Origin of the sequence: Oceaniglobus roseus (assembly GCF_002869745.1) — a bacterium.
GTDB classification, from domain to species: domain Bacteria; phylum Pseudomonadota; class Alphaproteobacteria; order Rhodobacterales; family Rhodobacteraceae; genus Oceaniglobus; species Oceaniglobus roseus.
This window is the reverse complement of the sequence record NZ_PNOS01000037.1, coordinates 1-49,063: the sequence shown is the minus strand read 5'-3', so window position 1 is coordinate 49,063 and position 49,063 is coordinate 1. Positions and strand designations below refer to the sequence as shown.

Annotated in this window: 44 protein-coding genes; 20 read left to right on the top strand and 24 right to left on the bottom strand. The window is 69.9% G+C overall.

What is annotated here, in order from left to right:
- From A7B20_RS16890 to A7B20_RS16880, 3 genes are all read right to left on the bottom strand, one after another.
- Positions 1 to 2,905, bottom strand: a 2,905-nt coding sequence (locus A7B20_RS16890; RefSeq protein ID WP_102109760.1) for a helicase-related protein, incomplete at its 3' end; no start/stop codon positions are given.
- A 130-nt stretch (positions 2,906 to 3,035) separates the two neighbouring features.
- Positions 3,036 to 3,749, bottom strand: a complete 714-nt coding sequence (locus A7B20_RS16885; RefSeq protein WP_102109759.1) for a hypothetical protein — start codon at positions 3,747 to 3,749, stop codon at positions 3,036 to 3,038.
- A gap of 137 nt (positions 3,750 to 3,886) precedes the next feature.
- Positions 3,887 to 4,435, bottom strand: coding sequence for a tetratricopeptide repeat protein (locus A7B20_RS16880; RefSeq protein WP_245867041.1), 549 nt, complete (start codon positions 4,433 to 4,435; stop codon positions 3,887 to 3,889).
- A gap of 82 nt (positions 4,436 to 4,517) precedes the next feature.
- On the opposite strand from A7B20_RS16880, the gene A7B20_RS16875 reads away from it, so the two are divergent.
- On the top strand, positions 4,518 to 4,805 hold the full coding sequence (locus tag A7B20_RS16875; RefSeq protein WP_102109758.1) for an SCP2 sterol-binding domain-containing protein: 288 nt from the start codon (positions 4,518 to 4,520) through the stop codon (positions 4,803 to 4,805).
- A gap of 2 nt (positions 4,806 to 4,807) precedes the next feature.
- Positions 4,808 to 5,740 carry an alpha/beta fold hydrolase gene (locus A7B20_RS16870; RefSeq protein WP_102109757.1) on the top strand — a complete coding sequence of 311 codons (933 nt, stop codon included), beginning with the start codon at positions 4,808 to 4,810 and terminating at the stop codon, positions 5,738 to 5,740.
- A 13-nt stretch (positions 5,741 to 5,753) separates the two neighbouring features.
- On the opposite strand, the gene A7B20_RS16865 is transcribed toward A7B20_RS16870, so the two are convergent.
- From A7B20_RS16865 to A7B20_RS16845, 5 genes are all read right to left on the bottom strand, one after another.
- Positions 5,754 to 6,587, bottom strand: a complete 834-nt coding sequence (locus tag A7B20_RS16865) for a fumarylacetoacetate hydrolase family protein (protein WP_102109756.1) — start codon at positions 6,585 to 6,587, stop codon at positions 5,754 to 5,756.
- 159 nt (positions 6,588 to 6,746) lie between these two features.
- Positions 6,747 to 7,472, bottom strand: coding sequence for a proteasome-type protease (locus A7B20_RS16860; RefSeq protein WP_102109755.1), 726 nt, complete (start codon positions 7,470 to 7,472; stop codon positions 6,747 to 6,749).
- A gap of 158 nt (positions 7,473 to 7,630) precedes the next feature.
- A complete protein-coding gene (locus A7B20_RS16855) occupies positions 7,631 to 8,476 on the bottom strand; it encodes a transglutaminase family protein (protein WP_102109754.1) in 846 nt (281 codons plus the stop codon).
- A complete protein-coding gene (locus A7B20_RS16850) occupies positions 8,473 to 9,426 on the bottom strand; it encodes an alpha-E domain-containing protein (protein ID WP_102109753.1) in 954 nt (317 codons plus the stop codon). Before A7B20_RS16850 ends, A7B20_RS16855 begins: the two co-directional genes overlap by 4 nt.
- A gap of 58 nt (positions 9,427 to 9,484) precedes the next feature.
- Positions 9,485 to 10,876, bottom strand: a complete 1,392-nt coding sequence (locus A7B20_RS16845) for a circularly permuted type 2 ATP-grasp protein (RefSeq protein ID WP_172961045.1) — start codon at positions 10,874 to 10,876, stop codon at positions 9,485 to 9,487.
- A gap of 229 nt (positions 10,877 to 11,105) precedes the next feature.
- On the opposite strand from A7B20_RS16845, the gene A7B20_RS16840 reads away from it, so the two are divergent.
- The 5 genes from A7B20_RS16840 (at position 11,106) to A7B20_RS16820 (ending at position 17,671) form a co-directional block, all read left to right on the top strand.
- The gene (locus A7B20_RS16840; RefSeq protein WP_102109751.1) at positions 11,106 to 11,768 is read left to right on the top strand and encodes a glutathione S-transferase family protein; all 663 of its coding nucleotides are present in this window, start codon (positions 11,106 to 11,108) and stop codon (positions 11,766 to 11,768) included.
- A gap of 24 nt (positions 11,769 to 11,792) precedes the next feature.
- Positions 11,793 to 12,404 (top strand): pyridoxamine 5'-phosphate oxidase family protein, encoded by a 612-nt coding sequence (locus A7B20_RS16835; protein WP_102109750.1) that lies wholly within the window; start codon positions 11,793 to 11,795, stop codon positions 12,402 to 12,404.
- A gap of 420 nt (positions 12,405 to 12,824) precedes the next feature.
- Complete coding sequence (locus A7B20_RS16830; protein WP_102109749.1) at positions 12,825 to 13,835, top strand: ligase-associated DNA damage response exonuclease; 1,011 nt, start codon at positions 12,825 to 12,827, stop codon at positions 13,833 to 13,835.
- A 52-nt stretch (positions 13,836 to 13,887) separates the two neighbouring features.
- Entirely contained in the window at positions 13,888 to 15,480 is a 1,593-nt protein-coding gene (locus A7B20_RS16825) for an ATP-dependent DNA ligase (RefSeq protein ID WP_102109748.1), read from the top strand.
- Between the two features lie 376 nt (positions 15,481 to 15,856).
- Positions 15,857 to 17,671, top strand: a complete 1,815-nt coding sequence (locus A7B20_RS16820) for a M3 family oligoendopeptidase (RefSeq protein WP_102109747.1) — start codon at positions 15,857 to 15,859, stop codon at positions 17,669 to 17,671.
- Between the two features lie 117 nt (positions 17,672 to 17,788).
- Here the strand turns inward: A7B20_RS16820 and A7B20_RS16815 are convergent, their stop codons facing one another.
- The 3 genes from A7B20_RS16815 to A7B20_RS16805 form a co-directional block, all read right to left on the bottom strand.
- Positions 17,789 to 18,754 carry a Gfo/Idh/MocA family protein gene (locus tag A7B20_RS16815; RefSeq protein ID WP_102109746.1) on the bottom strand — a complete coding sequence of 322 codons (966 nt, stop codon included), beginning with the start codon at positions 18,752 to 18,754 and terminating at the stop codon, positions 17,789 to 17,791.
- 264 nt (positions 18,755 to 19,018) lie between these two features.
- Positions 19,019 to 19,915, bottom strand: a complete 897-nt coding sequence (rpoH, locus tag A7B20_RS16810) for an RNA polymerase sigma factor RpoH (RefSeq protein WP_102109745.1) — start codon at positions 19,913 to 19,915, stop codon at positions 19,019 to 19,021.
- A 145-nt stretch (positions 19,916 to 20,060) separates the two neighbouring features.
- Positions 20,061 to 21,095 carry an RluA family pseudouridine synthase gene (locus A7B20_RS16805; protein ID WP_102109744.1) on the bottom strand — a complete coding sequence of 345 codons (1,035 nt, stop codon included), beginning with the start codon at positions 21,093 to 21,095 and terminating at the stop codon, positions 20,061 to 20,063.
- Between A7B20_RS16805 and A7B20_RS16800 the strand changes: the two genes are divergently transcribed.
- Positions 21,094 to 21,402, top strand: coding sequence for a DUF6476 family protein (locus A7B20_RS16800; protein ID WP_102109743.1), 309 nt, complete (start codon positions 21,094 to 21,096; stop codon positions 21,400 to 21,402). The genes A7B20_RS16805 and A7B20_RS16800 overlap by 2 nt on opposite strands.
- Here A7B20_RS16800 and A7B20_RS16795 read toward each other — a convergent pair.
- From A7B20_RS16795 to A7B20_RS16785, 3 genes are read right to left on the bottom strand one after another with little or no spacing between them, the layout of a single operon-like run.
- Complete coding sequence (locus A7B20_RS16795) at positions 21,399 to 21,857, bottom strand: DNA polymerase III subunit chi (RefSeq protein ID WP_102109742.1); 459 nt, start codon at positions 21,855 to 21,857, stop codon at positions 21,399 to 21,401. The two genes, A7B20_RS16800 and A7B20_RS16795, sit on opposite strands and share 4 nt — an antisense overlap.
- A complete protein-coding gene (locus A7B20_RS16790; protein WP_102109741.1) occupies positions 21,857 to 22,258 on the bottom strand; it encodes a VOC family protein in 402 nt (133 codons plus the stop codon). Before A7B20_RS16790 ends, A7B20_RS16795 begins: the two co-directional genes overlap by 1 nt.
- Positions 22,259 to 22,262: 4 nt before the next feature.
- Positions 22,263 to 23,732 (bottom strand): leucyl aminopeptidase, encoded by a 1,470-nt coding sequence (locus tag A7B20_RS16785; RefSeq protein WP_102109740.1) that lies wholly within the window; start codon positions 23,730 to 23,732, stop codon positions 22,263 to 22,265.
- A 139-nt stretch (positions 23,733 to 23,871) separates the two neighbouring features.
- Here A7B20_RS16785 and lptF point away from each other — a divergent pair, with 139 nt between their 5' ends.
- From lptF to rsmA, 6 genes are all read left to right on the top strand, one after another.
- Positions 23,872 to 24,996, top strand: coding sequence for an LPS export ABC transporter permease LptF (lptF, locus tag A7B20_RS16780; RefSeq protein WP_102109739.1), 1,125 nt, complete (start codon positions 23,872 to 23,874; stop codon positions 24,994 to 24,996).
- Positions 24,993 to 26,087, top strand: coding sequence for an LPS export ABC transporter permease LptG (gene lptG / locus A7B20_RS16775; RefSeq protein ID WP_102109738.1), 1,095 nt, complete (start codon positions 24,993 to 24,995; stop codon positions 26,085 to 26,087). The genes lptF and lptG overlap by 4 nt, the downstream gene beginning before the upstream one ends.
- A complete protein-coding gene (locus A7B20_RS16770) occupies positions 26,087 to 28,249 on the top strand; it encodes an LPS-assembly protein LptD (protein WP_102109737.1) in 2,163 nt (720 codons plus the stop codon). Before lptG ends, A7B20_RS16770 begins: the two co-directional genes overlap by 1 nt.
- Positions 28,250 to 28,323: 74 nt before the next feature.
- A complete protein-coding gene (locus A7B20_RS16765; RefSeq protein ID WP_102109736.1) occupies positions 28,324 to 29,586 on the top strand; it encodes a peptidylprolyl isomerase in 1,263 nt (420 codons plus the stop codon).
- Entirely contained in the window at positions 29,583 to 30,563 is a 981-nt protein-coding gene (gene pdxA, locus A7B20_RS16760; RefSeq protein ID WP_102109735.1) for a 4-hydroxythreonine-4-phosphate dehydrogenase PdxA, read from the top strand. Before A7B20_RS16765 ends, pdxA begins: the two co-directional genes overlap by 4 nt.
- 58 nt (positions 30,564 to 30,621) lie before the next feature.
- Positions 30,622 to 31,464: a 16S rRNA (adenine(1518)-N(6)/adenine(1519)-N(6))-dimethyltransferase RsmA gene (rsmA, locus tag A7B20_RS16755; protein WP_102109734.1), complete on the top strand. Its 843-nt coding sequence runs from the start codon at positions 30,622 to 30,624 to the stop codon at positions 31,462 to 31,464.
- A gap of 9 nt (positions 31,465 to 31,473) precedes the next feature.
- On the opposite strand, the gene A7B20_RS16750 is transcribed toward rsmA, so the two are convergent.
- The 3 genes from A7B20_RS16750 to prfA form a co-directional block, all read right to left on the bottom strand.
- The gene (locus A7B20_RS16750) at positions 31,474 to 32,244 is read right to left on the bottom strand and encodes a DUF4167 domain-containing protein (RefSeq protein WP_102109733.1); all 771 of its coding nucleotides are present in this window, start codon (positions 32,242 to 32,244) and stop codon (positions 31,474 to 31,476) included.
- A gap of 225 nt (positions 32,245 to 32,469) precedes the next feature.
- A complete protein-coding gene (gene prmC, locus A7B20_RS16745; protein WP_102109732.1) occupies positions 32,470 to 33,321 on the bottom strand; it encodes a peptide chain release factor N(5)-glutamine methyltransferase in 852 nt (283 codons plus the stop codon).
- A complete protein-coding gene (gene prfA / locus A7B20_RS16740) occupies positions 33,318 to 34,367 on the bottom strand; it encodes a peptide chain release factor 1 (protein WP_102109731.1) in 1,050 nt (349 codons plus the stop codon). The genes prmC and prfA overlap by 4 nt, the downstream gene beginning before the upstream one ends.
- A gap of 62 nt (positions 34,368 to 34,429) precedes the next feature.
- Here prfA and A7B20_RS16735 point away from each other — a divergent pair, with 62 nt between their 5' ends.
- A complete protein-coding gene (locus A7B20_RS16735; protein ID WP_102109730.1) occupies positions 34,430 to 34,723 on the top strand; it encodes a hypothetical protein in 294 nt (97 codons plus the stop codon).
- A 3-nt stretch (positions 34,724 to 34,726) separates the two neighbouring features.
- On the opposite strand, the gene A7B20_RS16730 is transcribed toward A7B20_RS16735, so the two are convergent.
- The 4 genes from A7B20_RS16730 to A7B20_RS16715 all read right to left on the bottom strand — a co-directional run bounded on the left by A7B20_RS16730 (position 34,727) and on the right by A7B20_RS16715 (position 38,390).
- Positions 34,727 to 35,191, bottom strand: a complete 465-nt coding sequence (locus A7B20_RS16730; RefSeq protein WP_342747272.1) for a DUF1499 domain-containing protein — start codon at positions 35,189 to 35,191, stop codon at positions 34,727 to 34,729.
- A gap of 54 nt (positions 35,192 to 35,245) precedes the next feature.
- Positions 35,246 to 36,187, bottom strand: a complete 942-nt coding sequence (gene speB / locus A7B20_RS16725) for an agmatinase (protein ID WP_102109728.1) — start codon at positions 36,185 to 36,187, stop codon at positions 35,246 to 35,248.
- Positions 36,184 to 37,152 carry an agmatinase gene (gene speB / locus A7B20_RS16720; RefSeq protein ID WP_102109727.1) on the bottom strand — a complete coding sequence of 323 codons (969 nt, stop codon included), beginning with the start codon at positions 37,150 to 37,152 and terminating at the stop codon, positions 36,184 to 36,186. Before speB (A7B20_RS16720) ends, speB (A7B20_RS16725) begins: the two co-directional genes overlap by 4 nt.
- Positions 37,153 to 37,229: 77 nt before the next feature.
- Positions 37,230 to 38,390 carry a M20 aminoacylase family protein gene (locus A7B20_RS16715; RefSeq protein ID WP_102109726.1) on the bottom strand — a complete coding sequence of 387 codons (1,161 nt, stop codon included), beginning with the start codon at positions 38,388 to 38,390 and terminating at the stop codon, positions 37,230 to 37,232.
- A gap of 131 nt (positions 38,391 to 38,521) precedes the next feature.
- Between A7B20_RS16715 and mazG the strand changes: the two genes are divergently transcribed.
- Together mazG and A7B20_RS16705 are read left to right on the top strand one after the other, a co-directional pair.
- Positions 38,522 to 39,346, top strand: coding sequence for a nucleoside triphosphate pyrophosphohydrolase (gene mazG / locus A7B20_RS16710; protein ID WP_102109725.1), 825 nt, complete (start codon positions 38,522 to 38,524; stop codon positions 39,344 to 39,346).
- A gap of 69 nt (positions 39,347 to 39,415) precedes the next feature.
- Positions 39,416 to 40,426, top strand: coding sequence for a Fe(3+) ABC transporter substrate-binding protein (locus A7B20_RS16705; protein ID WP_102109724.1), 1,011 nt, complete (start codon positions 39,416 to 39,418; stop codon positions 40,424 to 40,426).
- A gap of 192 nt (positions 40,427 to 40,618) precedes the next feature.
- Here the strand turns inward: A7B20_RS16705 and A7B20_RS16700 are convergent, their stop codons facing one another.
- The 3 genes from A7B20_RS16700 to A7B20_RS21740 form a co-directional block, all read right to left on the bottom strand.
- On the bottom strand, positions 40,619 to 43,783 hold the full coding sequence (locus tag A7B20_RS16700) for an efflux RND transporter permease subunit (RefSeq protein ID WP_102109723.1): 3,165 nt from the start codon (positions 43,781 to 43,783) through the stop codon (positions 40,619 to 40,621).
- Positions 43,780 to 44,943: an efflux RND transporter periplasmic adaptor subunit gene (locus A7B20_RS16695; protein WP_102109722.1), complete on the bottom strand. Its 1,164-nt coding sequence runs from the start codon at positions 44,941 to 44,943 to the stop codon at positions 43,780 to 43,782. The genes A7B20_RS16700 and A7B20_RS16695 overlap by 4 nt, the downstream gene beginning before the upstream one ends.
- A gap of 124 nt (positions 44,944 to 45,067) precedes the next feature.
- The gene (locus A7B20_RS21740) at positions 45,068 to 46,549 is read right to left on the bottom strand and encodes an alpha/beta hydrolase (RefSeq protein ID WP_102109721.1); all 1,482 of its coding nucleotides are present in this window, start codon (positions 46,547 to 46,549) and stop codon (positions 45,068 to 45,070) included.
- A gap of 93 nt (positions 46,550 to 46,642) precedes the next feature.
- On the opposite strand from A7B20_RS21740, the gene A7B20_RS16685 reads away from it, so the two are divergent.
- From A7B20_RS16685 to A7B20_RS16675, 3 genes are all read left to right on the top strand, one after another.
- The gene (locus A7B20_RS16685) at positions 46,643 to 47,335 is read left to right on the top strand and encodes a hypothetical protein (protein WP_102109761.1); all 693 of its coding nucleotides are present in this window, start codon (positions 46,643 to 46,645) and stop codon (positions 47,333 to 47,335) included.
- A complete protein-coding gene (locus tag A7B20_RS16680) occupies positions 47,332 to 48,450 on the top strand; it encodes an AAA family ATPase (protein WP_102109720.1) in 1,119 nt (372 codons plus the stop codon). The genes A7B20_RS16685 and A7B20_RS16680 overlap by 4 nt, the downstream gene beginning before the upstream one ends.
- Positions 48,451 to 48,454: 4 nt before the next feature.
- The coding region (locus A7B20_RS16675; RefSeq protein ID WP_425437180.1) for a DUF2201 family putative metallopeptidase at positions 48,455 to 49,063 on the top strand (609 nt) is incomplete at its 3' end.

Below are 49,063 nucleotides of genomic sequence, written 5' to 3'. Positions count from 1 at the left end.
GGTTGCCGCCCCAGCGGAAGGTATAGAAGACCTCGGTCTCCGCCGGAGCCGTCTCGGCCTTCTGCGGCAGGCCCTCGCGGGTGTCGGTCGCCGCGTCCTCCTCGCCCGGCGCGTCGGCGTTCTGCCGACCCGGCATGTTGAAGTCCTGGTCAGTGTCCAGCGCCTCGGTCACGTCGGGGTCGCCCGGCCGCTCCATCGCGACGTCGGCCGCGAAGCTCTCGACCTCCGCCTCGGCCTCGTTGATCGGCAGTTCCTCGATCTGCGGGGTTCCGGCATCGGTCACGGGTGTACCCTCGATGCCATCCTCGCTCGGCGTCCCCAGCGGCACGTCCGACGGCGCCTCGACCGGCGCGTCGCCCGGTACTTCGGAGGGCGGCTCCGCAGGTCCTTCCTGCGGGGTCTGCACCGGCTCCTCCTGCGGGGTTGGCGCCGGGCCCTCGGGCGGGGTCGGCGGGGCGTCGGGCGTCTCGCCCGGTTCCTGCGCCGTCTTCACGGCCTTGACCTTCGCCCGCTCGCCCCGCTCGGCGCGATAGCCGAGACCTTCCATCAGCGCGGCGAACTGTTCCAGCGTCATGCCGGTGATCGACAGCATGTCGGGCGTCGCCTCGAACCCGGCGCGGCTGTCGCGGTTCCGCAGCATGTCGGCGAGACGTTCCAGCATGTCGATGCGAATTGCCCGCTCGCCCGCGGGACGGTAGCCCGACATGATGTGCGCACCGTCCGGCAGGTCCGGGTTGGCCGGGATCGTCACCAGACCCGGCGGCGGGCTTTCCGGAAAATCGTCCAGCCCCTTCGCCAGCGACCACAGCACCAGCCGCAGCCGCGTCGGCGCGGGCTTCAGAAGAAGCGGCAGGAAGATCGTGAACTGGCCGAAGCGTATCCCGTGCTTCCTCAGCGCCGCGCGGGCGTCCTGGTCCAGTTCCTTGACCTCGCCCGCGACCTGGTCGCGGGGCAGGACACCCAGCGTCTCGATCATGCGGAAGGCGAAGCCGCGGGCCAGGCCGGTCAGCGCCTCGTCGCGCTGCATGGCGAGCAGCGGCTCGAACAGGGTCGAGATCCGGCGGTCGATGAAATGCTGGAGCCGACGCTGCACCTTCTGCTGCACGTCGTGCCCGGCCTCGTCGTCGACGAAGGCCTCGACCCCGGGCTTCAGCGGATCGGAGCCCGCCACGAGATTGCCCACGGCGGAAGAGCCCCACATCAGGCCCCCCTGCTCGGTGAAGTCGATCTCGGTATCGGGCGCGTTGTAGAACCGGTCGGCCCGCAGGTGGAACTCCGGCCTCAGCGCGGCGACCGCCGCTTGGCGCAGGGTCTTCGCCTCGTCGGGCGAAGCCGATGCGTCCTGATGGAAGCGGAAGCCCTGCAGCCGCCCCAGCACCTGACCTTCGACGGTCACTTCACCCTTTTCTGTCACCTCGGCCAAAAGGCTCTCCTTCTGCTTGAGCCGGCGCAGCAGCACAGAGGTGCGCCGGTCCACAAATCTTTGCGTCAGCGCGCCATGCAGCGCGTCCGACAGGCGGTCTTCTACGGCACGGGTCGCACCGCGCCAATGGCTTTCGTCATCCACCCAACCCTTGCGCTGCGCCACGTAGGTCCAGGTGCGGATGAACGCCAGTCGCCTGCTCAACGCATCGATGTCGCCATCGGTTCGGTCGATCCGCTTGATTTGTCGCGCCAGCCAATCGTCGGGCACCCGTCCCCATTCGGCAAGGAAACCGAAGATGCGCTCCAGCATCCCGGCATGCTCTCCCGGAGATATACCACGGAAATCGGGGATTCGGCAGACGTCCCAGAGCAGCCTGACCCCCCGCGCATCGCTGCAGCGCATCATCACCTCGGGCAGGTCCGACAGCGTCTTCAGCGCCGCGAGGTCATCCGCCTCGCGCGCGCGGGCCAGCCAGCCATGCGCCTCGGCGGGCAGCAGCCCCGGCGCGTCGCAGGGCGCCTCGAGGCTGCGGATCAGCGCGTCGGTGCTGCCGAACTCCAGCCGCGCGTTGCGCCACTGGAGCTTTTTCAGCGGAGTGAAGCGGTGCGAGGTGATCGCCTCGACCGTGCCCTCGTCCAGCGGAGGCGCCTCGCCCGTCACCCCGAAGGTGCCGTCGGTCAGGTATCGCCCGGCGCGCCCCGCGATCTGGGCCAGCTCGTTCGGGGCGAGCTTCCTCATCCGCCGCCCGTCGAACTTGCTGAGCCCCGAGAAGGCGATGTGGTTGATGTCGAGGTTCAGGCCCATGCCGATGGCGTCGGTGGCCACCAGGAACTCGACGTCGCCGTTCTGGTACATCTCGACCTGGGCGTTCCGCGTCCGCGGTGAAAGCGCGCCCATCACCACCGCGGCCCCGCCCTTCTGGCGGCGGATCAGCTCGGCGATGGCATAGACGTTGTCGACGGAGAACCCGACGATGGCCGAGCGCGGGCGCATCCGCGAGATCTTCTTCGCGCCGGTGTAGATCAGCGTCGAGAACCGCTCGCGCCGCATGAACTGCGCCTTCGGCACCAGCGCGGCGATGGCGCCCCGCATGGTGTCCGAGCCCATGAACAGCGTCTCGTGGGTGCCCCGCGCCCGCAGCAGCCGGTCTGTGAAGACATGCCCCCGCTCGGGGTCGGCGCAAAGCTGGATCTCGTCGACCGCGAGGAAATCGGTGCCCATCCCCTCGGGCATCGCCTCGACCGTGCAGACCCAGTACTGGGCGCGGTCGGGTACGATCCGCTCTTCCCCCGTGACCAGCGCGACGACCGAGGGCCCCCGCGCCTGCACGATCCGGTCATAGACCTCGCGCGCCAGCAGGCGCAGCGGCAGGCCTATGATGCCGGTGCGATAGCCGAGCATCCTCTCGATGGCGTAATGGGTCTTGCCGGTATTGGTGGGGCCGAGGACCGCGGTGATCCGGCCGGTGGTCGACGTCATGCCAGGGGCCCGCCTCTTGCCTGCCCGTCCTAGATGCAGGCTCGGTGCGGGAGAAACAACCCCCCCGCACCGCCGCGTCTCCTGCGCATCCCATCGCGCGGGACCCGGGCCCCGCGCCGTCGTACGCGCCTCAGAGGCCGGGGATCAGCCGCGCCAAGCCGCGCTGCTGGAAGGTCGTGCCACGCTCGGCACCGAACTTGTAGCTGGCGCCGATGCCCACGAAGGGCTCGGAGTTGGAGGCGCCCCCCGCCTTCGCGTGGTAGTTTCCGACCTCGCCGTAGACCGACAGCCCGTTGCCGAAGCCGTATTCGCCCTTCAGGCCCAGCCGCGTCGCGGAGATGCCGCCGTCGAGGTCCAGGTGATCGACCGACCCGGCCACGTCGAAGTCCGGCGTCACGGCATAGGCGCCGGTGAGCCCGGCCGCGATGCCGTCGAAGCCCGAATCCTCGCCCCGCCCGAGATAGCCTTCCAGCTCCCAGCCCATCATCTCATGGCCCGCTTCGACCCCGTAATAGTCCAGGTCGCTGCCCGCCCCGGATTCGGTGCCGACGAACAGGCCGACCGAGGTCAGGTCGCTGAGGTGGTAGATGCCGTGCAGCGTGCCGGTCAGCGTGTTGTCGTCGATCAGGCCGAAGAAGCGCTGCGCGACGTCGAGCTGCACGGCCAGCTCGCGGGTGAACCCGAGCTCGAGCGAGCCCTCGAGCGCGGTCGCGTTGAAGTCGGTGTCGTCGGTGAAGGCCGAGAATCGCAGCGTCAGCTCGCCCCCGTTGACCTCGGCGGCCTGGGCCGCGCCGACTGGAATCAGGAATGCGGCCGCCGCGGCGGCCAGATGGAACTTGCTCATGTTGCCTCGCACTTGGCTGTTGTTAAACCGGCGGTTGTGCACGCCGTGTCCCGCCAGTGTGTCAGCAACCGCACCGCATTGTAAGCGCCCAGTCGCCGGCCGGGGGGATTTCCGCCGCCGCCGCCGTCAGGCGCGACTCAGGTCTCGACGCCCTCGGCGATGACGGTCAGGCGGCGGATCGACTCGTCGGCGTTCTCCTGCGTCGGGTTGATCTCCTTCACCGCCCGCCAGGTCGCCAGCGCCTCGGCCTCGTAGCCGAGCTCCTCCTGGATCGTCGCAAGCCCCGCCATGGCGCCGAAGTGGCGCGGGTTCAGCGCCAGGGTGCTGCGGATGTCCGACAGCGCCTCGCCCAGCCGCTTCTGCTGGAAGAAGGCGGTGGCGCGGGCGTTGTAGGCCTCGGCGAACTCCGGCGCGTGGTCGATCAGCGCGCTCAGATGGTCGACCGCCTGTTCCAGCTTGCCCTCCTCCATCATCTTGCGCCCCCGCTCCAGCAGGAAGTCCATGGCGGGCGAGCCGGATTTGGACCATTCGGCCCAGATCTTGCCGATGATCGCGTGCGACGATTCCTCGTCGGCCTGTTTCAGCGCGGCGAAGAGGTCGTCCAGATCGTGCTGTTGTGCCGATGCGGGAAATGTCGCAGAGATGCCGAGGAGAAGTGCCGCAACGGCAGATTTGAGAATTTTCATAACCGACCTCATATCTACACACCAGTTTAGCGCGGGCGGGGGAAAATGCACCCCGCCGCATATCACGAAGAAAGGATTTCCCGTGAGTGACCTGATCGACGCCGCCGTGGCCACCCTGAACGAGAAGAGCGGGGGCAGCTTCGACGGCTCCGCCAAGTTCGTCATCACCGGCGAGGGCACCATCATGCTCGACAACGCCGGGGCCCGCGCGGGCGACGAGGATGCGGATGTCACCATGACCGCCGATGCCGACACCTTCCGGGAGATCATCGAGGGCGACCTCAACCCCACCACCGCCTTCATGTCCGGCCGCCTCGGCATCGACGGCGACATGGGACAGGCGATGAAGCTGGCCTCCACCCTGGCCTGACCATGGAAACGGCGCCGTTTCACGCCTGCGTGGCGGATGCCCCCGACGGCACCCGCTGCTTCTGGGTCCGTGCCGCGGACGGCGTGAGACTGCGCGCCGCCGCCTGGGGCGAGGGCGAGCGCGGCACCGTGCTGCTGTTCACCGGCCGCACGGAATACGTCGAGAAATACGGCCGCGCCGCCCGCGACTTCGCGCGGCGCGGCTTTGCCACCATCACGATCGACTGGCGCGGCCAGGGCCTGTCGGACCGGCTGACGGCCAATCCGCTCAGCGGCCATGTCGACCGCTTTCCCGACTACCAGCGCGATGTCGCGGCGCTGGTGGAGGCGGCGCGGCAGCAGGACATGCCGCGCCCCTATTACCTCGTCGCCCACTCGATGGGCGGCGCGATCGGCCTTCGCGCGCTCTACGAGGGGCTCGATGTGAAGGCCGCGGCCTTCTCGGCGCCGATGTGGGGGATCCTGCTGGCCCCCGCCCTGCGTCCCCTCGCCTGGTCGGTCTCCTGGGCCAGCCGCGGCCTCGGCTTCGACACCGCCTTCGCGCCCGGCACCTCGTCCGAGGGCTATGTCAGCGCCACCGGATTCCAGGACAACCTGCTGACCACCGACATCGCCATGTGGGATTACATGCAGGCGCAGATCCGCGAATGTCCCGACCTCGTCCTCGGCGGGCCGTCGCTGCAATGGCTCTACGAGGCGCTGAGCGAGACGCGCGCGCTGGCCGCCCGCCCGGCGCCCGCCGTGCCGACGCTCTGCGCCCTTGGCGAACTCGAGCGCATCGTCGACCGCGCCCGGATCGAACGGCGCATGAAAGGCTGGCGCGACGGCACGCTCGACATCATTCCCGGCGCCCGCCACGAGGTGATGATGGAGGTGCCCCACGTGCGCGACCACTTCTTCGACGCCGCCGCAGAACTGTTCTCGGCGCACCGCTGAACGGCGGCGCCGTTCAGGGCGCGGAGGCCGCCACCGCCTGCCTCTGCCGCCCGAGCGCGCCCACCTCGGCCTCGACCACGTCGCCGGGCCGGAGATAGATCTGCGGCCGCCGCCCCATGCCGACCCCCGAGGGCGAGCCGGTGGCGATGATGTCGCCCGGGTGCAGCGACATGAACTGCGATACGTAGGAGATCAGGCGGCGCACCGGGAAGATCATGTTCGACGTGTGCCCGTCCTGCATCAGCACGCCGTTCACCCAGGCCCTCAGCGCCATGTCCTGCGGATCGCCCGCCGCGTCCGGCGTCACCAGCCAGGGGCCGACGGGGCCGAAGGTGTCGGCCGACTTGCCCTTGGTCCACTGCCCCGCCCGCTCGATCTGGAATTCGCGGTCGCTCACGTCGTTGACCGTGACGAAGCCCGCGACATGGGACAGCGCCGCGTCCTCGGTCACGTTCTTCGCCAGCCGCCCGATCACGACGCCCAGCTCGACCTCCCAGTCCGCCTTCTCCGACAGCGGCGGCAGCACGATGGCGTCGCCGGGCCCCGAGAGCGACGAGGTCGCCTTGAGGAAGATGATCGGCTCGCGCGGGGGCTGCATGCCGTTCTCGCGGGCGTGGTCGGTATAGTTCATGCCGACGCAGACGAACTTCCCCACCCCCGCCACCGGCACGCCAAGGCGCGGCGTGCCCTCGACCAGCGGGTATTTCTGCGGATCGAACGTGCCGAGGCGGCCAAGGACCTCGCCCGACAGGTCGTGGATGTCCCGCGACAGGTCGCGCAGCCTTCCCTGCGCGTCGATCAGGCCCGGCCGCTCGGCCCCCGGATCCCCAAATCTCAAGAACTTCATCGCGAATTCCCTTAACTGCCGCCATAGCAAAGCGAGAGTTTGCGCAAGGTCAAGCGAACACGCCACGATTGATCGCCCGGCGCGGCAGCGCGGACACGGCTTGGGCGAAGAGCCCCGCCCGTTGCCTGCGCAAGCGGCAGCGCGGAGCCGGTGACGACGTCAGACCTCGATTTCGGTGAAGCTGCGGCGCAGGGCCTCGGACCAGGCGAGGCTCATCTTGTGGAACACCGGATCATCCGCCTCGATCCGGCGCAGGCGGCTGAGGCGCATCTGGTCCGCCTCGATCACCGCGAGGTCCAGCGGCATCCCCACCGACAGGTTCGAACGCAGGGTCGAATCCATCGAGAGCAGCACCGCCTTCTGCGCGTCGAGCAGCGAGGTGTCCATCGTCACGACGCGGTCGAGGATCGGCTTGCCGTACTTGTGCTCGCCGATCTGGAGGAACGGGGTGTCCGACGTCGCCTCGATGAAGTTGCCCTCGGGATAGACGAGGAACATCCGCATGTCCCCGCCCCGCCGCTGCCCGGCGACGATCATCGTGGCCGAGGCGTTCTGCGACATGCCGCCAAGCTTCATCGCGATGTCGCTGGCCACCCGGGACAGGGTGTTGCCGACGATCTCGGCCACCTGGAGCATCGTCTCGGCCTGCATGATCGAGGGCGTCATCGTCGAGTCAGGATTGTCGATCGCATCCGCGAGCCGGGCGATGGTGGTCTGCGTGACCGACAGGCTGCCCGCCGTCATGATCGCGATCACCCGCTCGCCCGGGCTCTCGAAGGTGAACATCTTGCGATAGATCGAGATGTTGTCGAGCCCGGCATTGGTGCGCGTGTCCGACAGAAGAACCATGCCCGCATTCAGCAGCATACCCACGCAATAGGTCATCGCACCCCCGCCCGCCAAACTCGGCCCCGACCAGGCGGCACGTTTAGAACCAAGCCGGGGGCGACGCAACGATGCGCGTCACGACACGCCATCCGGCGATGCAACATCGCATCACCGGATGCAGAACCGGTTAATTCGCGGGCGTTCCGCGAAAGACGCTACTGCTGGGTCTGGCTCTGGCCGGCGGCGCGGTCGCCGTCGACCACGCTCACGTCCACTTCCATCGCCTCGATCCCCATGCCCGAGGCCACGCCGCGAATCGGCGCCGCGCCCTGGGCATCGTGCCCCGAGCCGAGCCGGACATAGCGCGCGTCCGGGCAGCACTTGTTCGCCGCGTCGAACCCGATCCAGCCCAGACCGGCGACGAAGAGCTCGGCCCAGGCGTGGCTGGCCTCGTGGGCCGCGCCGTCGTTGCCCGATTCGAGATAGCCGGTGACGTATCGCGCCGGAATGTCCGACGCCTGTGCCACGGCGATCAGCGCGTGGGTGTGGTCCTGGCAGACCCCCCGCCCCAGCGCCAGCGCCTCGGCCGCCGTCGTCGTCGCCTCCGTCTCGCCCGGGGTGTACTCGATCGCCTCCGACACCGCCTTGGCCAGCGCATGGGCGCGCGACAGGATCTCGTCCTGCGCCACCCCTTCCAGCGCCTCCTCGGCCAGCACCTTCACCGCCGCGTCGGGCCAGGTGGCATGGGTCGGCCGCAGGTAGGCCTCGGGCGGCACCGTCTCGCGGTGGCCGCGCAGCACGCCGGCAAGGTCCACCGTCTCGACCGTGCCCTTCACGATCACGCGCACCTCCTCGACCGGGCCGAGAAGGCTGACCGTTTCCACCCAGTCGCCCGCCCCGTCACGGAAGGCCGCGCCGCGCGTCGCGCCCTCGACCTCGACCGACCAGTCGATGACCGTCTGCCCCTCGAACTGCGAGGGGGTCAGGCGATGGCTCTGCACAACGCCCTTCATCGGCGGATCGAAGCGGTACACCGTCTCGTGGGAAACCAGCAGTCTCATCGCATCTCTCCGCTAAGATACGTCCGCTGCACCTCGCCCGCGAGGGCGCCGACGCGCAGGATGAAGCGGGTCAGGAACTCGTGCAGGCCCTCGTCGAAGATGTCCTCCACGGTCATGTCCGCAAGCTCGCCCACCATGCCCCGCACCGCGGTCTGCGCCGCCGTCGAGCGGCCGTAGGCCCGCGCCAGCCGGTCAAGGTGGTCGTTCGCGCCCTCCACGGCGGACAGCAGCGAACGCGGGCAGGCCCGGTTCAGCACCAGGAAATCGACGATCTTCGCCGGGCTGATCTCGCCGCCGTAGGCCCAGTTGAACGCCCGGTTGCTGGACATCGCCCGCAGCAGCGTGCGCCACTGGTAATTGTCGAGCCCCGAGCCGACGTGGCTGATCGTCGGCAGCAGCACAAAATACTTCACGTCGAGCAGCCGCGCGGTGCTGTCGGCCCGTTCGAGGTAGTGGCCGATGTTGGTGAAGTCGTTGCCGTCGTTCCTCAGTTGCGTGTTCAGCGCCGAGCCGCGGACCAGCGCCGTCGTCCGCAGCGTCCAGTCCGTTAGGTCCGACAGGCTGAGGGACGAGCGTTCCTGGCGCGCGAACTCCCGCACCTCCGCGAAGGCGGTGTTCAGCACGTCCCAGACCTGGGAGGTCAGCGCGGTGCGCACGATCCGCCCGTTCTCGCGCGCCCGCTCTATGCAGGAGGTGACCGAGTTCGGGTTGTCGCGGTCGAAGAACATCCAGGTCTCGATGTTGCGCTGCACCGTCTCGCCGTATTTCTCGGCGAAGGCCGCGGCGGTGCCGCTGGCCTGCAGGACCGAGTCCCACTCGTTGCGGTAGCCGCCGCCGGTGTTCGGGATCAGCGCGTTGCGTGCCCCGACCTCCAGCAGCCGCGCGTTGGTCTCGGCGCGCTCGATGTAGCGGGCCGTCCAGAACAGGTTCTCCGCCGTGCGGCTCAGCATGTCGAACCTCCCTTCGGGGTAGTGCCTTCGGGGGCGGTCGGGTGAGGGTCCATGTCGCTCATTCCGCCATCACCCAGGTGTCCTTGACCCCGCCGCCCTGGGACGAGTTCACGACCAGCGATCCCTCCTTCAGCGCGACCCGCGTCAGCCCGCCCGGCACCAGCTCGATCTGCTCGCCGACAAGGCAGTAGGGGCGCAGATCCACATGGCGCGGCGCGATCCCCTCGTCCACGAAGGTCGGGCAGGTCGACAGCGCCAGCGTCGGCTGCGCGATGTAGTTCCAGGGCTTCTCGCGGATCTTCTCGGCGAAGATGTCGATGGTGCTCCTGTCCGCCTTCGGCCCCACCAGCATCCCGTAGCCGCCCGATCCGTGGACCTCCTTCACGACGAGCTCCGGCAGATGCTCCAGCACGTACTTGCAGTCGTCGGACTTGGCGCATTGCCAGGTCGGCACGTTGTTCAGGATCGGCTCTTCCCCGAGGTAGAAGCGCACCATTTCCGGCACAAAGGTATAGATCGCCTTGTCATCCGCGACCCCCGCGCCGGGCGCCGAGCAGATCGTGACGCCGCCCGAGCGGTAGACGTTCATCAGCCCCGCGACCCCCAGCATGGAATCGGGGCGGAAGCACAGCGGGTCGATGAAGGCGTCGTCGATCCGCCGATAGATCACGTCGACCCGCTTCGGGCCTTCCGTCGTGCGCATCCAGCAGTAATCGCCCTCGACGAACAGGTCCGCCCCCTCGACCAGTTCGACCCCCATCATGTCGGCGAGGAACGAGTGCTCGTAATAGGCCGAGTTGTAATGGCCGGGCGTCAGGATCACGACCCGCGGCTCACCCTCGCACTTCCGCGGTGCCACCGAGGCGAGCGTGCGGCGCAAGAGGCCCGGATAGTTCTCGACCGGCGCGATCCGGTTGTGCTGGAACAGCTGCGGGAACATCCGCATCATGATCTCGCGGTTCTCCAGCATGTAGGACACGCCCGAGGGCGTGCGGCAATTGTCCTCCAGCACGAAGAACTCGTCGGGGCCGGTGCGGACGAGGTCGATGCCGACGATGTGGGAATAGACCCCCTTCGGCGGCACGAAACCGCAGACCGCCGTCTCGTAGGCCTCGTTCTGATAGACCAGCCGCCCCGGGATCCGCCCCGCCTTCACGATCTCGCCCCGCCCGTAGACATCGACGAGGAAGGCGTTCAGCGCCCGCGCCCGCTGCTTGATGCCGCGTTCCAGCCGGTGCCACTCGTCGGCCGAGAAGACGCGGGGGAACATGTCGAAGGGGATCAGCCGGTCGGGCGAGCCGCCCTCGCCGTAGACGGCGAAGGTGATGCCGATGCGCCGGAACAGCGCCTCGGCCTCGGACTGCTTCATCGCCTTCAATTCGCTCGGCATGTCGCGGCTCCAGCCTTCGAGCCCGCGATAGGGCGGACGCACGTCCGAGCCGTCGTACATCTCGTTGAAATAGGTCGTGATGGCGCGCCCTCCGCTGCCCCGATGTTTTTCTTACAGATATTCGCAACGTGCCGCCAAGGCAAACGTCACTGCCTCACCCCGCCCCGTTCCCGCACCGCAACTGCCCGGTTTTGCGGCACCTCCGCCGCAAGGCCTTGCAGACGGCAAAGCCGCTGGACATCGTCGGAGCCAGCGGCACCATGGCGCCACCGCGACAGGGAGAACGCAGATGGAAGAGATCACCGAAGAGATCACGGTCTGGGGACGCGCGACGTCCTCGAACGTGCAGGCCGTGCTCTGGGGGCTTGCCGAGATGGGCCTGCCCTTCCGCCGCATCGACGCGGGCGGCCGTTTCGGCGGGCTCGACACGCCCGACTACCGCGCCATGAACCCGCCCGGCCTGATCCCGACGGTGAGGATCGGCGACGGCCCCGCCCTGTTCGAGAGCGCCGCGATCCTGCGCGCCCTCCTCGCCCGCTTCGGGGACCCGCCGTTCTGGCCCGACGGTCCCGACGCCCGCGCCGTGATCGACATGTGGGCCGAGTGGTCGAAGCACACGCTCGCCGCCAGTTTCACCGTGCCCGTCTTCTGGGCCCACTGGCGCACCCCCGAGGCCGAGCGCGACACCGCCGCGATCGAGAAGGGCCTGCGCCGCTTCGAGAGGAACCTCGCCCTCTTCTGCGACCAATGCCGGGGCGACTGGCTGCTCGGCGACTTTTCCCTCGCCGACATATGGGCGGGCCACGTCCTCTACCGCTACTTCACCCTCGACCTCGACCGCCGACCGCCCCCGGGCGCCGAGGCCTACTACGACCGCCTCGCCGCCCGCCCCGCCTACGGCGAACACGTCATGGTCGATTACAGCGAACTCAAGGCCGTCAGGCGCAGCTGACGACACATCTCGGGAGGCGACAGGATGCAGAGCTTCGGATCCCTCATGTTCACCGGTGCCGTGCAGGAGATGCAGAAGGCCCGGGGCAGCGCCGACATGGCCAGCCGCCTTGCCGAACGGCCTGCCCCGTCCGGACTTGGCCCGGACGAGCGTCTTTTCGTCGAAACCCGGACCTCGTTCTACATGGCCACCGTCTCGGAGACCGGCTGGCCCTACATGCAGCACCGCGGCGGCCCACGGGGCTTCCTGAAGGTGCTGGACGACAGGACCCTCGGCTTCGCCGATTACCGCGGCAACCGGCAGTACATCTCCACGGGCAACCTCACGGCCGACGCCCGGGTGGCGCTCTTCCTCATGGACTATCCGCGCCAGGCCCGCCTGAAACTCGCGGGGCACGCGCGCATCGTCACCGACGATCCCGCGCTGGCCGACCGCCTCGCGACCGAAGGCCAGGGCCGTCCGGAGCGCTGCCTCCTGATCGAGGTCGCGGCCTTCGACTGGAACTGCCCGCAATTCATCACCCCCCGCTTCGACGCGGACGAGATCGCGGCCCTCGTCGGACCGGAGATCGACCGCCTGACCGCCCGCATCGCCGAACTGGAGGCCGAGAACGCCCGGCTGCGCGCGGCAAGGTAGCGGAAAACGAGACCCGCCCGGCGGCACCCGCTCCGCGCACAACCCGTTTTCCGCGACCCCGCCCCGAGGCCGGGCCCGACGCTGCCCGAACGGCCCGCCGCCGGCGCCCGATCTGCCATCCGCGTTCGCGCGGCGGGCGGCGCGCGGAAAACGGAAGTCCGCCCACGACCGGCGTCAGGCGAGCCCCCGTTTTCCGCCACCCCGCCCCGAGGCCGGGCCTGACGCTGGCCGAACGGACCGCCGCCGGCGCCCGACCTGCCATCCGCGTCCGCGCGACGGGCGGCGCGCGGAAAACGGCAGCACGCGACAGATTCGACACCCTGCCTGCCCGTTTTCCGTTGCCAAGATCACGTGGAGGCGGAACGTGGAAATCCGCGCATCGACGCTAGGCAGGCGAGCGCCGCGCCCTACCATCGGCCCATGGCCGACCCGCTCCTCACCTTCACCGACCGCGGCATCTTCTGCCCCGCCGGAAACTTCCACATCGACCCCTGGCGCCCGGTGGAGAGCGCCCTGATCACCCACGGTCATGCGGACCACGCCCGCCCGGGCCACGCGCGCTATCTCGCGACCGACCTCGCGGCGCCGGTGATGCGCCACCGCCTCGGCGACATCCGGCTCGACACCGTCCGCTATGGCGAGCGGCGCGAAATCGGGGACGTCACGGTCTCCTTCCACCCCGCAGGTCATGTCCCCGGCTCCGCCCAGATCCGGGTCGAGCACCGGGGCGAGGTCTGGGTCGTCTCCGGCGACTACAAGGTCGAACCCGACGGTCTTTCCGATCCGTTCGAACCGGTGACCTGCCACGCCTTCGTCACCGAATGCACCTTCGGCCTGCCGGTCTTCAAGTGGCGCCCCCAGGCCGAGACCGCGGCCGAGGTGAACTCCTGGTGGGCCGCCAACGCCGCCGAGGGGCGCGCCTGCATCCTCGGCGCCTATGCGCTCGGCAAGGCGCAGCGGTTGCTGAACCTGCTCGACACCACGATCGGCCCGATCCTGACCCACGGCGCGGTCGAGAACACCAATGCCGTGATGCGCGCCCAGGGCATCGCGCTGCCCGACACGATCCTCGTCACCCCCGAGACGAAGCCGAAGGACCATCCCGGCGCGCTCGTCCTCGCCACGCCCTCGGCCCTCGGCACGCCCTGGGCGCGCCGGTTCGGGCCCGCCTCCACCGGCTTCGCCTCGGGCTGGATGGCGCTCAGGGGCGTGCGCCGCCGCCGGGCCGCCGACCGCGGCTTCGTCATGTCCGACCACGCCGACTGGGAGGGGCTGAACAGCGCGATCCGAGAAACCGGCGCGACGCGCATCTTCGCCACCCATGGCTATACCTCGATCTTCCGCCGCTGGCTGACGGATCAGGGCTATGACGCCGCGGTGGTGCAGACCGACTTCACCGGCGAGTCGCTGGAAGAGGAGGACGCCGCATGAGCGCGCGCGCCTCCGGAGCGAGGGGCGAACGGGAAACGCGGGGCCCCACGCCTTGAACCGTTTCGCCGCCCTTTTCACAGCGCTCGACCAGACGACGAAGACCAACACCAAGGTCGCCGCGCTGGCCGACTATCTCTCGGAGGCGCCCGAGGCCGACCGGCTCTGGACCATCGCGCTGCTCTCGGGCCGTCGGCCGAAACGCACCGTGACCACCACGCTGCTGCGCGCCTGGGCGGCCGAGCGCGCGGGCATCCCCCTCTGGCTGTTCGAGGAGGCCTATCCCATCGTCGGCGACCTGGCCGAGACCATCGCCCTGATCCTCCCGCCCCCCGCATCAAGGACCGACCTCGGCCTCAGCCACTGGATCGGCGTCATCCGCGGCCTCGCCGCCCTCGACGAACCGGCCCGCAAGGCGGCGGTCCTCGCCGCATGGGACCAGCTGGAGACCACCCAGCGGTTCGTCTTCAACAAGCTCATCACCGGCGGCTTCCGGATGGGCGTCAGCCAGAAGCTGATGACCCGCGCCCTGTCCCGGGCCACCGGCATCGCCGAGCCCGACCTCGCCCACCGGCTGATGGGCGACTGGTCGCCGGAGAGCACATCGTTCCGCAACCTCGTCCTGGAACATGACCCCACCGCGGACCTGTCGAAGCCCTACCCGTTCTACCTTGCCTACCAGCTCGACGACGGCCCGGCGGCCCTCGGCGATCCGCAGGACTGGGCGGCGGAATGGAAATGGGACGGCATCCGCGGCCAGCTGATCGTGCGCGACGGCCAGTTCCACCTCTGGAGCCGGGGCGAAGAGCTGATCTCCGACCGCTTCCCCGAGTTCGCCCGCGCCGCCGACCACCTGCCGGACGGCACCGTGCTCGACGGCGAGCTTCTGGCCTGGGCGGACGAGACGCCGATGCCCTTCAACGCGCTACAGAAACGGCTCGGCCGCAAGACAGTGCCGAAGAAGCTCCTGGCCGAGGCGCCGGTGATCCTGCGCGCTTACGACCTCCTCGAGAGGGACGGCCGCGACATCCGCCAGACCCCCTACGCCGAGCGGCGCGACCGGCTCGAAACGCTGGTCGGGGACCTGCCCCCCGACGCCCCGGTGCGCCTCTCTCCCCGCCTGCCCTTCGGCGACTGGGACGAGCTGACCACCTTGCGCCAGACCTCCCGCGACCGCCAGGCCGAGGGGCTGATGCTGAAGCGCAAGGACTCCGCCTACCGCGACGGGCGCAAGCGCGGCGACTGGTGGAAGTGGAAGGTCGATCCCCTGACCATCGACGCGGTGATGATCTATGCCCAGCAGGGCCACGGCCGCCGCGCCAACCTCTTCACCGATTTCACCTTCGCCGTGCGCGACGGCAACCAGCTCGTCCCCTTCACCAAGGCCTACAGCGGGCTGACCGACGCCGAGTTCAACAAGATCACCGCCTGGGTGCGCAGGAACACGCTGGAGCGCTACGGCCCGGTGCGCCACGTCAAGCCCGAGCACGTGTTCGAGATCGCCTTCGAGGGCATCCAAGAAAGTCCGCGCCATAAGTCCGGCGTCGCCCTGCGCTTTCCCCGCATGTCCCGCTGGCGCCACGACAAGCCGGTGTCCGAGGCCAACACGCTGGACGATCTGAAGGAGATCCTGAAGGCCTACGGATGAAAGCGGCAGTCGCGTCCGGGTTGCACCGGCCTGGCTTCTTCCTTGTCCAAATACTCCCGCCGGAGGCATCCCGCACCCTCCGCCCCGCGCCGACACTTGCTGCGGCGCCATTTTCCTGGAGGAAAATGGATCGGTTTCCTCGAGGAAACCGGAGCCCGCCCGGATGGCAACCGGAGCGCGCCATAGGGGCGCGCCGCGGCGAGGGCGCGCCTGGCAGGAGGGGGCGGGATCGCCTCCGGCGGGAGTATTTTCCGCAAAGAAGAAGGCCAGGGAATCGGAGCCTGCCGGGCGCTCCGTCCGCTCCCGGATCGCGCCTGCCCTTTCCCCCGGGCGCAAGGCTTCATATGTTCCGCCCGGACACAGGAAAGAGGCCCCCATGATGCACCCCGTCTTCGACGCCCGCGATCCCGCCGCCGCGAAGGACTTCGGCGACCTTCCCGAGTGGGACCTGAGCGATCTCTATCCCTCGGAGGACGCCCCCGAGCTGGTGCGCGACCGGGACTGGCTGGCGAAGGCCTGCGCGGACTTTGCCGCCACCTACGAGGGCAAGCTGGCGGAGCTCGACGCCGACGGCATGCTGGCCTGCGTCCACGCCTACGAGAGGATCGACACCATCGCGGGCCGCATCATGTCCTTCGCCGGCCTGCGCTATTACCAGAACACGACCGATCCGCAGCGGGCCAAGTTCATGTCCGACTGCCAGGACGCGATCACCGTGGCGACGACGCCGCTGGTCTTCTTCTCGCTCGAGATCAACCGGATCCCCGACGCCCGGCTTGACGCGCTGTTCGAGGCCAACGCCGATCTCGCCCGCTACCGCCCCGTCTTCGACCGCCTGCGCGCGATGCGGCCGCACCAGCTCTCCGACGAGCTGGAGAAGTTCCTGCACGACCAGTCCACCGTGGGCGCCGCCGCCTGGAACCGGCTGTTCGACGAGACGATCGCGGGGCTCGCCTTCGACATCGACGGCGAGGAGATGGGGATCGAGGCGACGCTGAACCTCCTGACCGACCCCGACCGCAGCCAGCGCGAGAAGGCGGCGAAGGAACTGGCGCGGGTCTTCGGCAGGAACGTCGCCCTCTTCGCCCGCGTCCACAACACGCTGGCCAAGGAGAAGGAGATCGAGGACCGCTGGCGCAAGATGCCGACGCCGCAGACCGGGCGGCACCTGTCGAACCATGTCGAGCCCGAGGTGGTCGAGGCGCTGAGGAATGCCGTGGTGGCCGCCTATCCGCGGCTTTCGCACCGCTATTACGAGCTGAAGCGCAAGTGGCTCGGGCTTGACCGGATGCAGGTCTGGGACCGCAACGCGCCGCTGCCGATGGAAGAGCCGCGGACGATCAGGTGGGACCGTGCCCGCGAGATGGTGATGGACGCCTACACCGATTTCTCGCCCCGGATGGCCGAGCTGACGACGCCCTTCTTCGAGAAGGGCTGGATCGACGCCGCGGTGAAGCCCGGCAAGGCCCCGGGCGCCTTCGCCCATCCGACCGTGACCGAGGTGCACCCCTATGTCATGCTGAACTACCTCGGCAAGCCGCGGGACGTGATGACGCTGGCCCACGAGCTTGGCCATGGCGTCCACCAGGTGCTGGCCGCCGACCAGGGAGAGCTGCTGGCCTCGACCCCCCTCACGCTGGCGGAGACGGCGAGCGTCTTCGGCGAGATGCTGACCTTCAGGAAGCTGCTGGCCGCGGCGAAGACCCCGGCCGAGAAGAAGGTGCTGCTGGCGGGCAAGGTCGAGGACATGATCAACACGGTCGTCCGGCAGATCGCCTTCTACGACTTCGAGTGCAAGCTGCACGCCGCGCGGCGCAACGGCGAGCTGACGCCGGACGACATCAACGCGCTCTGGATGTCGGTGCAGGCCGAATCCCTGGGCGATGCCTTCGACTTCATGGACGGCTACGAGACCTTCTGGGCCTACATCCCGCACTTCGTCCACTCGCCCTTCTACGTCTACGCCTATGCCTTCGGCGACGGTCTCGTGAACGCGCTCTACGCCGTCTACGAGGAGGGCACGCCGGGCTTCCAGGAGAAGTATTTCGAGATGCTGAAGGCCGGCGGATCGAAGCACCACAAGGAGCTTCTGGCGCCCTTCGGCCTCGACGCCTCGGACCCCGCCTTCTGGGACAAGGGCCTGTCGATGATCGAGGGCTTCATCGACGAACTGGAGGCGATGGAGGACTGATCTTCCGCGACGGCCCCGCCGGTCCGTCGGTCGGAATTGGCCGGGGCCGGGCCTTCCCGGCGCCCGCCTCGCGCGGCTGCGGACGGCGCCGGTATCGGAGGGCCGCGGAACGCGGTCTCAGCCTTCGGCGGCAAGCGCCATGTCGATCATCCGCTGGGTGCCGCGGCTGAATTCCAGCGGGCAGGCATAGGGCGCGCCGTCGCGCATCGTGCGGCCGAAGGCCTCGACCTGGAGGACATAGTGGTTCACGCCGGGGAAGCGGTGGGTGGTCACCGCCATGCCGGCGGTCTCGACCTCCACCCGCGCCTCGCCGAAGACGTTGGCGTTGAACGGCGTCGTCACCGTGATCCGTCCGGCGTCGCCGTGGAAGCTCATGCGCTGGTTCGGGAACATCCGGGTCGAGACCACGCAGGAATAGCTGAACTCCGGGAACTCGGCGGAGACGCGGGCGACGGTGTCGACCCCGTTCTCCACCCGCAGCAGCGCCGTCAGCCGATCGGGCTCGGCCCCCGTCACGAAGCGGGCCGAGCCGAAGGTGTAGACGCCGATGTCGCGCAGGCCGCCGCCGCCCGTCTCGGCCTTGTTGCGGATGTTGGCGGGGTCGGGATTGTTGTAGCAGAACATGCCGTCGACATGCATCAGCCGCCCGATCGCACCCTCGACCAGCAGCCGCCTCACGAGATGCCACTGGGGGTGGTGGACGATCATGAAGGCCTCGGCCGCCAGCACGCCCGCCGCGTCCCGCGCCGCGATCAGGTCGTCGAAATCCGTCTCTACCATCGCCATCGGCTTCTCGCACAGCACCGCCTTGCCCGCCGCAAGCGCCTTCTTCGTCCATTCGACGTGCAGGTGGTTCGGCAGCGGGATGTAGACGGCGTCGATGCCGGGGTCCAGCAGAAGCGCGTCGTAGCTGTCGTGGAGCTTCAGACCCGGCGCGAACTCCCGAAAGCCATCGGCCTTCGCGGGGGTGGCGGTGGCCAGCGCGGCCAGCTCGGCGCCGCGGGCGGCGTGGATCGCGGGCCCCATGTGCTGGCGCGCGAAATTGGCGGCGCCCAGAATGCCCCAGCGGATCGGATCGGTCATTGCACTGTCCCCTCGTTGCCTGGCTGGCACCTTATAGCGGCGGCACCGGAGGAAAAGGCGAAACCCGGTTTGTCGCGCCCGCATGGGGGCATAGGCGGCATGGACGGGAAAGGCGAAGGCACGCCAGCGCAGCGCTGTCGCCCGCCTCCGGCCGCCCCGGTCGCCGTGCTGATGGCTGTCCGGGCAAGACTGCGCCGGGAACGTGAAAAGAGCGGCGCGGTTCCCGCCGCACCGCCCTGACAGGCAAATGTCGTACGCTGTGTCCTATGCGCCCGAGAGCATGCCCTTCTCGCGCGCCAGCTCCTTCATCCGTTTCTGGAGCTTCTCGAAGGCGCGCACCTCGATCTGGCGGATCCGCTCGCGGCTGACGTCGTACTGGCCCGAGAGTTCCTCCAGCGTGACCGGCTGATCCTCCAGGCGGCGCTGCATGAGGATGTCCTTCTCGCGCTCGTTCAGCACGTCCATCGCCTCCATCAGCAGCGCGCGGCGACCTTCCAGCTCGTCCCGCTCCTCGTAGTCGCCGGCCTGGTCGGCATCCTCGTCCTCCAGCCAGTCCTGCCACTGGGCGGCGCCCTCGCCGTCCTGGCTGATCGTGGCGTTCAGGGAGGCATCGCCGCCGGACAGGCGCCGGTTCATCGAGATCACCTCGTCTTCGGTCACGCTCAGGTCCTGGGCGATCTTGGCGACATGTTCGGGGCGCAGGTCCCCGTCCTCCAGCGCGCCGATCCGGCTTTTCGCCTTGCGCAGGTTGAAGAACAGCTTCTTCTGCGCCGAAGTCGTGCCGAGCTTCACCATGGACCATGAGCGCAGGACGTATTCCTGGATCGAGGCGCGGATCCACCACATCGCGTAGGTGGCAAGGCGGAAGCCCTTCTCGGGGTCAAATTTCTTCACCGCCTGCATCAGGCCGACGTTCGCTTCCGAGATCACCTCGGCCTGGGGAAGGCCGTAGCCGCGGTAGCCCATGGCGATCTTGGCCGCGAGGCGCAGGTGCGACGTCACCATCTTGTGCGCCGCGTCGACATCGCCATCCTCGGCCCAGCGCTTGGCCAGCATGTATTCTTCTTCCGGCTCCAGCATCGGGAACTTGCGGATTTCCTGAAGATACCGGTTTAGACCCTGTTCCGGGGAGGGTGCGGGAAGATTTGCGTAGGTTGCCATGGCTCAGTGCCCCTTCTGCACCCCGATGTATCGGGGCTTAACATCCAAGTAGTAAACGGCCCGGTTCAGTTCAAGGACCGTACGTCACCTTCGTTTAACAGACAATGAACGCGAAAGGTGTCCGGATCCGTCGTTCCGACCCGAGTCACACATCCGTGTTCTGCACCGCAGCAAGCAAATCCTCGAAATCGGCGGGCAGCGCCGCCTCGAACGCCATCTCCTCGCCGCTTTCCGGGTGCCGGAACCCCAGGGAAGCCGCGTGCAGAGCCTGCCGCGGAAAGCGGTCCACCGCACGCGCCGCCGCATCGCCCAGCGCCTTCGCCGCAGCCCTGCGCCGCCCGCCGTAGGTCTGGTCGCCGACCAGCGCATGACCCGCGTGCGACATGTGGACCCGGATCTGGTGGGTCCGCCCCGTCTCGAGCCGACAGCTGACCAGGGCCAGCGCCGGGGGCGTGCCGAAGGCCTCGAGCACCTCGACCCGCGTCACCGCGTGGCGTCCGCCCTGGAACAGCACCGCCTGGCGCTGCCGGTCCATCCTGTGGCGGGCCAGCTGGGTGGTGATCTTCATCACGTTGCCCGGCTCGAAGCTGACCCCCCGCGTGCCGCGCAGCCGCGGGTCCGCCGCGTCCGGCACGCCGTGGCAGAGGGCAAGGTAGTGGCGGCTGGCGGTGTGCGCCTCGAACTGCGCGGCAAGGCCGTGGTGCGCGGCGTCCGTCTTCGCGACGACCAGAAGACCGCTGGTGTCCTTGTCGATCCGGTGGACGATGCCCGGCCGCTTCATGCCGCCAACGCCGGACAGTTCGCCGCCGAAATGGTGCAGCAGCGCATTGACCAGCGTGCCGCCGGGCGTGCCGGGCGCGGGATGGACGACCATGCCCGCGGGCTTGTCGACCACGATCAGCGCGTCGTCCTCGTAGACGATGGCAAGCGGGATCGGTTCGGGCCCGATGTGGCTCTCCTCCGCTTGCGGCACCGCGATCTCGACCACGTCCCCCGCCGCGACCTTCGCCGTCTGGTCTGTCACGAGCTCCCCGTTCAGCCGCACCGCGCCTTCCGCGATCAGGCGGCCGAGACGCGAGCGCGAAAGGTGCGCCTCCTCTGGCACGTCCCGCGCCAAGGCCTTATCAAGGCGCGCGGGCGGCGCGTCCGAGATGACGACCCTGAGGTGAGACTTGGACATGGAAGACACTCCGCTGGACCCCGAACAGGCGCGCACCCTGCGCTTCCTGAGGTGGCTGGTCACCGGGCTGACGACGACCATGATCGCGGGGCTGATAGTGCTGATCGCGCTGTTTGTCACCCGCTTCCCCGACAATGCCGCCCTGCCCCTGCCCGACAGCATCGCCCTGCCCGAGGGAACCAAGCCCTTCGCCGTGACCCGGGGCCGCGGCTGGCTGGCGGTGGTGACCGAGGACGACCGGATCCTGATCTTCGACGCCGCCTCGGGCGAGCTGCGCCAGACGGTCCGGATCACCGTCGCGCCCTAGCTTTCGGCCTTCTTCTCCCACCGGCCCGAGGCCTCGCTCCAGTACTGCGCCGAGCAGCCCGCATTGGTCAGGGCGCGCCACTGGCTGCGCGCCTTCTCCAGCGCCGCGGGATCGTTGCCGTCGAACAGCACGCAGACCCGTTCCAGCCGCTCGACCTCGTCCGCCGCCACCTCGGCGCCGTCCATGGTCATCAGGCAGACCGCACCGTTCGGCATCGCCGGATCGGTGGTCAGCAGCACCGGCTGGTCGGCATCGTGGGGGCCGCCGGACAGGCCATGGGGCAGGAACGGCTCGCCCTCCAGCAGCCACAGCTTCTGGTCCAGCCAGTCCATCCGCCGCGGGTTTGCCCCCCGCACCACCACGCGCCAGCCCTGCCCCATGGCGCGGGACAGCAGCATCGGCAGGGTCGCCTCCAGCGGGCGCTCGGTCAGGTGGTAGAAATAGGCGGCGCCCATCAGCGCGCCCGCGGATCGTAGTCGCCGACGGTCCAGATGTGCCCGCCGGGATCGCGGAAGGTGAAGGCGCTTCCGCCCTGGGGCTGATCGGCGAGCGGCAGCAGGATCTCCGCGTCCGAGGCGGCGACGCGGGCGTGCCGCGCGGCCACGTCCGGCACGATGGCATAGACCGAGACGGTGGCGCGGCCCCCCGACTCGGACGGCGCGACCATAAAGGCGGCGAAGGCGTTGTCGCGGGTGTCGGGGCCGAACATGTAGATGCCGCCGTTCAACCCCAGCTCTACATGGACGATCGCGCCGCCCCCGTCGCGGTAGACCTGGATCTCCTCCAGCCCCAGCACGCCGGTCAGGAAGGCCAGCGCGGCCTCGCAATCGGCATATCTGGTGGCGGGAACGAGCATGGCCTCAGCTTTCGAACATGTCCCGGATCATCCGGTTCAGCGACAGCACACCCCAGCCCGAGGCGCCCTTGGGCGCATGGACCGAGTCCGACGTGGTCGAGGCGACGCCGGCGATGTCGAGATGGATCCAGGGCGTGCCGTCCTTGACGAAGCGGTGCAGGAACTCGGCCGCGGTGATCGACCCCGCGGGCCGCCCGCCGATGTTCTTCACGTCGGCGATCCGCGACTTCAGCATCTTGGCATAGCCCTTGCCGAGCGGCATCCGCCAGGCGCCCTCGCCCTCGGCCTCTGCGGCCTTCAGGAAGGCGTTGCACAGCACGTCGTTGTTCGAGAAGACACCGGCGTTCTCGTGCCCGAGGCCGATGATGATGGCCCCCGTGAGCGTCGCGAGGTCGACCATGCCCACCGGCTGGAACCGTTCCTGCGCGTACCAGAGCACGTCGGCCAGCACGAGGCGCCCCTCGGCGTCGGTATTGATGACCTCGACCGTGTCGCCCTTCATCGAGGTCACGACATCGCCGGGACGCTGGGCCTTGCCGTCCGGCATGTTCTCGACCAGCCCGACAAGGCCGACGACGTTCGCCTTCGCCTTCCTCAGCGCCAGCGTCTTCATCACGCCCGAGACGGTGCCGGCCCCGCCCATGTCCATGGTCATGTCTTCCATGCCCGCGGCGGGCTTCAGCGAGATGCCGCCGGTGTCGAAGACCACGCCCTTGCCGATCAGCGCGAAGGGGTTCTCGTCGCCGCCGCCCTTCCACTGCATCACGACGACCTTCGAGGGGCTCTCGCTGCCCTGACCCACGGCCAGCAGGGTGCGCATCCCGAGCTTCTCCAGATCCGCCTCCTCCAGCACCTCGACCTCGACGCCGAGCTCGCGAAGCCCTTCCAGCCGCGCCGCGAACTCGGTGGTGGTCAGGATGTTGGCGGGGGCGTTCACCAGGTCGCGGGTGAAGAAGACGCCCTGGGCCAGCGCGTCGATCAGCCCGGCCTCGGCCTCCACCTCCTCGGGCTTGGCGACCATGAGCGTGATCGCGCCCGCCGGTTCGCCGTCCGACTTCGATTTCTGGTCGGTGTAGTCGTAGGCGCGCAGCGCCGCGCCAAGGGCCATCGCCGCCGCGCCCTTGCCCGCGTGGGGCAGCAGCAGCAGCGGCTTGCTGCCGCCCGCGCGGCGGATCGCGACGCCCGCCGCCCGCGCATCCGCGCCCGCCGCCCGCTTGTCGAGCTTCACCAGCACCACGGCGCTGGCCGCCATGCCCGCGGGCCAGGCGAAGCTCTGCACCTCCCCCTCGTCCAGCTTCTCGAACGCCTTGGCCGCGCAGAAGCGCTCCAGCGCGCCCTTCGTCAGCTTGTTCACCCGCTTCGCCGCCGGCCCCATCGTTCCGTCCGGCGCCACGGCGACGGCCACGACCCCCTCGAAGGCGGCGATGGCGTCCAGATCGGTGGCGGCGACGGTGACGGAGCTCGGCGTGGTCATGGAGGTATCCTGCTGTTGCGACGGTGAGCCATACCTAGCCCCGCGCGGCCCGCTTTGCCAGAAGGGAGTTTTCCAGCCGCCGACGATGGTCTAGGGTCGCGCGAGAGCGCCGCCGGAGGGGGGCGGAAAGGGACGCCGGGTGGCCAGATTCGACCGATATGTGCAGTCGCAGCTGATGTGGGTGTTCGGCTTCTTCTCCCTCGTGCTGGTTCTGGTCTACTGGGTCAACCGGGCCGTGTCGCTGTTCGACCAGCTGACCGCCAGCGGCCAGTCCGCCTTCGTCTTCCTGGAATTCACCGCGCTCAGCCTGCCGAACCTGATCCGCGCGGTCCTGCCCGTCTCGGCCTTCGCCGCCGCGCTCTACGTCACCAACCGCATGTCCTCGGAAAGCGAGCTTGTGGTGGTGCAGGCCAGCGGCTTCTCGCCCTACCGCCTCGCCCGCCCGATGCTGGTCTTCGGCGCCGTCGTGGCGCTGCTGATCTCGGTGCTGGTCCATGTCCTGGTGCCCGCCAGCATGACCCAGCTTGCCGCGAGGACCGCGGAGGTGTCCGAGAACGTGACCGCCCGGCTGCTGCGCGACGGCACCTTCCTGCACCCCGCGGACGGCGTCACCTTCTATGTCCGCGACATCACGCCGGAGGGCGAGCTGCGCGACATCTTCCTGGCCGATGCCCGGGCCTCGGGGGTGCGCACCAACTACTCGGCGGAACGCGCGCTGCTGCTGCGCTCGGACAACGGGCCGAAACTGCTGATGTACAAGGGGCTGGTGCAGAGCCTCGACCTGAAGACCGACCGGCTTTCGACCACCCGGTTCGAGGAGTTCGCCTTCGACCTCGCCTCGGTCGTCGACCTGCCGGGCGTCGGCGCCCGGGCTGTGCGCCAGGTCGGCACGCTCGAGCTGCTGTTTCCCGACAAGGCGCTGGAGCAGGAGACGGCCACGCCGCGCGGCGCCCTGCTCTACGACGGGCACGCCCGCTTCGCCGATGCGCTGACCGGGGCGCTGACGCCGCTTCTGGGCTTCTCGGTGCTGCTCCTTGGCGGATTCAGCCGGTTCGGGATGTGGCGGCAGATGGTGGTGGCGATCTTCTGTCTGATCGCGGTGCAGCTGCTGGACAACGCGGCGACCGATGCGGGGCGGGCCGACGGGCTCTGGCCGCTGGTCTATGCGCCCGCGCTCTGCAGCTTCGCGCTGTCGCTGGTGCTGCTCTGGTTCGCGGGGCGGCCGGGGCTGCTGGGCCGCACCTTCCGGCGGTCGCCCGCATGACGCTGCACCTCTACTTCGCCCGCCGCTTCCTCACGACATTCCTGTCGGTGCTGGCGATCTTCACCGCGATCCTCGTGCTGCTGGACCTGGTCGAGCAGGTGCGCAAGTTCGACAGCAGCGACGTCACCTTCCTCCAGCTCCTGGGGCTCACCATCCTGCACGTTCCCGAAAGCCTCTACGTCATCCTGCCGCTGGTGATGATCCTCGCCACGCTGACGCTGTTCCTGTCCCTCGCCCGCACCTCGGAGATGGTGGTCACCCGCGCCGCCGGCCGGTCGGCCCTGCGCAGCCTCGGCGCGCCGGTGGCTGTGGCATTGCTGATCGGGATCTTCGCCGTCGCGATCTTCAACCCCATCGTCGCCGCCACCTCGAAGACCTACGAGGCCGTCTCCGACAGCTTCTCGAACGGCGACCAGTCGGTGATGTCGATCAGCCGCGAGGGGCTGTGGCTGCGCCAGGGCGAGAACGGCGTGCAGACGGTGATCCGCGCCGACCGCGCCAACCTCGACGGCACCGAGCTTTACGGCGTGACCTTCATCGGCTTCACCCCCGAAACCGGCCCCGCCTTCCGGCTGGAGGCCGACAGCGCCCAGCTTCTGCCCGGCGCCTGGGAGCTTCGCGGCGTCAAGGAATGGCGCTTCGACCGGGCCAACCCGGAAAGCGAGGCGACCCTCTACCCGAGCTATCGCCTGCCCTCGAACCTGACCCGCAGCCAGATCCTCGACAGTTTCGGCACTCCTTCGGCCATCCCGATCTGGGAGCTGCCGCAGTTCATCGACCAGCTGGAAACCGCCGGCTTCTCGGCCCGGAAGCACCAAGTCTGGCTCCAGATGGAGCTGGCGCTGCCGCTGCTGCTGGTCGCCATGGTGCTGGTCGGCGCCTGCTTCACCATGCGCCACACCCGGTTCGGGCGCACCGGGCTGATGGTGATGCTGTCCCTCGCCCTCGGCTTCTCGCTCTACTTCATCCGCAACTTCGCGCAGATCCTCGGGGAGAACGGGCAGATCCCCGTCATGCTCGCCGCCTGGGGCCCGCCCGTCGCGGCGATCCTGCTGCCGCTCGGGCTGCTGCTGCACTGGGAGGACGGATGATGCGGCGCCTTCTCGTCCTGCTCCTGATGACGACGGCCCTCGCGGCGCCGACCCTGCCGACGCGGGCACAGACCCAAGGCCAGGCACAAGCGACGGAACAGGCCGGTCCGCAGACCGCCACGCTGGTCGCCGACCGGGTCCGGGTCAGCCGCACCGAGGAGCTGGTGGCCGAGGGCGATGTCGAGGTGCTGTACGGCACCACCCGCCTGAAGGCGCGCCGCGTCATCTATGCGAAGGCGGGCGAGCGGCTGAAGATCGAGGGGCCGATCACCGTCACCGACCGGGACGGCGCGATCATCGTCGTCGCCGACCAGGCCGAGCTGGACCGCGACCTGCAGAACGGCATCCTCGTCTCGGCCCGGCTGGTGCTGGAGCAGCAGCTGCAACTGGCCGCGAACGAGATCGCCTTCGTCGACGGCCGCTATACCCAGCTGTCGCGCTCCGTCGCCTCCTCCTGCGAGGTCTGCCCGTCGAACCCCCGCCCGACGTGGGAAATCCGCGCCCGGCGCATCATCCACGACCGCCAGGAGCGGCAGATCTACTTCGACCACGCGCAGTTCCGCTTCCTCGGCATCCCGATCTTCTATTCCCCGCGCCTGCGCCTGCCCGACCCGACGCTGACCCGCGCCACAGGTTTCCTCCTGCCCTCCGTCCGCTCCACCTCGCTGCTGTCGACGGGGCTGAAGCTGCCCTACTTCATCCGCCTCGGCGACAGCGCCGACCTGACGCTGACGCCCTACGTCTCGTCGCGCACCCGCACCCTCCAGGCGGAATACCGGCAGGCGTTCCGCACCGGGACGATCAGCTTCGAGGGCGCGATCTCGAAGGACGACCTGGGCGTCGAGGATCCGCGGTACTACCTGTTCGGCGAGGGCGACTTCGTGCTGCCGCGGGACTTCCGGCTGGAGTTCGACCTTCAGCTCGTCTCCGACACCGCCTACCTGCTCGACTACGGCTATTCCGACCGCGACCGGCTGGCGAGCGAGGTGAAGATCTCGCGCGCCCGGCGCCGCGACCTGTTCATCGCCAGCGTGACCGACTTCCGCACCCTGCGCGAATCCGAGATCCCGATCCGCGACCAGCTGCCCGGCACCTATGCCTACGTCAACTACGAACGCCGCCTGTTCCCCCTCGGCGGCGAGATGCGCCTTGGCATCGACGCGGCGAGCCTGGTGCGCGCGTCGCGCCTGGACGGCGTCGGGCGCGACGTCAGCCGCATCGGTCTCTCGGCCGACTTCCGCCGCAGCGTCGAGCTGCCGCTCGGCATCGTGGCGACCGGGATGCTGGGCTTCGCCGCCGACAGCTACGACACGCGGCAGGACAGCGCCTTCGACACCACCACCGGCCGCGTCACGCGGCAGGCGAGCCTCGAGCTGCGCTGGCCCTTCCACAAGACCGAGGCGAGCGGCGCCTACCAGGTGCTCGAGCCCATCGTGCAGGTGGCATGGGCCGACACCAACGGCAGCGCCGTGCCGAACGAGGATTCGGTGCTGGTGGAGTTCGACGAGGGCAACCTCTTCGCCATCTCCCGCTATCCCGGCATCGACGCCCGCGAGCAGGGGACGCGCACCAACGTCGGCCTCAGCTGGACCCGGTTCGACCCCGCGGGCTGGTCCATCGGCACCACCGTCGGCCGGGTCTACCGCGCCAGCGACCTCGGGCAGTTCTCCGCGGGCAGCGGGCTTTCCGGCGCCCGCTCGGACTGGCTGGCGGCGCTGCAGCTGCGGATCGGCAACAGCTTCGCGCTGACCCAGCGATCCCTGTTCGACGACCAGTTCGACTTTTCGCGCAGCGAGGCGCGGCTGGCCTGGCAGAACGCCCGCACCGCCATCGGCGCCTCCTATCTCTGGCTCAAGGCCGACGCGGCCGAGAACCGCCCCGACCCCCTGCACGAAATCGCGCTCGACACCCGCCGCCGCCTGTCGCGCCACTGGACCGGCAGCTTCAACAGCCGCTACGACCTGGTGAACGACCAGGCGGCCGAGGCGGGGCTGGGGCTGCAGTACCGCTCCGAGTGCCTGACGGTGGATCTTTCGCTCTCGCGCCGGTTCACCTCATCGACTAGTGTGGAGCCGAGCACGGATTTCGGCGTCAACGTGTCGCTGGCCGGTTTCGGGTCGGGACGCAACGACGAATCCTACCGGCGCAGTTGCGCCCGCTGAACCACACCGCCACCCGGCGCGCGGCGCCGGAGGCCAAACGAGACGACAAGACCTTTGAGGGGAGCAGTCGCCCGATGACCGACCTTACCGCCCGCCGGAGCCCGGCGCGCCGCCTGCCGGGCGCGCTGCTGCTGATCGCCCTCCTGCTGAGCGCCCTTGCCGCCGTGGCACCGTCCGCGCAGGCGCAAAGCCCGTTCACCCCCGTCGCGAAGGTCAACGACCGCGTGATCACCGCCTACGAGCTCGACCAGAGGGCGCAGATGCTCCAGCTCTTCCGCGCGCCGGGCGATCCGCGGGAATCGGCGCTGACCGCGCTGATCGAGGAACGGCTGCAACTCCAGGAGGCCAAGCGCCTGGGCATCACCGTGACCCCGGCCGAAGTGGTGGCCGGGCAGGAGGAATTCGCCGGCCGCGCCAACCTCTCGCGCGAGGAGTTCATCAAGGCGCTCGCCTCCGCCGGCGTGTCCGAGGAAAGCTTCCGCGACTTCGTGGCGACCGGCGTGACCTGGCGCAAGGTCGTGCAGGAGCGCTTCGTCGGCAAGATCCCGGTGTCCGAGACCGAGGTCGACCGCCAGATCCGCCGCGGCCCCGCCACCAGCAACATCCGCGTGCTCCTGAGCGAGGTCATCCTGCCCGCCAACACGCCGGCGGCCCAGGCCCAGGCGGAAGCGCGGGCGCGCGAGATCAGCCGCATCACCACCCTGCCCGCCTTCGCCGACGCCGCGCGCCGCTATTCCGCCTCGCAGTCGCGCGGCGCGGGCGGGCGGATCGACTGGATTCCGCTCGCGAACCTGCCCCCCGAGGTGGCCCAGCAGGTGCTGAGCCTCAAGGTCGGCCAGGTGACGCAGCCGATCGCGCTGCCGAACGCCATCGCGCTGTTCCAGCTGCGCGCGCTGGAGGAGACCTCGGTCAGTGCGCCGACCGACACCGAGATCGACTATGCCGCCTTCTTCATCCCCGGCGGCCGCAGCCCCGAGGCGCTGGCCGAGGCGGCCCGGATCGAGGCCCGCGTGGACACCTGCGACGACCTCTACGGAGTCGCCAAGGGCCTGCCCGAGTCGCAGCTGGAGCGCGCCACCCGTCCCGCGGCCCAGGTGCCCGGCGACCTGGCGATGGAGCTGGCCAAGCTCGATCCCGGCGAGGTGTCGACCGCGCTGACCCGCGCGGGCGGGCAGACGCTGATCTTCCTCATGCTCTGCGACCGCCGCCCGGCAGGCGCCGAGGATGCCAACCGCGACGCGATCCGGCAGGGCATCGTCGGCGAGCGGCTGACCGCCTCGGCCAACGCGCTGCTGGCCGAGCTGAAGGCCAACGCGACCATCGTCCGCTACGAATGAGCGCTGCCGCACCGATCGCGCTCAGCTGCGGCGACCCGTCGGGCATCGGCCCGGAAATCGCCGTGGCCGCCTGGCGGGTGCTGGGCGCGGACCTGCCGTTCTTCCTGATCGGCGATCCCCGGCACCTGCCCGACACCGCGGACATCGCCGAGATCGCGGATCCGGCCGAGGCACCAGGGGCGGCCCGCACCGCCCTGCCCGTCCTGCCCCACGCCTTCGCGGCGCCCGCGCGCCCGGGCCACCCGGACCCGGCCAATGCCGAAGGCACGATCGGCGCGATCCGCCGCGGGGTCGAGCTGGTGCAGACGGGCAAGGCCGCGGCGCTCTGCACCAACCCGATCCACAAGAAGGCGCTGAAGGACGGCGCCGCCTTCGCCTTTCCGGGCCATACCGAGTTCCTCGCCGCCCTCGCAGGGGTCGAGCGGGTGGTGATGATGCTGGCCTGCGACGCCCTGCGCGTGGTGCCGACGACGATCCACCTGCCGCTGGCCGAGGTGCCCGCAGCTCTCACTCCGGAGCTGCTGCGCGACACCCTGCGCATCACCCACGCCGCGCTCTGCCGCGATTTCGGGATCGACGGGCCCCGCATCGCCGTCGCCGGGCTGAACCCCCACGCGGGCGAAGGCGGCGCCATGGGCCGCGAGGAGATCGAGATCGTCGCCCCCGTGCTGGAGGAGCTGCGCGCCGAGGGCCTGTCTCTGATCGGGCCGATGTCGGCCGACACGATGTTCCATGCCCCCGCCCGCGCCCGCTATGACGCGGCGGTCTGCATGTACCACGACCAGGCGCTGATCCCGATCAAGACCATCGACTTCGCGGGCGGGGTGAATGTGACCCTCGGCCTGCCCTTCATCCGCACCTCCCCCGACCACGGCACCGCCTACGACATCGCGGGCAAGGGGCTGGCCGATCCGTCTTCGCTGATCGCGGCGCTCCGGATGGCCGATCGCATGGCGAAGGCCCGGGCGGCGGGATGATGGAGAGGGCGGACCCTCCGGGGGGAGTATTTTTCCAAAGAAGAAGCAGGGTGCGGGCTTGAGCGGCCTCGACACCCTGCCGAGCCTTTCCAAGGTGATCGCGGCCCACGGGCTCGCGGCGAAGAAGTCGCTCGGGCAGAACTTCCTGCTGGACCTGAACCTGACCGAGAAGATCGCGCGGCAGGCGGGGGATCTGTCGGGCTCTGACGTGCTGGAGGTCGGGCCCGGCCCCGGCGGCCTGACCCGCGGGCTGCTTGCGCAGGGCGCGCGGCGGGTGCTGGCGGTGGAGAAGGATCCCCGCTGCCTGCCCGCCCTGGCCGAGATCGCCGCCGCGGCGGAAGGCCGGCTGGAGGTGGTGCAGGGCGACGCGCTGGAGATCGACGCGGCGGCACGGCTGACGGCGCCGGTCCGGATCGTGGCGAACCTGCCCTACAATGTCGGGACCGAGCTTCTGGTGCGCTGGCTGACGCCGCAGTCCTGGCCGCCGTTCTGGGAGAGCCTGACGCTGATGTTCCAGCGCGAGGTGGCCGAGCGGATCGTGGCGCAGCCCGGCGGCAAGGCCTATGGGCGTCTCGCGCTCCTGAGCCAGTGGCGCACCACGCCGCGCATCGTCATGTCGCTGCCGCCCGAGGCCTTCACGCCGCCGCCGAAGGTGCATTCCGCGGTGGTGCATTTCACCCGGCTGGACGCGCCGCGCTTTCCGGCCGATGCGAAGGTGTTGCAGCGGGTTGTGGCGGCGGCCTTCAACCAGCGCCGAAAGATGCTGCGCTCGTCGCTGAAGGGTGTCGATCCGGAGATCGAGCGGCACCTGGCCAATGCCGGGATCGCGCCCACCGAGCGGGCCGAGCAGGTATCGCTGGAAGCCTTCTGCGCCCTTGCCCGCAGCCTAGCCTCGGGCTGAGCGCAAAGATTACTCCGCCGCTTCCGGGGTGTTGCCGCCGGACGAGCTGTCGCCGCCCTCGGCCTGATCGCCCTTCGGCTTCGGCTTGGCGCGACTGCGGCGCGGCTTGGGCGCCGGCTTGCTTTCCGGCGTCTCGACCAGGGTGCTCTCCTCGCCCGAGCCGTCGCTGGTGTCGATCACGTCGTCGCTGCTGCCCTGGCGCGGGGAACGGTCCCGGCGGCTGCGGCTGCGCGGACGCGGGGCGTCGCGCGGATCGGAGGAGTCCGAGGCCGCGCTGTCCTGGCTGTCGCCGCCCTGCGCCTGAGGCTGCTGCCGGTCGTCGCCCTGGCTGCGCTTGTCCTGGTGCGGCTGGTCGTCGTTCTGATCGTTGCGATCGTTACGCTCGTCGCGGGCCTGGCCGCCGTGGGCGTTGCCGCCGCCGCGGTTGCCGTCGTTCTGGCCCTGGTTGCCGCTGTTGTTGTTCTGCTGGCCGCCGCCCTGGTGGCGGTTCTGCTGGTTCTGGTCCTGCTCGCGCCGCGCCTCGATCTCGCGCTGCGCCTCGCCCAGCATCCGGGTGTAATGCTCGGAATGCTGCATGAAGTTCTCGGCCGCCACGCGGTCGTTCGAGAGCTGCGCATCGCGGGCCAGCTGGTTGTACTTGTCGATGATCTGCTGCGGCGTGCCGCGCACCTTGCCCTCGGGGCCGGAACTGTCGAACACCCGGTTCACGATGTTCACACCGGACCGGTTGCTGTTGTTGCGGTTCGACTTCGACCGCGAGCGGGACTTGGACGATCTCATAGGGTTCTGGTTCCAGCCTTGTGTCTGGGCTTTGCATGTCGAGTGCCGGACCCTAGGCCCAGTATTCACCGTCAGGGGCGAATCGCAGGGGGGTGTTCAATTCCGGGCAATCGGCAAGGGGGATGCGATCTGCGTCCCGGCCTGTGCACCTCTCACAAAACATGTCTTTTGCTGTTTTACAAGCGGATTTCGCGAAAAAGACTCGGGTTTCGCGCCATTCCGGCGTCAGGTCGCCGGTTTGCGGGCCGCGATCACCCGGTCCCTTCCATCCATGTCGGGATGGCAGGCGATGTCGTCAAGCCCCGCGGCGCGAAACAGGGCCCCGACCGCGCGCGCCTGGGTCGGCCCGATCTCGACCAGCAGTCGTCCGCCGGGCAGGAGTACGCGGGGGGCTCCGGCGGCGATCGCACGGTAGGCGTTCAACCCGTCGGCGCCGTCGGTCAGGGCGATCGCCGGGTCGTGTTCGCGCACCTCGCGCGCCAGCCCCGCCATCTCGGACTGGGCGATGTAGGGGGGATTGGACAGGATCAGATCGAACCCGCCCTCGACCGCGGCGCACCAGTCCGAGCGGACGAAGGCCAGCCGGTCCTGCACGCCGTGCCGCTGCGCGTTGCGCGCCGCGACCCGCAGCGCGGGCGCGGAAATGTCGGTGGCCACCCCCCGCGCCTGCGGACGCTCGGCCAGAAGGCTGACCGCGATGCACCCCGACCCGGTCCCGAGGTCGAGCAGCCGCTTGAACGGGCCGCCAAGGGCCTCGATCACCAGGGTCTCGGTCTCGGGCCGCGGGTCGAGCACGGCGTCGCCGACCTCGAACTCGCGGCCGAAGAAGGCGCGGGTGCCGAGGATGCGCGACACCGGACGCCCCGCCATGCGCTGCTCCGACATGATAGCCAGCACCTCCAGCGCGGGGTCTGCCAGAGGGTCCTGCATGTAGAGGGTCAGCCGGTCGCGCGGCCATCCCGCGGCGACGGCCAGCAGATGCCGCGCATCGCGTTCCGGGCCGTCGATGCCGGCCGCGCGCAATTCGGCCGTGAGATCGCGCAGCGCCTCGGCCACGCTTGGCCGGCGCGGCGTCATGCCTCGAACTCGGCCAGCTTCCGCGCCTGGTCGTCGGCGGTCAGCGCGTCGATGACCTCGCCGAGATCGCCCTGCATCACCTGGTCGAGCTTGTAGAGCGTCAGGTTGATCCGGTGATCCGTCATCCGCCCCTGCGGGAAGTTGTAGGTGCGGATCCGCTCGCTCCGGTCGCCGGTGCCGACCTGGGCGCGGCGGTCGGCGGAACGTTCGCTGTCGACCCGGCTGCGCTCCGCATCGAAGAGCCGGGCGCGCAGCACCGTCATCGCGATCTCGCGGTTGCGGTGCTGGGACTTCTCGGCGCTGGTGACGACGATGCCGCTCGGAATATGCGTGATCCGCACGGCCGAGTCGGTGGTGTTGACGTGCTGGCCCCCCGCCCCGCTGGCCCGCATCGTGTCGATGCGGATGTCGGCCGGATCGATGGCGATGTCGACCTCCTGCGCTTCCGGAAGCACCGCCACCGTCGCGGCCGAGGTGTGGACCCGCCCCCCGGACTCGGTCGCGGGCACCCGCTGCACGCGGTGCACGCCCGATTCGTACTTCAGCTTCGCGAACACCCCGTCGCCCTGCACGTTGACCACCGCCTCGCGGATCCCGCCCAGTTCGGTCTCCTGGGTCTCGACGATCTCGAACCGCCAGCCCCGCGCCTCGGCAAATCGCTGGTACATGCGCAGAAGGTCGGCGGCGAACAGCGCCGCCTCCTCGCCCCCCGTGCCGGGGCGGATCTCGAGGATCGCGGGCCGCGCATCGGCGGCGTCCTTCGGCAGCAGCGCGAGCCGCAGGCTTTCCTCCAGCTCGGCGCGGCGCGCCTTCAGCACCGGCATCTCGTCCTCGGCCAGGGACCGCATCTCGGGATCCTTCAGCATCGCCGCGGTCTGGTCGAGTTCGGCCAGCACCGCGCGATAGGCCGCGATCTCGGTCACGACGGGCCGCAGTTCGGCATATTCACGGCCAAGCGCCGCGATGTCGCCGCGCCCTTCCGCCAGGGCGGCCTCGAGATACTCGAAACGCTCGGCGATCTGCGCAAGTCTGTCCAAGGGAACCATGGCGCTTCGTCCTCCATGAAATCGCTTTGGTCAAGGGGCGGCGGCGTGATACCCTTGCCTCCATGACGCGCATCGCCCTCTCCGCGCTCTGCCTCTGCCTCCTCGCCGCGCCGCTGGCCGCCGAGGAGAAGAAACCGGTCGCCCCGCCGCTGAAGAAGATCGAGCTCTACTGCACCGACAAGTACGGCCAGCGCCACGAGCTGGGCGAGGTCATGTGCATCGTGTCGAGCTCCTGCCAGATCTGGATGGGCAAGTGCGACATGTCCCAGAACAACGTCATGTGGCGCAAGGTGCAGGACGGCTGCCCCGGCGTCTCGCTCTCCCCCGACCGGCCGATGAGCCGCGCCGCGGGCTGAGCCTCAGCTCGGCTTCGGGCATTTCGTCGACGCGCCGAGCGCGGCCAGCCACTCCTTCACCCGCGCCTCGTTCACCCCGAGGTCGCGCATCCCGAAGCGCTGCCGTCCGAACAGTACCGGCGTCGATCCGCCCGCCGTGGCGAGCGACGAGACGGTGGTGTAGTCCGGGAAACCGAACACCCTGGAGCGCGAGACATAGGTGATCTGCCCCTCCGCCACGCTGCCCGCCAGCCGCCGGGTGCGGGCCGAGTTCATGGCGATCCGGTCCAGCTCCTCCAGCAGCACCTCGGGCGCGCAGGCAAAGACCTCGCCCGCCGCATTGCCGCCCTCCGGGCGCACCAGCCAGCCGTTGCCCTCGGGCGCCTCCACGGACAGCGGATCGACGTTCCAGCGCGCCGGATCGCTCGGCGCGAGCCGGACATAGGCCAGGGCGGCCACAATCACCGCGAGAACGATCCAGAGTATCATGCGCATGTCCCTCAAAGACCCTTCGTTTCCTCGTTTCCTCGACCGCCGGAAGCCTCAGCGGTAGGGCACCCCCGGCAGCACCGAGAGCAGTTCGAACATCAGGTTGGCGCCGACCAGCGCGGTGTTGCCGCTCGGATCGTAGGGCGGCGAGACCTCGACCAGGTCGCAGCCCACGATGTCGAGCCCGCGCAGGCCCCGGATCAGCTCCATCGCCTGCGGCGTCGTCAGCCCGCCGATCTCGGGCGTGCCGGTGCCCGGCGCGAAGGACGGATCGAGGCTGTCGATGTCGTAGCTGACATAGGTCTTCGCGCCGCCGATGCTCTCGCGCACCCGATCGGCGAGGGGCGTCAGGCTCTGGTGCCAGATCTCGGGCGCCGTCACCAGGTTGAACCCCCAGCCCCGCGCCTCGTCGAAATCCTCGGCCGTGTAGCCGGTGCCGCGCAGGCCGATCTGCCAGACCTTCTCGGGGATCAGCAGCCCCTCCTCGAACGCGCGACGGAAGACGGTGCCGTGGGTCTCCTTCTCGCCGAACATCTCCTCGTTGACGTCGGCGTGGGCGTCGACATGGACCAGCGCCAGCGGCCCGTGCTTCGCCGCCATGGCGCGCAGGATCGGCAGGGTGATCGTGTGATCGCCGCCCATGGTGATCGTTTTTGCGCCATGGGCGAGGATCGCGTCGAAGCTTTCCTTTATGATCCGGATGCTGTCGGCGAGGTTGAAGGTGTTGATCGCCACATCGCCGATGTCGGCGCACTGGAGCCCGTCGAAGGGCGCCGCCCCGGTCTGCAGCGCATAGGGCCGGATCATCGCCGACTGCGCGCGCAGCTGCTGCGGCCCGAACCGCGTGCCCGAGCGCCAGCTTGCCCCGTGATCCATCGGCACGCCGACGAAGGCGACGTCGAGGCCCGCGGCATCGGCCTGCACCGGCAGCCGCATGAAGGACGAGATCCCGGCGAACCGCGCAAGGTCGTTGCCGCTGACGGGCTGGTTGGTCATCTGCTCTTCCTCCTCGTCCAGCCATGGAGGCACAGAATCTCCATGGCCACATGGGCGCCCGCGACAGCGGTGGCGCCGGTCGTGTCGTAAGCGGGCGAAACCTCGACGATATCGCCGCCGACGAGGTCGATCCCGGCGAGCCCCCGCAGGATCGCCGCCGCCTGCCAGCTGGCGAGCCCGCCCCAGACCGGCGTCCCGGTGCCCGGCGCAAAGGCCGGGTCCAGCGCGTCGATGTCGAAGGTCAGGTAGGTCCTGGCATCGCCCACGATCTCCTTCACCCGGTCGGCCACGCCGGAGGGCCCGAGCGCATGGACCTCGGGCGCGTCGATCACGTTCATGCCGCAGTAATCCTCGCACTCCGTCCGGATCCCGATCTGGACCGAGCGCGACGGGTCCACCAGCCCCAGCTTCACCGCCTTGTACATGAAGGTGCCGTGGTCGATCCGGCCCATGTCGTCGTCGCGCCAGAGGTCTGAATGGGCGTCGAACTGGATCACCGACAAGGGCCCGTGCACCGCCGCATGGGCCCGCAGGATCGGCAGGGTGATGAAGTGGTCGCCCCCGAGCGTCACCGCCGCCGCACCGCTGGCCAGGATCCCGGCCATGTGCGCCTCCAGCAGCGCCGGGAAGCCAGCCACGTCGGCATAGTCGAAGGCGACGTCGCCGTAATCCACCACCGCCATCTCCGACAGCGGATCGTAGCCCCAGCCATATGGGGGGTCGTAGGGCTGCAGGCACGACGCCTCGCGGATCGCCCGCGGCCCGAAGCGCGTGCCGGGCCGGTGGGTCACCGCCTGGTCGAACGGCACCCCCGTCACCGCCACGTCGACCCCGGCAAGATCCTTGGTATAGCGCCGCCTCAGAAAGCTGACGGCCCCGCCGAAGGCGTTCTCATAGGCCAGCCCCCGACGGTCCGTCCGGGTAAAGGCCCCGTCCACCTCCCGCTTCGCATCCTCAAGCGCCATGACGCGCCGACCCCCTGCTTCTTCTTTGCAAAAATACTCCCGCCGGAGGCGTCCGACGCCCCCGACAGGCAAATCGCTCAGGCCTTCGGCTGCGCCGTCTCCACCAGCTTCGCGAAGAACGACGCCCCGATCGGCGCGATCTCGTCGTTGAAGTCGTAGGCGGGGTGGTGGCAGAACGGCGTGTCGCCCTGCCCGAGGAAGAGGTAGGCGCCGGGCCGCGCGTTCAGCATGTAGGAGAAATCCTCGGCCCCCATCTGCCGCTCTCCCGGCGCGACGCGATCCTCGCCCACCACCGCCCTGGCGATGGCGGCGGCGAACTCGGCCCCCGCCTCGTCGTTGATGGTCGGGGGATAGCCGCGCTCGTAAGTCAGCTCGGCCTCGACGCCGAAGGCCGCCGCCTGCCCCGCGACGATGGCCTGCATCCGCCGCTCGACCATGTCGATCACCTCGGGGTCGAAGGCGCGCACGGTGCCCGCGAACTTCGCGGTGCCGGGGATCACGTTGGTGGCCGACCCGGCCTCGAGCTGCGTGACAGAGACCACAAGGTCCGCCGTCGGCTTGTTGTTGCGCGAGACGATGGTGTCGAAGGCCTGCGCCATCGACAGCAGCGGCGGGATCGGGTCGACCGTCTCGTGCGGGAAGGCGCCGTGGCCGCCCTTGCCGGTGACGGTGACGAAGAACTCGGCCGTGCCGGCCATGATCGGGCCCGGGGCGACGTTGAAATGCCCCTCGGCCACCTCCGGCGCGTTGTGCATCCCGAACACCCGCTCGATCCCGAAGCGGTCCATGATGCCTTCCTTCACCATCACGTCGCCGCCCGCGCCGCCTTCTTCGGCGGGCTGGAAGATCAGCGCCACGCGGCCCGCGAAATTCCGCGTCTCCGCCAGGTACTTCGCCGCGCCAAGCAGCATGGTGGTGTGTCCGTCGTGGCCGCAGGCGTGCATCTTGCCCGGAGTCTCCGAGGCATGTTCGACCCCGCTCGCCTCCAGGATCGGCAGCGCGTCCATGTCGGCGCGCAGCCCGATGGTCGGCCCCTCGCCGGTGCCGTTGATGATCGCGACGATGCCCGTGGTGGCGATGCCCGGATGGATCTCGTCGACCCCGAACTCCTCCAGCCGCTCCTTCACGAAGGCCGCCGTCTTGTGCAGCTCGAACCCCAACTCGGGGTTGCGATGCATCCAGCGCCGCCAGGTCTTCATGTCCTCGGCATAGTCGGCGATTCGGTTGATGACGGGCATGGGCGGCTCCTTCGCTGGCACGGACGCGCTACTGTTCCCACCGCAGGCGCGCGAAGGCAAGCCGTCGCGGCCGCGGTGGACTCCCGAAGGCGCGCGGCCGATAACCCGGGCGATCCCAGCCGGAGGCCCCGATGCGCGACCGAGACGACCCGATCTTCGCCACCCCCGAAGGACTGCCCCGCCTGCTGGAGATCATGCGCCGCCTGCGCGACCCCGGGACCGGCTGCCCCTGGGACATCGAGCAGGACTTCGCCTCGATCGCCCCCTACACGATCGAGGAGGCCTACGAGGTCGCCGACGCGATCGAGAGGGGCGACATGGGCGACCTGAAGGGCGAACTGGGCGACCTGCTGCTGCAGACCGTCTATCACGGCCAGATGGCCGAGGAGGCCGGGCACTTCTCGTTCCACGACATCGCCACCGCGATCTCGGAGAAGATGATCGACCGCCACCCCCATGTCTTCGGCCCCGAGTCGCGCGACAAGTCGGCTGAGCAGCAGACCCGCGACTGGGAGGTGCAAAAGGCGCGCGAGCGCGCGGCGCGGGCCGAGGACGGCGTGCTCGACGGCGTGGCGCTCGGCCTGCCCGCGCTGCTGAGGGCGGTGAAGCTCCAGAAACGCGCGGCGCGGGTCGGCTTCGACTGGCCCGATACCGCGCAGGTGCTGGACAAGCTGGTGGAGGAGGCGCGCGAGCTGACCGAGGCCCGCGACCGCCTGTCGCCGGAAGAGATCGCCGACGAGATGGGCGATCTGCTGTTCGTCATGGCCAACCTCGCCCGCCACCTCGGCGTCGATCCCGAGGCGGCCCTGCGCGGCACCAACGCCAAGTTCACCCGCCGTTTCCGGTGGATCGAGGCCGAACTTCGCAAGTCAGGGCGGCGGCCGGAGGAGTCGGACCTGGACGAGATGGACGGGCTCTGGAACGCGGCGAAACGGGCGGAGCGGGATATCCGATAAAAAATATCGGGTATGTTGACCCGACCAAAAGACTCAGGGATAAGGGGCCAACGTCAAACGGAGGCACCCATGAAACATTCGGCCCTGACCCTCGCCACCTCGCTGATCGCGCTCGCCGCGCCGGCGATGGCCGAAGAGGTCAACATCTACTCCTACCGCCAGCCCGAGTTGATCCAGCCGATCCTCGACGGCTTCACCGAGAAGACCGGCATCACCACCAACGTCGCCTTCATCGACAAGGGCCTGACCGAGCGGCTGAAGGCCGAGGGCGAACGTTCGCCCGCCGACATCATCCTGACCGTCGACATCTCGCGCCTGACCGAGGCGAAGGAGGCGGGCGTCACGCAGGCGGTGCAGTCCGACGTGCTGAAGAAGAACATTCCCGAGGCGCTGCGCGACAAGGACAACCAGTGGTTCGGCGTCACCTACCGCGCCCGGATCGTCTATGCCTCGAAGGACCGGGTGAAGCCGGGCGAGATCACCACCTACGAGGATCTGGCCGACCCGAAATGGAAGGGGCGCATCTGCACCCGCTCGGGCACCCATGTCTACAACCTCGGCCTGCTCTCGGCGATCATCGAGCACGACGGCGCCGAGGCGGCGGAGAAATGGGCGGCCGGCGTGAAGGCGAACCTGGCGAGGAAGCCCGAGGGCAACGACCGCGCCCAGGCCCGCGCGATCTGGGCCGGGGAATGCGACATCGCCCTCGGCAACACCTACTACATCGGCGAGATGCTGCAGGACCCCGAGCAGACGCAATGGGCGAACGCGATCCGACCCGAGTTCCCGACCTTCGCCGACGGCTCGGGCACCCACGTGAACATCTCGGGCGTCGCCATGACCGCCTCGGCCCCGCACCCCGACACGGCGCTGAAGTTCATGGAATACCTCGCCTCGCCCGACGCGCAGAAGATCTATGCCAACGTGGTGAACGAGTATCCGGCCGACCCCGACACCCCTCCCTCGGACCTGGTGGCGAGCTGGGGCGAGATCCAGCCGGACACGACCAGCCTGACCGCCATCGCCGACCACCGCGCCGAGGCGCTGAAGATCATGGAGCGGGTCGACTTCGACGGCTGATCCTCCCGGAAGGGGGGCGAGGGGCGTCCCGCCCCTCGCGCTCCCCGGGGTTGCGCCCTTCCGGCCGGGGTCGGAAGGGTCGAGAGTGCGGGAGCGAGGGGCGCCGCCCCTCGCGCTCCCCGGGATATTTGGAAAGCAAAGATGGGGCGGAGCTTGCGGGCTGCGCCCTTTTTCTTTGGCTCCGGGCCGGGGTCACTCGGCCGGAAGGGTCTTTCGCCCGGCCTCGTCGAGTTCTCGGACGAGGCGGGCCTCGGCCTCGGCCTTCGGGGTGGTGAAGCGGGCGAGCAGGAGGTAGGCGACCGGCGTGAGGTAGAGGGTCGACAGGGTGGCGAGGCCGAGGCCGCCGACGATCACCCAGCCGAGCGCCTCGCGCGCCTCGGCCCCCGCGCCCGCCGACAGTATCAGGGGCACGCCGCCGAGCACGGTGGAGGTCATCGTCATCATCACCGGGCGCAGGCGGATCGTGGAGGCGTCGAAGATCCCGTCGCGCACGCCCGCCCCCTCGTCGCGCAGCTGGTTCGCGAACTCGACGATCAGGATGCCGTTCTTCGCCATGATCCCGATCAGCATGACGAGGCCGATCTGGGAGTAGACGTTCAGAGAAAGGCCCGAAAAGAGCAGCGCGAAGATCGCGCAGGCCAGCCCGAGCGGGACGGTGGCCATGACGATCACTGCGGAGACGAAGCTTTCGAACTGCGCGGCGAGGACGAGGAAGACGATCAGGATCGCGAAGCCGAAGACGGTCACGAGGCCCGCGGAGGTCTGGTCGAGCGTCGCCGCCTCGGCCAGGGGGACGATGCGGTTGTTCGGCGCCAGCACCTCGGCGGCGAGCGCGTTCACCTCGGACATCGCGGTGCCGAGCGACATCTGCGGCGTCAGCCCCGCCGAGACCTCGACCGAGCGCGCCTGTCCCTCGCGGTTCAGCTCGGGCGCGACGGCGCGTTCGTCCAGCGTCACGAAGCTCGAGAGCGGCACCATCTCGCCGTCGCCCGCGCGCACGAAGATCCGCTCGAGATCGCCGGGGTCGTTCACCGGGTCGGTGGTCGAGAGCATCTGGATGTCGTAGGCGCGGTCGTCGATGAAGACAGAGCCCACGGTGCGCCCTTCCAGCACCGCGCGCAGCGCCTCGCCGAGGCCGGTGATGTCGACCCCGAGGTCGGCGGCGCGGGCGCGGTCGATCTCGATGAAGAGCTGCGGCTGGGTCGTCTCGTATTCCAGCCGCACCTGGCCGAAATCCGGGTTCTGCTGCATCCGCGCGACGAGCCGCTCGGACACCTCGGCGAGCTGGGCGTAGTTGTCCCCGGTGACGGCGAAGCTGAGCCCCCGGCCCGCGCCGCGGATCCCGAGCGAGTTCGGCTGGATCGCGAAGGCGCGCACGCCGATCACCTGGCGCAGGGCGGCGTTGATGTCGCCGACGATCTCCTGCTGCGAGCGCTCCCGCGCCTCCCAGGGGGCGAGGCTCATCACCATGAAGCCGCCGTTGTTCGACCCGCCCGAGCCGGTGATCGAGAAGATGTTGGTGATCTCGCCCTTGTCCTTCAGCGGCTGGATCAGCGCTTCGATCCGGTCCATCTTGCCAAGGGTATAGTTGAGCGAGACGCCCTGGGGCGCCGAGATGCGCAGCAGCGCCACCGCGCGGTCCTCGGGCGGTGTCAGCTCCTGGCGGATGCCGCCCGCCATCATCAGCGCCGTCGCGGCGAAGACCGCCGCCGCCAGCACCACGACGAAGGCGTTGGCGAGGCAGGCCCGCAGGGTGAGGGCATAGAGCGCCGCCAGCCGGTTGCCGAGCCAGATCAGCGGTCCGCGGGCGTCTCCGTCGCGGCTCATGTCGCGGGTCAGCAGCAGCGCCGCCAGCACCGGGCAGAGGGTCAGCGCGACGACCGAGGAGAGGCCCACGGCGACGGCGAGGGTGAAGCCGAACTCGCGGAACAGGCCGCCCGCCTGGCCGGGCAGGAAGGACAGCGGCACGAAGACGGCGGCGAGCGTCGCGGTGGTGGTAACGACGGCGAAGAACACCTGCTGCGTGCCGAGAACCGCCGCCGCCTTCGGGCCGATCCCTTCGGAGCGGCGGCGCACGATGTTCTCGAGCACGACGATGGCGTCGTCCACCACCATCCCCGTCGCCAGCACGAGGGCGAGCAGGGTCAGGATGTTGACCGAGAAGCCGAGGATGTAGACGGCGGCGATGGTGCCGATCAGCGCGATCGGCATGGTCAGCGCCGGGATCAGGGTCGAGCGGAGGTCGCGCAGGAAGACGAAGATCACCAGCACCACGATGGCGACGGCCAGAAGCAGCGTCTTCACCACCTCCTCGATCGAGCCGTTGATGAACAGCGCGTCGTCGGAGGTGACGAAGATGTTCACGTCCTCGGGCAACGTCTCGGACAGTTCGGCCACCACGGCGCGCACGTCCCTGGAAATTTCCAGCGTGTTCGACGTCGCCTGGCGGATCACCCCGAGGCCGAGCCCGGTCTGGCCGTTGGCGCGCAGGATCGTCTGGTTCGGCTCGGGGCCGAGGGTGACGGTGGCGACGTCGCGGATGCGCACGTTCGGCGCGATTTCCAGCGCCTCAAAGGCCTCGGGCGTGGCGACAGTGGCGGTGGAGCGGACCGAGAGCGTCTGCCGCTCCCCCGTCAGGTCGCCCGCGGGCGCGTCATAGGCGACATCGGCCAGCGCGTTGCGCAGGTCGGCCAGCGACAGGCCGCGGCTGGCCAGTTCCAGCTGGTCGATGTCGATCCGGAAGATCGGTTCGCGGTCGCCGTAGATCTGGAGGTCGGCCACGCCCGCGACCGAGATCAGGCGGTCCTCGATCCGGTCCTGCACGATCCGCGTCAGCTCCTGCGGCGAGCGGGAGGCCGAGGTGACGGCGACGCGGATCACCGGCTGGGCGTTGGCGTCGGCCTTGACGATCTGCGGCGTCTCGGCGTCGTCGGGCAGCTGGTTGGCGATCCGCGCCACCGCGTCGCGGGTGTCGGTGGCGGCCACGTCGAGGTCGACCGAGTCCTCGAACTCCAGCGTCACGCGGGAGCGGCCGAAGCGCGAGTTGGACGAGATCGAGCGGATGCCCGAGACGCGGCCCACCGCCCCCTCGACCCGGCCCGTCACCTCCTGGTCCACCGTCTCGGGCGAGGCGCCGGCAAACTCGGTGGTCACGGTGATTACAGGGCGGTCGACGTCGGGAAGCTCGCGGATCTCGACCCCGAAGAGGCCGGCGAGCCCGGCGATGACGATCAGGGCGTTCAGCACGAAGGCCAGGATCGGGCGGCGCACGAACAGCGCCGTGCCCGAGGCGCCTGCCGCGCGGGCCCTGGCCTTGCCGTCCTCCGCAGCGCCCGCGGGGGGCGGGACCGCGCTCACTGGCCCACCGACGTGGCGGGCGGTGCCACGGCGTCGGCGACGGCGGCGCCTTCCACCACCTCGACCTCGGCACCGGGGCGCAGGCTCTGGACGCCTTCGGTCACGACCATCTCGTCCTCGGACAGCTCGCCCGCCACGAGGATGGCGTCGGCGTTGCGTTGCCGGATCGCGACCGGCACCCGCGCCGCCTTGCCCTCCCGCACCAGCCAGACGAAGGAGCCCTCGGCGGACCACTGGAGCGCCAGGGGATCGACCGCAGGCAGCACCTCGCCCGGGATCGAGAGCGCGACGGAGAAGGCCATGCCGGTGCGCAGCACGTCGTCGGCATTGGCGAGCCGCCCCTGCACCTTCAGCGTGCGGCTGTTCCGCTCGACCACGTTGTCGATGGCGACGATCTCGCCGGTCAGGACGCGGCCCGGCAGCGCGAGGGGACGCGCCTCGAAGGGCAGGCCGGTCTTCAGGTCGGCGATGGCGCGTTCGGGCACACGGAAGTCGATCAGAATCGAAGAACGGTCGGCCAGCACGGCAAGCACGTCCTGCGCCGAAAGCCGGTCGCCCTCCTCGACCTCGAGAAGCCCGATCCAGCCGTCGAAGGGCGCGCGGATCGACCGGCGCTCCAGCTCCACCTCGGCGTCGGCGAAGGTCAGCTCGGCGGTGCGCAGGGCCAGCTCGGCCTCCTGCGACTGGACCGAGGTCACGGCGCCGCGGTCGGCCAGCCGGTCCAGCCGCTCGCGGTCCGTGCGCGCCTTTTCCAGCATCAGCTGGCTGCGCTGGAGTTCCAGCTGCTGCACGTCGTCGTCGAGCTGGACGATCAGCTGACCCGCCTTCACCTGGCTGCCCGGCGCCACCGCGACCTCGCGCACCGTGCCCGCCACCTCAGATCGCAGGTCCACCGCGCGCAGCGCGGCGCCGTCGCCGATGGCCTCGATCCGGTTGTCGATGGCGCGCGTCTCGACGGGACGCGCCGTCACCCGCGTCGCCCCGCCGCCGCCCCGCCGCTCCTGCGGGGCCTCCACCGCGCCCTCGGCCTCCAGCCCCAGAAGGCCGGACAGTCCGACCTTCTCGAGGTAGGGGTGCGAGGACGGCACGAACCATGCCCAGGCCACAACTGTGGCGCCAAGCACGATCAGGGTCAGGAACGTCTGCCGAAGAAAAGCCATCCGATGTCCAGAGCTGGGGGCGCGCCCATGCGACGCTAGTCTAGCATGAATGCGCGAGATAGCGCGTTCCGTCGCGCTTCCCCTGCGGAAGGACGGTTTTTTTCCGCCAGCCCCTCACAGCCCTTCACATTGCCGCGAAAAGCGGCGTGCTGGCGGCGATCGCCCAGGCTAGGCACAGCCCCAGCGCGAGCCCCGTGCCCGTCGGGCCGCCCCGCGCCGCACTCCATCGCCCCATGGTGGTATAGGCGAGGTGGAACAGCACCAGCACCGGCAGCACGGTGAACACCATGCCGAGCCGCCCCGGCTCCGCGATCATCACGCCCGCCAGCACGACAAGCGGCAGCGCCCGCAGCACCAGCCGCCGCCAGAGCGGCGCGCCCCTGCTGGCCACGGCGTCGGCGAGCATGAACAGCATCCCCGCGGGAAGCAGCGCCAGCATCACGCCGAAACGCGGGCCCACCGGCAGGAAGGCGGCGCCGTAGCGGTCGAGCGCGAGGGCGAAGATGCCAAGACCCCAGGCGAGGAGCGCGAGGGCCGGCAGGACGGAAGGGCGCGCCGGGCGCCGGCCGTCGCGCCAGAGCAGCGCCAGCTGCACCGCGCCCCAGGTCGCGAGGACAGCGCCGAGGGCGGCGAACCCCGCCAGCCCCACAAGGCCCAGTGGCGCGGCCAACAAGCCGGCGGCGGTGGCGGGCAGGACGGGGACGAGGGCCACGGCCCAGAAGCGCCGCAGGGTCATAGGCGGCGGCAGGGGCTCGGCGCGGTCGGGCAGAAGCCCCGCGAGCGGCCAGAACAGCGCCACCAGCGCCACCAGCAGCGCGGCGCGCCATGGTCCCGTCCGCCGCGGCGGCGTGCCGGGATCGGCCCGCCCCGTCGCCTCGGCCAGCCAGGCCCGCACAGCGCCGAGCGTCACCGGGCTGTAGAGCACGCCCACATGCCCGACCCCCGGCGCCACCACCGCCCGGCGCGCGACCTCGCCCGAGGACACCATCCCGCCCTCCTCCGCCGCCGCGTCCACCTGCCGCACGGCGCGAAGGGCCACCTCGCGCAGGCCGCCCTCGAAGGCGCCCGAGACCGCCAGCAGGCGCGTCGGAAACTCCGGCGTGATGACCTCGGAATACATCGAGATCACGACCACCGCCGCCACGTCGTCCGTCTCGTGCGCCGCACGCAGCACCACGTCCGTCGCCATGGAATGACCGACGAAGGACACCGGACCCGCCTGCCCCGTGACCTCGCGCAGGCCCGCGACCACCGCCCGTGTCTGCGCCACCAGCTGGGCCGTCGTCCCCTCGATCCGCCCGATGTCGGGCGACAGCGGCACCGGGTTTCTCCCGTGGCCGTCGAAGTCGAAGGCGGCGACGGTGAAGCCCGCCCGCGCGAGATCATGCGTGATCGCCTGCATCATCTGCCGCGACCCGGCGAAGCCGTGCGCCACCACCACCAGCGGCCCCGGCCCCTGCCACAACGTCACCGGCGTCGCGCCGACCCGAAGTTCCTGCGGCGACAGCCCGGCGCGGTCGCGCTGGAGCTGCCACAGCGACAGGGCCACCGCCGCCACGGCCAGCGTCGCGACGATCCACCGCCGGATATCCGTCTTCGCTCCCATGCCGCCGCCAGATAACCCGCCGCGCCGCGCCGCACAGGGCGGCGCGCGGTTTTGCCGTTGGACGCGCGGCACCCCGCGCCTTACTTCCTTCCCATGATCATCATCGCTCCGAACACGGTCTGGAACCCCGCGGCGCTCGAGACGAAATCCGTCCCGAAGCGGATGCTGGGCCGCATCGCCATCCTGCCCCGCCGCGACGCCACCTTCCGCCACTGGCTGAGGATCCTGTTCGAGGGCCAGATGCTGCGCTTCTCCGCCGCACTGACCCCCTTCGTCGCCGCCATGCTGATCTGGCCGCGCTTCGCCCTGCCGATCGCCCAGGCCCCGCTGGCGATGATCCTGGTCGTCGGGCTGGTCGAGCTGAAGATGCTGCGCATGTCCCCCGAGGCCCGCCAGCGCCTGATGACGGCGGAGGACGCTCATCGGGGCATCGACGCGCTGCGCTTCGCCGCGCTCGGGGTGCTGAACCGGCTCGCCGCGCGGAAGGGCATCGCCGCGGGCGAACTAACGCTGGTGATCGAGCAGTCCGACCTCGCCCGCGTCACGCCGCTGACCCTTGTCTCGCTCCAGCGGCGCGAGCCGTTGCCGGAGGTCCTGCCGCTCGACGCCGGGGACCGCGCGATCATCGCCGAACACCTTTTCGGTCCTCACCTGAGCGAGGAGCAGCTCCTCGCCATCAACCTTCACCAGAACGACTTCCTGCGCGCCGTCACGCTCGAGGCGCGCAGCGTCTCGGCCCACGCCCGCATGGCCGCCTTCGCCGCCGCGGCAGCGCAGCCCGCATGAGCCTGAACGCTCCCCGCGTCACCCCCGGCCGCGCGGCCGAGATCCTCGCGGCGGGCTGGGAGGCCCAGCGTGCGGGCAGGCTCACCGCGTCCTGGATGCTCCACGGCCGCCCCGGCGTCGGCAAGACGCAGGTGGTGCAGGATCTCGCCAGCCGCATCGGCGCCGACCTGCACGACCTGCGCCTGACCACGATCGAGCCGCAGGACCTGCGCGGCCTGCCCTACTACGACCACGACGCGCGGAAGACGGTCTGGTACCGCCCCGAGGACCTGCCCGAAGATCCCGACCGCCCGGCGATCCTGTTCCTCGACGAACTCACAGCCGCCGCGCCGCAGCTTCAGCCCACGGTCTACGGCCTGCTGCAGGAGCGGCGGGTCGGCCGCCATCGCCTGCCGCCCTCGGTCATGGTCATCGCGGCCGGCAACACGGTGGAGGACGGCGCGGTGGCCTACGAGATGGGCACCGCCCTCTCGGACCGGCTGATCCACCTCGACCTTGCCGCCGATCCCGACCAGTGGGTGAAGGGCTTCGCCGTGCCCCGCGGCCTGCACCCGGCCGTCACCGCCTTCATCCGCGCCCGCCCCGACCTCCTCGACACCACCGAGGAGAGCTTGCGCCGGGGCGATGTCATCGCCTGCACGCCGCGCTCGTGGGAGCGGGTCAGCACGATCCTAGCCGCGATCCCGGACGCCACCCTGCGCCGCGCCGCCATCGCGGGCACGGTGGGGGAAGCGGCAGCCGCCGAGTTTGCCGCGGTGGCCGAGGACATCGCGGCAAGCCTCCGGGTGGACGAGATGCTGGCGCTGTCCCAGTCCCGCCGCTGGCCGCTCTATCCCGTGACGCTGAACGGGCTGAACGCGCTGGTCTTCGCCCTCGCCGCCCTGCCCGACCGGGCCCGGGTCGGGGCCGCCGTCGAGGTGATGGAGGGCATCCGCCACCTCGCCGCGCATCGGGAGGAAGCGGCCTTCGCGCGCCTGCCGCTGGCCGAACTCTGCGCGTTCGGATTCGAGATGCTGCTGGCCCGCGCGCTCGACCTCGGGCTCGGGGCCGAGGTCGCCGCCTCGCCCGCCTATGCCGCCTATGCCGCCGACCGGCAGGCGGCGGGGCTCGGCTAGGGCGATGGCCCGCCACTCGGCCCGCGCCCGCCGCGCGCTCGCGCATCTCGCCGACCACGACCCGGCGCTGGCCGCCCTCGCCCTCTGGTGCGACCACCGCGATGGCGAGGGCGCCACCCACACCCGGGGCGAGACCATCCATTACGGCCTCGATTTCGAGTCGCTGCCGCTGCACGAACAGGTCGGGCTGGCCGGGCACCATATCCTGCACGTCGCCCTGCGCCACTCCCCCCGCATGGCCGCCATGGCCGCGCGGCAGGGCGCAAGCTTCGACACGGGCCAGTTCAACATCGCCGCCGATGCCATTGTGAACACGTCCCTTCTTGCCGCCGGCCACGGCCTTCCCCGACCTGCCGTGACCCTCGCCGACCTGCCCGGCATCGACACCGAGAGCCCCGGCGGCTGGGACGTCGAACGGCTGTACCTCGCGCTTCAGCGCAGCGTCGGACCGGCGGAACGGACCACCGGCGCGGAGGGCAGCCGGGATCTCCAGCCGAACGCCGGGGAGAGCGGCGAGGACGCCGCCGCCGCCTGGCAGGGCCGCATGGAGCGCGCCCTCGCCGCGGGTCGGCAGGCGGGACGCGGCATCGGCGCGGCGCGCGGCACCCTCGGC

Bases quoted from the DNA above. Each gene is read 5' to 3' on its own strand.
- A7B20_RS16850 (WP_102109753.1), bottom strand. From the start codon at position 9,426: ATGCTGAGCCGCACGGCGGAGAACCTGTTCTGGACGGCCCGCTACATC.
- A7B20_RS16695 (WP_102109722.1), bottom strand. From the start codon at position 44,943: ATGGCTTTTCTTCGGCAGACGTTCCTGACCCTGATCGTGCTTGGCGCC.
- A7B20_RS16885 (WP_102109759.1), bottom strand. From the start codon at position 3,749: ATGAGCAAGTTCCATCTGGCCGCCGCGGCGGCCGCATTCCTGATTCCA.
- A7B20_RS16735 (WP_102109730.1), top strand. From the start codon at position 34,430: ATGACGCGCATCGCCCTCTCCGCGCTCTGCCTCTGCCTCCTCGCCGCG.
- A7B20_RS16860 (WP_102109755.1), bottom strand. From the start codon at position 7,472: ATGACCTATTGCGTGGGTATGCTGCTGAATGCGGGCATGGTTCTTCTG.
- A7B20_RS16805 (WP_102109744.1), bottom strand. From the start codon at position 21,095: ATGTCCAAGTCTCACCTCAGGGTCGTCATCTCGGACGCGCCGCCCGCG.
- pdxA (WP_102109735.1), top strand. From the start codon at position 29,583: ATGAGCGCTGCCGCACCGATCGCGCTCAGCTGCGGCGACCCGTCGGGC.
- A7B20_RS16680 (WP_102109720.1), top strand. From the start codon at position 47,332: ATGAGCCTGAACGCTCCCCGCGTCACCCCCGGCCGCGCGGCCGAGATC.
- speB (WP_102109728.1), bottom strand. From the start codon at position 36,187: ATGACCAACCAGCCCGTCAGCGGCAACGACCTTGCGCGGTTCGCCGGG.
- lptG (WP_102109738.1), top strand. From the start codon at position 24,993: ATGACGCTGCACCTCTACTTCGCCCGCCGCTTCCTCACGACATTCCTG.
- A7B20_RS16800 (WP_102109743.1), top strand. From the start codon at position 21,094: ATGGAAGACACTCCGCTGGACCCCGAACAGGCGCGCACCCTGCGCTTC.
- A7B20_RS16840 (WP_102109751.1), top strand. From the start codon at position 11,106: ATGGAAGAGATCACCGAAGAGATCACGGTCTGGGGACGCGCGACGTCC.
- A7B20_RS16835 (WP_102109750.1), top strand. From the start codon at position 11,793: ATGCAGAGCTTCGGATCCCTCATGTTCACCGGTGCCGTGCAGGAGATG.
- speB (WP_102109727.1), bottom strand. From the start codon at position 37,152: ATGGCGCTTGAGGATGCGAAGCGGGAGGTGGACGGGGCCTTTACCCGG.
- A7B20_RS16715 (WP_102109726.1), bottom strand. From the start codon at position 38,390: ATGCCCGTCATCAACCGAATCGCCGACTATGCCGAGGACATGAAGACC.
- A7B20_RS16705 (WP_102109724.1), top strand. From the start codon at position 39,416: ATGAAACATTCGGCCCTGACCCTCGCCACCTCGCTGATCGCGCTCGCC.
- A7B20_RS16750 (WP_102109733.1), bottom strand. From the start codon at position 32,244: ATGAGATCGTCCAAGTCCCGCTCGCGGTCGAAGTCGAACCGCAACAAC.
- A7B20_RS16830 (WP_102109749.1), top strand. From the start codon at position 12,825: ATGGCCGACCCGCTCCTCACCTTCACCGACCGCGGCATCTTCTGCCCC.
- A7B20_RS16770 (WP_102109737.1), top strand. From the start codon at position 26,087: ATGCGGCGCCTTCTCGTCCTGCTCCTGATGACGACGGCCCTCGCGGCG.
- A7B20_RS21740 (WP_102109721.1), bottom strand. From the start codon at position 46,549: ATGGGAGCGAAGACGGATATCCGGCGGTGGATCGTCGCGACGCTGGCC.
- A7B20_RS16820 (WP_102109747.1), top strand. From the start codon at position 15,857: ATGATGCACCCCGTCTTCGACGCCCGCGATCCCGCCGCCGCGAAGGAC.
- A7B20_RS16880 (WP_245867041.1), bottom strand. From the start codon at position 4,435: ATGAAAATTCTCAAATCTGCCGTTGCGGCACTTCTCCTCGGCATCTCT.
- A7B20_RS16730 (WP_342747272.1), bottom strand. From the start codon at position 35,191: ATGATACTCTGGATCGTTCTCGCGGTGATTGTGGCCGCCCTGGCCTAT.
- A7B20_RS16785 (WP_102109740.1), bottom strand. From the start codon at position 23,732: ATGACCACGCCGAGCTCCGTCACCGTCGCCGCCACCGATCTGGACGCC.
- rpoH (WP_102109745.1), bottom strand. From the start codon at position 19,915: ATGGCAACCTACGCAAATCTTCCCGCACCCTCCCCGGAACAGGGTCTA.
- prfA (WP_102109731.1), bottom strand. From the start codon at position 34,367: ATGGTTCCCTTGGACAGACTTGCGCAGATCGCCGAGCGTTTCGAGTAT.
- prmC (WP_102109732.1), bottom strand. From the start codon at position 33,321: ATGACGCCGCGCCGGCCAAGCGTGGCCGAGGCGCTGCGCGATCTCACG.
- A7B20_RS16790 (WP_102109741.1), bottom strand. From the start codon at position 22,258: ATGCTCGTTCCCGCCACCAGATATGCCGATTGCGAGGCCGCGCTGGCC.
- A7B20_RS16795 (WP_102109742.1), bottom strand. From the start codon at position 21,857: ATGGGCGCCGCCTATTTCTACCACCTGACCGAGCGCCCGCTGGAGGCG.
- mazG (WP_102109725.1), top strand. From the start codon at position 38,522: ATGCGCGACCGAGACGACCCGATCTTCGCCACCCCCGAAGGACTGCCC.
- A7B20_RS16855 (WP_102109754.1), bottom strand. From the start codon at position 8,476: ATGAGACTGCTGGTTTCCCACGAGACGGTGTACCGCTTCGATCCGCCG.
- A7B20_RS16685 (WP_102109761.1), top strand. From the start codon at position 46,643: ATGATCATCATCGCTCCGAACACGGTCTGGAACCCCGCGGCGCTCGAG.
- A7B20_RS16865 (WP_102109756.1), bottom strand. From the start codon at position 6,587: ATGAAGTTCTTGAGATTTGGGGATCCGGGGGCCGAGCGGCCGGGCCTG.
- A7B20_RS16870 (WP_102109757.1), top strand. From the start codon at position 4,808: ATGGAAACGGCGCCGTTTCACGCCTGCGTGGCGGATGCCCCCGACGGC.
- A7B20_RS16845 (WP_172961045.1), bottom strand. From the start codon at position 10,876: ATGTACGACGGCTCGGACGTGCGTCCGCCCTATCGCGGGCTCGAAGGC.
- A7B20_RS16765 (WP_102109736.1), top strand. From the start codon at position 28,324: ATGACCGACCTTACCGCCCGCCGGAGCCCGGCGCGCCGCCTGCCGGGC.
- A7B20_RS16815 (WP_102109746.1), bottom strand. From the start codon at position 18,754: ATGACCGATCCGATCCGCTGGGGCATTCTGGGCGCCGCCAATTTCGCG.